General features: G+C 56.9%; 56 protein-coding genes, 2 tRNA genes and 1 pseudogene. 30 read left to right on the top strand and 29 right to left on the bottom strand.

Going from position 1 to position 55,879, the window contains the following annotated elements:
- The first annotated feature begins 366 nt into the window (after positions 1-366).
- The 3 genes from B7444_RS13320 to B7444_RS13310 all read left to right on the top strand — a co-directional run bounded on the left by B7444_RS13320 (position 367) and on the right by B7444_RS13310 (position 4,400).
- On the top strand, positions 367-756 hold the full coding sequence (locus B7444_RS13320) for a hypothetical protein (protein WP_007283982.1): 390 nt from the start codon (positions 367-369) through the stop codon (positions 754-756).
- 141 nt (positions 757-897) lie between these two features.
- Positions 898-2,190 carry an HlyD family secretion protein gene (locus tag B7444_RS13315; RefSeq protein ID WP_007283983.1) on the top strand — a complete coding sequence of 431 codons (1,293 nt, stop codon included), beginning with the start codon at positions 898-900 and terminating at the stop codon, positions 2,188-2,190.
- A gap of 11 nt (positions 2,191-2,201) precedes the next feature.
- A complete protein-coding gene (locus tag B7444_RS13310; protein WP_007283984.1) occupies positions 2,202-4,400 on the top strand; it encodes a peptidase domain-containing ABC transporter in 2,199 nt (732 codons plus the stop codon).
- A 67-nt stretch (positions 4,401-4,467) separates the two neighbouring features.
- On the opposite strand, the gene B7444_RS13305 is transcribed toward B7444_RS13310, so the two are convergent.
- The 4 genes from B7444_RS13305 to aroQ are packed head-to-tail and all read right to left on the bottom strand — an operon-like array spanning position 4,468 to position 7,304.
- Complete coding sequence (locus B7444_RS13305; RefSeq protein WP_007283985.1) at positions 4,468-5,037, bottom strand: NIPSNAP family protein; 570 nt, start codon at positions 5,035-5,037, stop codon at positions 4,468-4,470.
- A gap of 16 nt (positions 5,038-5,053) precedes the next feature.
- Positions 5,054-6,403, bottom strand: a complete 1,350-nt coding sequence (accC, locus tag B7444_RS13300; protein ID WP_007283986.1) for an acetyl-CoA carboxylase biotin carboxylase subunit — start codon at positions 6,401-6,403, stop codon at positions 5,054-5,056.
- Positions 6,403-6,858: an acetyl-CoA carboxylase biotin carboxyl carrier protein gene (locus B7444_RS13295; RefSeq protein ID WP_007283987.1), complete on the bottom strand. Its 456-nt coding sequence runs from the start codon at positions 6,856-6,858 to the stop codon at positions 6,403-6,405. Before B7444_RS13295 ends, accC begins: the two co-directional genes overlap by 1 nt.
- Positions 6,855-7,304, bottom strand: coding sequence for a type II 3-dehydroquinate dehydratase (gene aroQ, locus B7444_RS13290; RefSeq protein WP_023943307.1), 450 nt, complete (start codon positions 7,302-7,304; stop codon positions 6,855-6,857). The genes B7444_RS13295 and aroQ overlap by 4 nt, the downstream gene beginning before the upstream one ends.
- A 154-nt stretch (positions 7,305-7,458) precedes the next feature.
- On the opposite strand from aroQ, the gene B7444_RS13285 reads away from it, so the two are divergent.
- Positions 7,459-8,091: a septal ring lytic transglycosylase RlpA family protein gene (locus tag B7444_RS13285; protein WP_007283989.1), complete on the top strand. Its 633-nt coding sequence runs from the start codon at positions 7,459-7,461 to the stop codon at positions 8,089-8,091.
- Positions 8,092-8,121: 30 nt separating this feature from the next.
- On the opposite strand, the gene B7444_RS13280 is transcribed toward B7444_RS13285, so the two are convergent.
- Positions 8,122-9,267 carry a YihY/virulence factor BrkB family protein gene (locus tag B7444_RS13280; protein WP_007283990.1) on the bottom strand — a complete coding sequence of 382 codons (1,146 nt, stop codon included), beginning with the start codon at positions 9,265-9,267 and terminating at the stop codon, positions 8,122-8,124.
- A gap of 385 nt (positions 9,268-9,652) precedes the next feature.
- Here B7444_RS13280 and B7444_RS13275 point away from each other — a divergent pair, with 385 nt between their 5' ends.
- On the top strand, positions 9,653-10,792 hold the full coding sequence (locus B7444_RS13275) for a type III PLP-dependent enzyme (RefSeq protein WP_016738113.1): 1,140 nt from the start codon (positions 9,653-9,655) through the stop codon (positions 10,790-10,792).
- A gap of 125 nt (positions 10,793-10,917) precedes the next feature.
- Positions 10,918-11,117 (top strand): annotated as a pseudogene (locus B7444_RS13270) (TOBE domain-containing protein).
- Positions 11,118-11,120: 3 nt separating this feature from the next.
- Here the strand turns inward: B7444_RS13270 and B7444_RS13265 are convergent.
- The 7 genes from B7444_RS13265 to B7444_RS13235 all read right to left on the bottom strand — a co-directional run bounded on the left by B7444_RS13265 (position 11,121) and on the right by B7444_RS13235 (position 16,123).
- On the bottom strand, positions 11,121-11,300 hold the full coding sequence (locus tag B7444_RS13265) for a hypothetical protein (protein ID WP_007283993.1): 180 nt from the start codon (positions 11,298-11,300) through the stop codon (positions 11,121-11,123).
- 17 nt (positions 11,301-11,317) lie between these two features.
- Complete coding sequence (locus B7444_RS13260; protein WP_186004342.1) at positions 11,318-11,878, bottom strand: hypothetical protein; 561 nt, start codon at positions 11,876-11,878, stop codon at positions 11,318-11,320.
- A 196-nt stretch (positions 11,879-12,074) separates the two neighbouring features.
- Positions 12,075-12,578 carry a molybdenum cofactor biosynthesis protein MoaE gene (locus B7444_RS13255; RefSeq protein WP_007283995.1) on the bottom strand — a complete coding sequence of 168 codons (504 nt, stop codon included), beginning with the start codon at positions 12,576-12,578 and terminating at the stop codon, positions 12,075-12,077.
- The gene (locus B7444_RS13250) at positions 12,575-13,402 is read right to left on the bottom strand and encodes a MoaD family protein (RefSeq protein ID WP_007283996.1); all 828 of its coding nucleotides are present in this window, start codon (positions 13,400-13,402) and stop codon (positions 12,575-12,577) included. Before B7444_RS13250 ends, B7444_RS13255 begins: the two co-directional genes overlap by 4 nt.
- Positions 13,399-13,881 carry a cyclic pyranopterin monophosphate synthase MoaC gene (gene moaC / locus B7444_RS13245; RefSeq protein ID WP_007283997.1) on the bottom strand — a complete coding sequence of 161 codons (483 nt, stop codon included), beginning with the start codon at positions 13,879-13,881 and terminating at the stop codon, positions 13,399-13,401. The genes B7444_RS13250 and moaC overlap by 4 nt, the downstream gene beginning before the upstream one ends.
- A gap of 18 nt (positions 13,882-13,899) precedes the next feature.
- Positions 13,900-14,937 (bottom strand): GTP 3',8-cyclase MoaA, encoded by a 1,038-nt coding sequence (gene moaA, locus B7444_RS13240; RefSeq protein WP_081603796.1) that lies wholly within the window; start codon positions 14,935-14,937, stop codon positions 13,900-13,902.
- The gene (locus B7444_RS13235) at positions 14,927-16,123 is read right to left on the bottom strand and encodes a molybdopterin molybdotransferase MoeA (protein ID WP_231502774.1); all 1,197 of its coding nucleotides are present in this window, start codon (positions 16,121-16,123) and stop codon (positions 14,927-14,929) included. The genes moaA and B7444_RS13235 overlap by 11 nt, the downstream gene beginning before the upstream one ends.
- Before the next feature lie 145 nt (positions 16,124-16,268).
- Between B7444_RS13235 and B7444_RS13230 the strand changes: the two genes are divergently transcribed.
- The gene (locus B7444_RS13230) at positions 16,269-17,237 is read left to right on the top strand and encodes an XdhC family protein (RefSeq protein ID WP_007284000.1); all 969 of its coding nucleotides are present in this window, start codon (positions 16,269-16,271) and stop codon (positions 17,235-17,237) included.
- Positions 17,237-17,824 (top strand): nucleotidyltransferase family protein, encoded by a 588-nt coding sequence (locus B7444_RS13225; RefSeq protein WP_007284001.1) that lies wholly within the window; start codon positions 17,237-17,239, stop codon positions 17,822-17,824. The genes B7444_RS13230 and B7444_RS13225 overlap by 1 nt, the downstream gene beginning before the upstream one ends.
- Positions 17,825-17,836: 12 nt before the next feature.
- Here the strand turns inward: B7444_RS13225 and B7444_RS13220 are convergent, their stop codons facing one another.
- The 4 genes from B7444_RS13220 to rplM all read right to left on the bottom strand — a co-directional run bounded on the left by B7444_RS13220 (position 17,837) and on the right by rplM (position 21,744).
- On the bottom strand, positions 17,837-19,258 hold the full coding sequence (locus B7444_RS13220) for a mannose-1-phosphate guanylyltransferase/mannose-6-phosphate isomerase (protein WP_007284002.1): 1,422 nt from the start codon (positions 19,256-19,258) through the stop codon (positions 17,837-17,839).
- 240 nt (positions 19,259-19,498) lie between these two features.
- On the bottom strand, positions 19,499-20,578 hold the full coding sequence (locus B7444_RS13210; protein WP_016738116.1) for a branched-chain amino acid aminotransferase: 1,080 nt from the start codon (positions 20,576-20,578) through the stop codon (positions 19,499-19,501).
- Positions 20,579-20,769: 191 nt separating this feature from the next.
- The gene (gene rpsI / locus B7444_RS13205) at positions 20,770-21,261 is read right to left on the bottom strand and encodes a 30S ribosomal protein S9 (RefSeq protein ID WP_007284005.1); all 492 of its coding nucleotides are present in this window, start codon (positions 21,259-21,261) and stop codon (positions 20,770-20,772) included.
- Between the two features lie 9 nt (positions 21,262-21,270).
- Positions 21,271-21,744, bottom strand: a complete 474-nt coding sequence (gene rplM / locus B7444_RS13200) for a 50S ribosomal protein L13 (protein WP_016738117.1) — start codon at positions 21,742-21,744, stop codon at positions 21,271-21,273.
- A gap of 325 nt (positions 21,745-22,069) precedes the next feature.
- Here rplM and B7444_RS13190 point away from each other — a divergent pair, with 325 nt between their 5' ends.
- The 3 genes from B7444_RS13190 to B7444_RS13180 all read left to right on the top strand — a co-directional run bounded on the left by B7444_RS13190 (position 22,070) and on the right by B7444_RS13180 (position 25,423).
- On the top strand, positions 22,070-23,482 hold the full coding sequence (locus B7444_RS13190) for a hypothetical protein (RefSeq protein WP_231502775.1): 1,413 nt from the start codon (positions 22,070-22,072) through the stop codon (positions 23,480-23,482).
- Positions 23,479-24,378, top strand: coding sequence for an NAD(P)H-binding protein (locus B7444_RS13185; protein ID WP_007284009.1), 900 nt, complete (start codon positions 23,479-23,481; stop codon positions 24,376-24,378). Before B7444_RS13190 ends, B7444_RS13185 begins: the two co-directional genes overlap by 4 nt.
- A gap of 100 nt (positions 24,379-24,478) precedes the next feature.
- On the top strand, positions 24,479-25,423 hold the full coding sequence (locus B7444_RS13180) for a DMT family transporter (protein ID WP_007284010.1): 945 nt from the start codon (positions 24,479-24,481) through the stop codon (positions 25,421-25,423).
- 17 nt (positions 25,424-25,440) lie between these two features.
- On the opposite strand, the gene B7444_RS13175 is transcribed toward B7444_RS13180, so the two are convergent.
- The 3 genes from B7444_RS13175 to B7444_RS13165 form a co-directional block, all read right to left on the bottom strand.
- Complete coding sequence (locus B7444_RS13175; RefSeq protein ID WP_035729188.1) at positions 25,441-25,692, bottom strand: hypothetical protein; 252 nt, start codon at positions 25,690-25,692, stop codon at positions 25,441-25,443.
- 796 nt (positions 25,693-26,488) lie between these two features.
- A tRNA-His gene (locus B7444_RS13170) sits at positions 26,489-26,564 on the bottom strand.
- Between the two features lie 78 nt (positions 26,565-26,642).
- Complete coding sequence (locus B7444_RS13165) at positions 26,643-27,563, bottom strand: SDR family oxidoreductase (protein WP_007284012.1); 921 nt, start codon at positions 27,561-27,563, stop codon at positions 26,643-26,645.
- A gap of 129 nt (positions 27,564-27,692) precedes the next feature.
- On the opposite strand from B7444_RS13165, the gene B7444_RS13160 reads away from it, so the two are divergent.
- The 4 genes from B7444_RS13160 to B7444_RS13145 all read left to right on the top strand — a co-directional run bounded on the left by B7444_RS13160 (position 27,693) and on the right by B7444_RS13145 (position 31,655).
- Complete coding sequence (locus B7444_RS13160; RefSeq protein ID WP_007284013.1) at positions 27,693-29,147, top strand: SulP family inorganic anion transporter; 1,455 nt, start codon at positions 27,693-27,695, stop codon at positions 29,145-29,147.
- Positions 29,148-29,230: 83 nt separating this feature from the next.
- The gene (locus B7444_RS13155; protein WP_007284014.1) at positions 29,231-29,857 is read left to right on the top strand and encodes a cupin domain-containing protein; all 627 of its coding nucleotides are present in this window, start codon (positions 29,231-29,233) and stop codon (positions 29,855-29,857) included.
- Positions 29,857-30,282 (top strand): cupin domain-containing protein, encoded by a 426-nt coding sequence (locus B7444_RS13150; protein ID WP_007284015.1) that lies wholly within the window; start codon positions 29,857-29,859, stop codon positions 30,280-30,282. Before B7444_RS13155 ends, B7444_RS13150 begins: the two co-directional genes overlap by 1 nt.
- A 206-nt stretch (positions 30,283-30,488) precedes the next feature.
- Positions 30,489-31,655, top strand: a complete 1,167-nt coding sequence (locus B7444_RS13145) for an OpgC family protein (RefSeq protein ID WP_035729190.1) — start codon at positions 30,489-30,491, stop codon at positions 31,653-31,655.
- On the opposite strand, the gene hflX is transcribed toward B7444_RS13145, so the two are convergent.
- Genes hflX through dusB form a run of 6 tightly spaced genes read right to left on the bottom strand, consistent with a single transcriptional unit; the run spans position 31,628 to position 38,869 of the window.
- Positions 31,628-32,926, bottom strand: coding sequence for a GTPase HflX (gene hflX / locus B7444_RS13140; RefSeq protein ID WP_007284017.1), 1,299 nt, complete (start codon positions 32,924-32,926; stop codon positions 31,628-31,630). The two genes, B7444_RS13145 and hflX, sit on opposite strands and share 28 nt — an antisense overlap.
- A gap of 6 nt (positions 32,927-32,932) precedes the next feature.
- A complete protein-coding gene (gene hfq, locus B7444_RS13135; protein ID WP_007284018.1) occupies positions 32,933-33,190 on the bottom strand; it encodes an RNA chaperone Hfq in 258 nt (85 codons plus the stop codon).
- 54 nt (positions 33,191-33,244) lie between these two features.
- Positions 33,245-34,651, bottom strand: coding sequence for a nitrogen assimilation response regulator NtrX (ntrX, locus tag B7444_RS13130; protein ID WP_048855194.1), 1,407 nt, complete (start codon positions 34,649-34,651; stop codon positions 33,245-33,247).
- The gene (locus B7444_RS13125) at positions 34,641-37,007 is read right to left on the bottom strand and encodes a sensor histidine kinase NtrY-like (protein WP_016738119.1); all 2,367 of its coding nucleotides are present in this window, start codon (positions 37,005-37,007) and stop codon (positions 34,641-34,643) included. Before B7444_RS13125 ends, ntrX begins: the two co-directional genes overlap by 11 nt.
- Positions 37,004-37,732 (bottom strand): sigma 54-interacting transcriptional regulator, encoded by a 729-nt coding sequence (locus B7444_RS13120; RefSeq protein WP_007284021.1) that lies wholly within the window; start codon positions 37,730-37,732, stop codon positions 37,004-37,006. Before B7444_RS13120 ends, B7444_RS13125 begins: the two co-directional genes overlap by 4 nt.
- A 45-nt stretch (positions 37,733-37,777) precedes the next feature.
- Positions 37,778-38,869 (bottom strand): tRNA dihydrouridine synthase DusB, encoded by a 1,092-nt coding sequence (gene dusB / locus B7444_RS13115; RefSeq protein ID WP_007284022.1) that lies wholly within the window; start codon positions 38,867-38,869, stop codon positions 37,778-37,780.
- 128 nt (positions 38,870-38,997) lie between these two features.
- Between dusB and B7444_RS13110 the strand changes: the two genes are divergently transcribed.
- Together B7444_RS13110 and B7444_RS13105 are read left to right on the top strand one after the other, a co-directional pair.
- Positions 38,998-39,807 carry an alpha/beta fold hydrolase gene (locus B7444_RS13110; protein WP_015073530.1) on the top strand — a complete coding sequence of 270 codons (810 nt, stop codon included), beginning with the start codon at positions 38,998-39,000 and terminating at the stop codon, positions 39,805-39,807.
- Between the two features lie 4 nt (positions 39,808-39,811).
- Positions 39,812-40,657 (top strand): sugar phosphate isomerase/epimerase family protein, encoded by an 846-nt coding sequence (locus B7444_RS13105; protein ID WP_007284025.1) that lies wholly within the window; start codon positions 39,812-39,814, stop codon positions 40,655-40,657.
- A gap of 2 nt (positions 40,658-40,659) precedes the next feature.
- On the opposite strand, the gene B7444_RS13100 is transcribed toward B7444_RS13105, so the two are convergent.
- Positions 40,660-40,875 (bottom strand): hypothetical protein, encoded by a 216-nt coding sequence (locus tag B7444_RS13100; protein WP_007284026.1) that lies wholly within the window; start codon positions 40,873-40,875, stop codon positions 40,660-40,662.
- Between the two features lie 103 nt (positions 40,876-40,978).
- On the opposite strand from B7444_RS13100, the gene B7444_RS13095 reads away from it, so the two are divergent.
- The 4 genes from B7444_RS13095 (at position 40,979) to B7444_RS13075 (ending at position 46,648) form a co-directional block, all read left to right on the top strand.
- A complete protein-coding gene (locus B7444_RS13095; protein ID WP_007284027.1) occupies positions 40,979-42,052 on the top strand; it encodes a quinone-dependent dihydroorotate dehydrogenase in 1,074 nt (357 codons plus the stop codon).
- 178 nt (positions 42,053-42,230) lie between these two features.
- Entirely contained in the window at positions 42,231-44,606 is a 2,376-nt protein-coding gene (locus B7444_RS13085; RefSeq protein ID WP_231502776.1) for a DUF3772 domain-containing protein, read from the top strand.
- Positions 44,607-44,691: 85 nt separating this feature from the next.
- Positions 44,692-45,177, top strand: a complete 486-nt coding sequence (locus B7444_RS13080) for a hypothetical protein (protein ID WP_007284030.1) — start codon at positions 44,692-44,694, stop codon at positions 45,175-45,177.
- Positions 45,178-45,193: 16 nt separating this feature from the next.
- Entirely contained in the window at positions 45,194-46,648 is a 1,455-nt protein-coding gene (locus tag B7444_RS13075; protein ID WP_007284031.1) for a glycosyltransferase family 2 protein, read from the top strand.
- A 16-nt stretch (positions 46,649-46,664) separates the two neighbouring features.
- Here B7444_RS13075 and B7444_RS13070 read toward each other — a convergent pair whose 3' ends face one another.
- Genes B7444_RS13070 through B7444_RS13060 form a run of 3 tightly spaced genes read right to left on the bottom strand, consistent with a single transcriptional unit; the run spans position 46,665 to position 49,586 of the window.
- A complete protein-coding gene (locus tag B7444_RS13070) occupies positions 46,665-47,675 on the bottom strand; it encodes a zinc-binding alcohol dehydrogenase family protein (protein WP_186810583.1) in 1,011 nt (336 codons plus the stop codon).
- A gap of 19 nt (positions 47,676-47,694) precedes the next feature.
- A complete protein-coding gene (gene ubiM / locus B7444_RS13065; protein ID WP_007284033.1) occupies positions 47,695-48,879 on the bottom strand; it encodes a 5-demethoxyubiquinol-8 5-hydroxylase UbiM in 1,185 nt (394 codons plus the stop codon).
- Between the two features lie 5 nt (positions 48,880-48,884).
- Positions 48,885-49,586: a nitroreductase family protein gene (locus tag B7444_RS13060; protein ID WP_007284034.1), complete on the bottom strand. Its 702-nt coding sequence runs from the start codon at positions 49,584-49,586 to the stop codon at positions 48,885-48,887.
- Between the two features lie 77 nt (positions 49,587-49,663).
- Here B7444_RS13060 and hisB point away from each other — a divergent pair, with 77 nt between their 5' ends.
- The 9 genes from hisB to B7444_RS13015 all read left to right on the top strand — a co-directional run bounded on the left by hisB (position 49,664) and on the right by B7444_RS13015 (position 55,520).
- The gene (gene hisB / locus B7444_RS13055) at positions 49,664-50,260 is read left to right on the top strand and encodes an imidazoleglycerol-phosphate dehydratase HisB (RefSeq protein WP_007284035.1); all 597 of its coding nucleotides are present in this window, start codon (positions 49,664-49,666) and stop codon (positions 50,258-50,260) included.
- Positions 50,257-50,649, top strand: a complete 393-nt coding sequence (locus tag B7444_RS13050; RefSeq protein ID WP_007284036.1) for a hypothetical protein — start codon at positions 50,257-50,259, stop codon at positions 50,647-50,649. Before hisB ends, B7444_RS13050 begins: the two co-directional genes overlap by 4 nt.
- Positions 50,634-51,272, top strand: coding sequence for an imidazole glycerol phosphate synthase subunit HisH (gene hisH, locus B7444_RS13045; protein ID WP_007284037.1), 639 nt, complete (start codon positions 50,634-50,636; stop codon positions 51,270-51,272). Before B7444_RS13050 ends, hisH begins: the two co-directional genes overlap by 16 nt.
- Complete coding sequence (gene hisA / locus B7444_RS13040) at positions 51,269-52,618, top strand: 1-(5-phosphoribosyl)-5-[(5-phosphoribosylamino)methylideneamino]imidazole-4-carboxamide isomerase (RefSeq protein ID WP_035729192.1); 1,350 nt, start codon at positions 51,269-51,271, stop codon at positions 52,616-52,618. The genes hisH and hisA overlap by 4 nt, the downstream gene beginning before the upstream one ends.
- On the top strand, positions 52,612-53,373 hold the full coding sequence (gene hisF, locus B7444_RS13035; RefSeq protein WP_007284039.1) for an imidazole glycerol phosphate synthase subunit HisF: 762 nt from the start codon (positions 52,612-52,614) through the stop codon (positions 53,371-53,373). Before hisA ends, hisF begins: the two co-directional genes overlap by 7 nt.
- Before the next feature lie 4 nt (positions 53,374-53,377).
- Positions 53,378-53,752 (top strand): phosphoribosyl-ATP diphosphatase, encoded by a 375-nt coding sequence (locus B7444_RS13030; protein WP_007284040.1) that lies wholly within the window; start codon positions 53,378-53,380, stop codon positions 53,750-53,752.
- Positions 53,753-53,765: 13 nt separating this feature from the next.
- A complete protein-coding gene (locus tag B7444_RS13025; RefSeq protein ID WP_007284041.1) occupies positions 53,766-54,131 on the top strand; it encodes a histidine triad nucleotide-binding protein in 366 nt (121 codons plus the stop codon).
- Between the two features lie 50 nt (positions 54,132-54,181).
- Positions 54,182-54,257: transfer RNA gene (locus tag B7444_RS13020), tRNA-Glu, on the top strand.
- A 129-nt stretch (positions 54,258-54,386) separates the two neighbouring features.
- Positions 54,387-55,520 (top strand): site-specific integrase, encoded by a 1,134-nt coding sequence (locus B7444_RS13015; protein WP_146911367.1) that lies wholly within the window; start codon positions 54,387-54,389, stop codon positions 55,518-55,520.
- Positions 55,521-55,879: the final 359 nt, after the last annotated feature.

Raw genomic sequence — 55,879 nt, 5'->3', positions numbered from 1 at the left:
ATGCGCAGAAATGCTCACCCGTGATTTTCCAAACAGGCTCTTAAGAATCCGACCTCTTTGAACGAACGATCAGGTACATTAACGAACTAATTATAGCGGGAATCCTACGTTGCTCACCATCAAATAGAGTCTTTAAAAAAGGTATTTTTTGATTATCTCACAGAAATGAAAATTATTTATAAATTTTTTACCTTTAACGATTTATTATCTTTGAAAACTCATCATGTTCATTTAATTCGATGCCCACTCTTCGCCAGTTCGCATCTTCCTTCGCATCTGAGAAATCTCTTTGATAATTCTTAGAAAAAAGTCAGGGAAATATGAGAACAGCAGAAAGTTGATTGTTTTATCCTAAGGATTCCAGAGATGTCTGCCCTTCGTGAACTGTCTGTTTCAGAACTAAATGAAGTATCTGGCGGATGCGGAAGATATAATTACCAATTTGGGATTTCAAACGGAATTAATTTTGGCTGCAACGCGGCGAGCTACGCTTCTTATTATTCAACACAGCTAGGCGCATACAGCGGGTATCTGGCTGGCGTTTACAATGTATTTGCTGATCTGGCACAGTCCGCAAGCAAATCCGTTATCGCTGCTGACATCAAGAACATTGCATCTTACGTCCAGCTTGGTGCCCAGATCGGCGCTCAAAGCGCAACAAACGGTCTCGCTATTTACAAGAGTGTCGTAAGCGCGATTTCGACCTCCATCGCCAATGGCGGCACCAAAATCACGTTCCCGCCTGCTGTCGGCTAATTTCTTTCAGATTTTCTGGGCTTCGTCATGACTGGCGAAGTATATTTACGCCAAAGGCTCCCCGTTGAAAAACGGGGAGCCTTTACTGCTATCTAAGCATTTTTACTTTCTCTTCACTTCTCTTGGTTCATATCGTTACCCATGAGTTCTCTTTTTCGCCGTGAAGCCTTGGATGCCCGTCGTGACGCATGGCTCGGACGTGTCCAGATCAGCCAACCCCTCTCCGTGCGGATTGTGGCCTGGAGTTGTCTGGCTCTCACCGTCGGAACAGTGCTCCTTCTGACGTTTGGTACCTATACCCGTCGCGTGCATGCAACCGGACAGGTCATGCCGAAGAGCGGCCTCCTGACACTTGGCGCCATTCAACCGGGAACGATTTCAGTCATTCACGCCACAGAGGGGCAACACGTTCAGAAAGGCGACATGCTTTTCACAGAAGATCTGGAAGCCACATCCCTGACCGGACCGACACAGAAGCAGGTTCTGGCGGACCTTTTGCGTCAAAAGACGCTTCTGGAGAACCAGCGGGCTTTACGCGAAAAATCCGCTCCCATCGAGCATCAGGCCCTTCTGAATCAGATCCAGTTCCTGACCCGCCAGCGTGAGCAGATCTCTGCCCAGCTTTCCAATGATGAAAGCGTTTTGCCTCTGGTTCAGAGAGCTCTGGCAAAGATGCAGGGCGCGCAGAACAATCATCTGATCACGGAGACGCAGTTCCAGAGCCAGCTTTATACCTACGCGCAGCTTCTCAGCTCCCACGCACAGGCCCTGCAGTCCCGCACTGACGCGGAAAGCAAGATTTCTGATCTCGCCTCCAAACTTGCCCGGTTTGATACCGAGCTCTCCCACGACCTGAATGAACTGGACAAGCAGATTGCGGCCATCGACCAGCAGACTGCGGAGAACGAAGGTCGACGCAGCACGATTGTTCTCGCTCCGGAAGATGGGATCCTGACCGGGGTCCGCGGTTATCTGGGTGAACAGGTCGCAGCGGGCACGTCCCTTGTGACCTTGCTGCCGACAGACCAGGCTCTGCAGATCGAGCTTTACGTCAACAGCGCTTCAATTGGCTTCCTCAAAGAAAACGAGCCTGTCCTGCTGCGCTATGACGCGTTTCCGTACCAGAAATTCGGTCTGCATCATGGTCATATTGCAGAGATCACGCATGCTCCTGTCACCAGCGGAGGGCAGCAGGCACCTCATTCCGGGCAGGAGAACGATCAGAAAAACAGTTCCCCGCAGGATATTTACCGCATCCGGGTCCAACCAGATCAGACTTATATCGAGACCTATGGAACACGACGTCCACTTGAAGCTGGCATGACGGTTTCTGCCGATATTGCAACAGACCGCAGGCACCTCTGGCAGTGGCTCCTTGATCCCGTCATCAGTGTCCGCAACACCCTGACCACCACCACCATTGGCCCGCGATAAGGAGAACCCGGATGCTGCGTGATCTCCAGTTCGGCTTTGGCCGCCATGTTCCTGTCGTTCTTCAGTCCGAAGCGGCTGAGTGCGGCCTCGCCTGCCTCGCCATGGTCATGGGATACCATGGTCACTCCATTGATATTGCCACCTTTCGTCGGCAGCAGGGAACGTCGTCTCAAGGAACAACCCTGCGGGAAATTGTCGGGGTTGCAGGTCGTGTAGGTCTCAACGCCCGTGCTGTCAGGCTGGAAATTGAAGACCTCGATAAACTGACTCTCCCCTGCATTCTACACTGGGGCATGAATCACTTCGTCGTTCTGATAGAGCGCAGGAAGCAGGCCGTCATCATTCATGATCCCGCTGTGGGTAGACGGGAAATTGGTCGGGAGGAATTTTCACGGGAATTCACTGGCGTCGCACTCGAAGTCACACCGACCGAACGTTTCGAGCGTAAGGATGAGCGCAAAACCCTTCGGCTCAGGGACATGTTTCGGCATGTTTCGGGCCTCAAACCCGCACTGGCTTACCTGTTTGCACTCTCTCTGGGCCTGGAAATCATCGCCCTGTTCTCACCGATGGTCAGCCAGATCATCATTGATGAAGTGCTTGTCACAGGAGACCACGATCTTCTCACGACCGTCGCCTGCGCCATGGTCGTGCTCCTGTTGCTCCAGATGCTGGTGGCCAGTGTTCGAAGCTGGGCCGTGGTCATGTTCGGAAGTCGGGTCTCCCTGAAATGGAACGGCTCGCTTTTTGAACATCTGACGCGCCTGCCGCTGGACTATTTCGCACGGCGCCATATCGGAGACGTCATTTCCCGTTTCGGTGCGCTCTCCGCCATTCAGCACACACTAACCACCGACCTCGTGCAAACCATTCTGGACGGCATCATGGCCGTCGGAATGGGCGTGATGCTGTTCCTCTATGGCGGCTGGCTCGGCGCCATTGCCTGTGTGGCCATGGGGCTGGATATTCTTCTGCGTCTGACGACCTACGGCACCTACCGTCGCGCCTCGGAAGAAGCCGTCGTACAGGATGCGAAAAGCCAGACGCATTTCATCGAAACCCTGCGCAACATGGCCACCGTCAAGCTTCTGAACCTTCGGGAGCGGCGTCAGACAGCCTGGCTGAACAGCGTCATTGACTCGATGAACATTCACCTGCGGCTCCAGCGCTTTGATCTGATCTTTGGTCGCCTGGCTGATATGATCTTCGGTGCAGACCGTCTGATCATGCTGGTCCTTGGCGCCAATATGGTCATGCGCGGCCATATGTCCGTCGGTATGCTCGTGGCGTTCCTGTCCTACAAGGACCAGTTTGCCGGCCGGATCAGCAGCCTCATCAATACCGGCTTCAAGCTCCGGATGCTGAGCATCCAGACGGATCGTCTTTCAGATATCGTCATGAGCGAGCCTGAGCCACAAGGCCTTCCCCTGCCATCGCCATCCTCTCATGAGGCAGGCCGCGGCAGTCTGGCCGTCCGCAATCTCTCCGTACGCTACAGCCCTGACGGACCCTGGATTTTCCGGAACCTGTCCTTCGACATTCCTGCCGGACAGAGCGTGGCCATTGTCGGGCCTTCCGGCTGCGGCAAGACGACGCTGCTGAAAACTCTCATGGGACTTCAGCAGCCCACTGAGGGGGAAATCTTTATGGACGGTTCCGAGATCCGCAGTCTCACACTGGATGGCTACCGTTCCCAGATTGCCGGGGTGCTCCAGGATGATGGCCTGTTTTCCGGCTCAATCGGAGACAATATCTGCGGGTTCTCGGAAAGCCCTGATCAGGCGCTCATCGAAACCTGCGCCAGACGGGCCGCCATTCACGACGATGTCCAGCGCATGCCCATGCGGTATGAATCCCTTGTGGGCGACATGGGATCCAGCCTTTCTGGCGGACAGAAGCAGCGCGCCCTTCTCGCCCGCGCCCTTTATCGTGCACCTCAGATCCTGTTTCTTGATGAGGCCACCAGCCATCTGGACGAAGCCACCGAAGCAAAAGTCGCCAAGGCGCTGCGACAGCTCAACAAGACACGCATTATGGTCGCGCATCGACCTGCAACCATTGCACATGCAGACATCGTGTTCCGCCTCACAGCAGACGGCCTGAAAATTGAACGGGAGAGCCATGCTTCCGTGAGTGAGGAAAAGCCCTCAGCTTCCAAATTTACCGGGCTCAGCCAATATGGTCAGTGGACCCAGCCCATAACCGGATGATCCAATAAAAAAGCCGGGCCGCAACAGTGCAGCCCGGCTTTCTTTTTCTCTAAGTCGGCGTGATACGTTAACGCCAAGCCGAGCCCGGCAGCGGAACGAGAATTTCATTTTCCATCCGCGTCAGGAAAGATGCCACCTTCGGTGGCCATATTCCTGTTGCAACCGCAGCTGAACGGACTTCAGCACGCTGGTTCAGATCTACGTATGGCCACAAATGGGCAAAGCGCGGAGTACCTTCAATCGAAACCAGTGTGCATGTCAGCGGCGAAAGCCCTGTCCGCTCCGGTACGGCAGCCAGAAAACGCTCTTCCAGACCTGCCATGCCATCAGGCGTAGCCTCATAGCACCGCCATTCGTAGACACCGCCATAAATCCCTGGCTCAGCCACAGGTGTGACCACACGCCAGGACGTCACATCTACCCGAACCAGATGCTCATGCGGCAGAGACGCCAGTACTTCCGGACGTCCTTCCAGCAATTCGGCATAAGTCTCTGCGGTCCGGAGCAATGTGATCCGGTTGAGCCGACCAATTTCCGTCACCCATGCTCCGACCCCTTCAAGGCCGGAGAGCGCAGAAACGACCTGCGGGACATGTCCGACCTGAACATCCAGAAAGACGGTTTCTGCGTAACTCATCGCATGGGTCTCCAGATCAGGACTTCGTCTGTGCAGCTACAAAGTTTTCCAGCCAGTGAATGGTGTAGTCACCCTTCTGGAAAGACGGATCAGCAAGGATCTTCCGGTGCAATGGGATCACCGTCTGCACGCCATCAACCACACATTCGTCCAGCGCGCGCTGCATGCGGGCGATGGCTTCCTGACGGGTCGGAGCATGAACGATCAGCTTGGCAATCATGCTGTCGTAGTACGGCGGGATGCGATAGCCAGCATAAAGAGCGCTGTCCATTCGTACACCCAGACCGCCCGGAGCATGGAACACATTGACCGTGCCAGGGCTCGGCGCAAAGGTTTCCGGGTTCTCGGCGTTGATGCGGCACTCGATAGCATGGCCGGACATCTTGATGTCCTTCTGCGTGTAGCCAAGCTTCTCGCCAGCCGCGATCCGGATCTGCTCACGCACCAGATCGACGCTGCACACCATTTCCGTCACCGGATGCTCCACCTGAAGGCGGGTGTTCATCTCGATGAAGCAGAACTGACCATCCTGATACAGGAACTCAAGCGTGCCGGCATTCCGGTAACCCATGCGGGCCAGAGCCTCGGTCGAGGTGCGACCGATTTCTTCACGCTCAGCATCCGTCAGAGCCGGAGAACCTGCTTCCTCAAGCAGCTTCTGGTGACGACGCTGGAGGGAGCAGTCACGCTCGCCGAAATGCACCACGTTGCCATGGGCATCACCAAGGATCTGAAGCTCGATATGACGCGGACGATTGAGATACTTTTCAAGATAGACTTCGTCATTCCCGAAGGCCGCGCGCGCTTCGGTACGTGCGACGGTCCAGGCTTCCTCAATCTCGTCAGCCGTCTTGGCAACCTTCATGCCACGACCACCACCGCCAGCAGCGGCTTTGATCAGCACAGGATAGCCCACGCGTTCAGCCACTTCACGAGCCGACTGCAGATCCGGCAGTGCACCGTCAGATCCCGGAACCAATGGAACGCCCAGCTCACGCATGGTCGTCTTGGCCGTGATTTTGTCGCCCATCATACGGATATGCTGAGCGGTCGGACCAATGAAGGCCAGGCCATGCTCTTCAACCGTCTCGGCGAATTCGGCATTCTCGGAAAGGAAGCCATAGCCGGGATGAATCGCTTCCGCACCGGTGATCGTGGCAGCCGAGAGAATGGCAGCAACGTTCAGATACGAATCACGAGAACTTGGCGGACCAATGCAGACGGCTTCGTCCGCCAGACGCACATGCATGGCATCGGCGTCAGCCGTGGAATGAACCGCTACGGTTTTGATGCCCATCTCGCGGCAGGCGCGCTGAATACGCAGCGCAATCTCACCACGGTTGGCAATAAGGATTTTTGAAAACATTACTCGATGATCGCCAGTGGCTCACCAAATTCAACAGGCTGACCGGACTCGACGAGGAACTTCGTCAGCGTGCCAGCGCGAGGAGCCTTGATCTGGTTGAAGGTTTTCATGGCCTCGATCAGCATGATCGTCTGGCCGGCAGCAACTGGCTGGCCTTCCTGCGCGAATGGCGGGGAGGACGGATCAGGCGTCAGGTAAGCCACACCCACCATCGGGCTGGGCACAGCGCCCGGATGCTTGGCCGGATCAGCCGGAGCGGCAGCAGAAACCGGAGCCACAGCGGCAGCCACAGGCGCAGCTGCAACGGCCGGAGCGGCAGCCTGGACCACGTTGACATTGCGCGCCACGCGGATGCGGCTGTCCGCTTCGGAAATCTCGATTTCGGTCAGGCCGGTTTCGGTCAGAATATCGGCCAATGCCCGAATGGCATCCTTGTCCACGAGCATACGGCTCATCCTTCGTCTTCGATCATGTCGGTTATTGCCTGAAGCGCATGCGCGTATCCCCTGACGCCGAGGCCGCAGATCACACCGATGGCGGCCTGCGAGACGTAGGTATGATGCCGGAATGGCTCCCTGCGGTGAATATTCGAGATGTGAACCTCAACGATTGGCAGCTCGACGGCAAGAAGCGCGTCAAGCAAAGCAATCGAGGTATGTCCATAAGCGGCAGGATTGATCACGATTCCATCAGCACGGCCGCGACATTCCTGCACCCAGGACACGAGTTCCCCCTCACCGTTTGTCTGGCGGAAATCAATGGCAACATCCAGACGTTCGGCAGCCTGAATGCACACCTGCTCGACATCATCGAGCGTAGCGTGGCCATAGATTCCGGGTTGACGAAGACCCAGCATATTGAGGTTCGGGCCGTTCAGTACGGCAATGAGAGGACGTTTCATCTGGCCGCGCGATAGCACTTTCGGAGCCGTCATGAAAGCGTCATCGCCCTATTCCTGCCGTCTTCGCAGGGTTCAAAAGGGGACAGGGCCTCGGTTTTGTGCTAGGAAGCATGGTTCGAGCCCGCTTTCGTCCACTGGAGAAGAAACCAGTCTAGTGCATTTTGTCCTGTCTGCCCTACGCCCATCTTTACGTCTGGTTCCTCTGCGCGGCATGACTTTTGCTGTCGCCCTTGCAGGAATGAGCGGTGCCTCTGTCGCCTATGCGGCCGACGAGTCTCCGGATGGTTCAGCGGGGACAGTCAGAACAAGCTGGGCGGATTCGGTACGAACCGCCCTCGCGAACCGAGCGCACAAGGCAGCATCCTGGACGCAGCACGGCATGGCCAGTTGGTATGGACGTCATTTCCATGGCCGCCGAACCAGCAGCGGCCAGATCTTCAACACCAATGACATGACGGCTGCTCATCCCTCCCTGCCAATCGGCACGAAGCTGCTTGTCACGTCTCAGGACACGGGCCGGTCAGTGATCGTCACCGTCAATGATCGAGGTCCATTCAACAGCCGGATTATTGATCTGTCCCATGCTGCCGCCGAACGTATCGGGATGCTGCATAGCGGTACGGCGCATGTCACGATCGCACGGGTTGCTGACCATCCAGCAACGGATATGTCAGCCCCGAATGTCGCAAGCGAAGTGGCTGAAGCCGATTCGGCTGATACCAGTGAAGAAGCCATCCAGGCCGCTTCTTCTCAATCTTCTTCCAGGAAAAGAACCCGCCAGCACTAACCGGCGGGGAAACGCATTCGCCCTGAACCATTAGGGCGAATGCTCTGCTGCGACAGCTTCGGCCACCAGTGGGTCAGGTTGAGGCAGCCCAGAAATACGAGGTTGTGCACCTCGTGCGCGCTCTTCAAGCCCCGCATTCAGCTCCGCGCCGAACAGCACGACATACGCACTCACGAAAAACCACATCATGATCGCGGCGACGGCACCCAAGGGTCCGTACGTTGCGCCATAACTCGCAAAATGTGCGACGTACCAGGAAAATCCAAGGGACAGCAGAACCCACAGAACTGTAGCGACGGCAGAGCCAGGCACAATCCAGCGCCATTTTGCCGCTTCACGGCACGGCGCGAAACGATAAAGCATCGTCACCGCCACGAAGACGAACAGCAGCATCAACAGCGGCGCCAACGTATGAACAACCAGCGGCGCACCATAGGAAACCAGCAGGTCAAAGGGCGGCGGCGGTTTCCGGAACCCCAAGATGCGCGGCAGATAATCAACAAGGGCTGGCGCCGCGACCATGAGGGCCAGTGTGAGAGCGGCACCAAACACCGCCGTAAATGTCGTCGCCAGCGCTGTTGCTTGAAAGCGCAGAAACCCGCGGGTTTCGGTCGTATTATAGGCCATGTTCAGAGCCGAAAGAATCGACTTTGTGCTGGCAGAGGCTGACCAGAGGGCCACAGACAGCGAGAAAATCAGGCCTATCGTCAGGGACGTATGAGGCTGGGACACCAGCTCATGAATCCGGTTCCCGATCAGCGAATACGCGGTGGGTGGCAGTAAATGGCGCAACACTTCAAGCTGCGGCTCTACGGTCTGAAGGTCAAAAGCCAGACCATAAAGCGAAATCAGACTGGAAATGGCCGGGAAGAGCGACAAGGTTGCGTAGAATGCGCATCCGGCAGCTGAAAGCGACGTCTGGGATGAGCCTATCTCTGAGAAGACCTGACGAAATATGATCTTCCAGCCAGCCTTTGGCATATTGAGCGGAGAGGCTGCCCCTGTTCCCGGCGCATCCGGGCCGAGCTTGCGCGCCTGACGGATATCCTCCTCGTCCGGGTCGGGCGTCAGTTGCCTGACACGTTCCATATCGTTCTGGATTGTTTTCCGGTCAGGGTCCGAAGGTGCGTCCGGCGCAGGGCCGGAAGCTGACGCAGAATCGGGAAATAAGCTCACGCAGGGGTCCTCGGCAGTTCCTGTTTATGGGCAGAATGCAAGGTGAACTGCTCTTCAGACGGAAGATCAGTTCGGCCCAGCTATTACGCAGAAATAGCCTTCTGCGTTCCGAATTTGCCCTGATTTCACGGCCATCATTATTTCCTAAATGCAAATAATGCAAAAATACCCCTTGCAACGACGAAGCTTTGGTTTCATACGCCCCGTCACGCAGCAACGCACGTGCCACTGGCCCTCTCGAGGTTACGCAACGACGTCAAGCGTTCTGGCCTTCCGGGTCCCGTTTGTTTGGGTCCCCGCTATTCGCTGGTCCGTTCGACCGTTTCGCAACACACTCGCAGGGTGTCATTCTTCCCTGACGAGTCCGGTTCTGGGAATGAGTGTCATGACTCCCAAAATCACCCGTTTTCTTGCCGAGCAACAGCCGGCAACTCCTTGCCTCGTCGTTGATCTCGATGTTGTGGAAAACAACTATCGTGCTCTTCATGACGCGCTTCCGTCAGGCAAGATCTACTATGCCATCAAGGCCAACCCAGCTCCGGCAATCCTGAAACGCCTTGTCGCTCTCGGGTCCTCCTTCGACGCCGCCTCTCTGGAAGAAATCCGGATGTGCCTCGACGCAGGCGCCACGGCTGACCGTATCTCCTATGGCAATACCCTCAAGAAGGTCGGGGCCATCCGTGAGGCCCGCGCGATGGGGATTGATCTCTTCGTGCTGGACAGCATGGAAGAACTTGAGAAAATCGCCGCCAATGCACCTGGCGCGCGCGTCTTCTGCCGTCTGGCCGTCGAAAACGAAGGTGCTGACTGGCCTCTGTCCCGCAAGTTCGGCACAACGATCGCCCATGCCCGCGATCTCATGCGACGTGCGAAAGAGCTGGGCCTGCACCCTTACGGCCTGTCCTTCCATGTAGGCAGCCAGCAGACCGGCATTGCCGCCTATCAGCACGCCATCGCCAAAGCAGCAACGCTGTATCATGAGCTTCGTGCGGAAGGTCTCGACCTTCAGATGATCAATCTGGGCGGTGGATTCCCGACGCATTATCGGGAGAACATCCCGTCCGTGCAGGATTTTGGTACAGCCATCCGTGCAGCATTGGCCGAACACTTTCCAGACGGTGAGCCTGAAGTCCTGCTTGAGCCAGGCCGGTACATGGTGGGTCAGGCTGGTCTGGTCTCCAGCGAGGTCATTCTCGTCAGCCGCCGCGGTGGCGCTGAGAAGGATCCACGCTGGGTTTATCTGGACATCGGGCGCTTTGGTGGTCTGGCGGAAACAGAAGGCGAAGCCATTCGCTACACATTCCGCACGCCTCACGATGAGAACGACAGCACGCGCTCACCCTGTGTCGTAGCCGGCCCAAGCTGCGATGGTGTGGATATTCTTTACGAAAAGAACCGCATCCCGTTGCCGAACAGCCTGAAATCCGGAGATCGGATCGAGATCCTGGCAACCGGCGCCTATGTCTCGACTTACTGCTCGGTCGGTTTCAATGGCTTCCCACCGCTGACCGAGCACTACATCTAAAACACTCAGTCCGAGAGATCTGGCTTGGCCAGGTCTCTCGGGAAGACGCAGTAGTTACAAATGAGACTGGTGTCCTGCCATGTCGTTAACCCCCTGGGTGGAAACACATCAGCAGGGACAGACACATGAAACTCAGCGCACGCAATCAGCTCAAAAGCCGGATCGTAAAGGGTGCAACAACGTCTCACATCACACTCGACGTCAATGGCACGATCATGAGACAAGCGCCATTACGAACGAGGCCGCGGATGAACTGGAGCTGGCTGTCGGAAAAGAAGCCTATGCCGTTATCAAGGCATCCAGTGTGATGATCGGAGTAGACTGAGGCTTACTCGCCGAACATCGACCAGACCGGACCATGCCTCCAGAAGGCATTCAGCACTTCCTCAAGGGTCAGATCAAAGCCTATCCATGCGATCCAGCCGAAACTGAGAATTCCCAAACTCAACATGAGCAATGAAACCGCTGCTGTTTCGAGTTCTTTGGGCGTGGACGAATAGTCTCTCATTTCTCCACCCTGCCCCCTTAATGAAGCGTTCTGCCTGCCCACGATGCAGGGACGTCACGGGGCCAGAGAACACGCATGTCTGCTGGGTGAATCTTTTTCCAGCGTGCAAGAGATGACAGAGCGCCAGCACCAGCCGTTTTCCGTTCATGGCGCGGAAGCCAGTGACCGATGCCCGCCATACAATCCGAAATCAGCGCCAGTGCCGTCACGATGTACCCTTGCATCAGACGCTCGGGAAACAGATCCGCCAGCAGCGCAAAAACCTCTTTCTGCCCTTCGTTCTGAACAGTCTGGATTCCCTGAAGAAAGCGCTCTTCCATAGCACTCAGGCCCTGCGATCCTGGCGGATTGATATCGAGGGCTGGCGCACCCGTCTCCTTCAGGTGCTGAGTGGCATCCTCAAACGCACGCTCTGCCGCATCCAGAACTGGCCGGAACGATGCGGGGAACATTCCGTCTGTTGTGCGTGTTTCGTGGCAGTAAGGAAGTCGGTAGCGACTGACCAGACACCGGATACTCCAGAGCGCAAGGCGCTCGCAGCAGCACAGGTCAGACAGGAAAAGTGGCGTCCGTGTCATGATCAATCTCCGAATCAGCAGAACCAGAGACACCTTAATTGAGAATGATTTGCAATATCAATCTAAAAATGGGATCTGAATCGCTCATTCCACAAGAGACACGACGATCTGCCGCTCCTGGAAAGTGGACCGCAAAGCTCTGTATTTTCTGAAAAATTACCCGGCGACCTGCGAAAAACGACCGCCGGGCAAACGTTTAGTGCTGGTGACCGCAGGAGCCGTGATCGTGATGATGATGTCCATGATCGTGGACATCATCACTGGCACGAGGAACCGTCTGACAGTGATGGCAGGCGACCCATTCTGCATCTCCGTCGAGATAATGCTCTTTCTTCCAGACCGGAACCCGATGCTTGATCTCGTCGATGATATAACGGCAAGCCCGGAAAGCAGCATCCCGGTGAGCCGCGGACACACCGATCCAGACGGCAACCTCCCCGACCCGAAGCGTTCCCGTTCGATGCATCGCAACAGCATGACTGATCTCGAAACGGGCCAGAGCCTCTTCGATAATCCGCTCACCTTCCTTTACGGCGAGTTCGGCATAAGACTCATATTCCAGCCCATCCACCGGACGGCCTTCATTGCTATTGCGGACCCAGCCTTCGAACGTGCAGAAGCCTCCGGCTTCCGCCAGATGCAGCCCTTCCCGCAGACCGTTCAGGTCAGCAGGCGCATCAGCCATCAAGAAGCGCGTCATCCGCCCGTCACCGGTGGAATGAACACAACATGGTCTCCGTTCTTCAAGGGCTGTGTCCATGGCGCAAAATCCCCGTTCAAAGCCACCCGGAGGCGGGAGGCCTCGAAGGGGAAGCCATATTTTTCCTTCAGCTGCTCATAGAGCGGTCCGACAGTCCCGAAAGCGGTTTCCACCGTTTCAATCTTCTGTCCCGCAAGCTCTCGCATCTGAGCAAAATATTCCACATTGAGGCGGATCATCTGGCCTCCCAGCCGCCGGGATACGCTCTCGCGTTCCTCGGGAGTGTTAATGTTATCCAGGGCACCTGTCGTCCGTGGAGACAGAAGCAGGGTATCGCTATTGATCAGGAGTTTCCGCGGACATTTCCGGCCATTCTCAACCTGTCGAGCCAGAGCCTCAAGAGCGGCAGGCTCCCAGATGGCACAGAGCGGCTCCGGCAGACCATCATGCTCACTCCGATAAGCCACAGCGACATGCTGGTCATCGCGTGCACCAATGAGCGTTTCCAGCGTGATACGATCCAGCAATGGCAGGTCACAGGCCAGAACAAGCCATGCCACATCGGGATACGCCTGATGGGCAGACAGAAGGCCGGCGGCTGGACCATCCACATCGACGGCATCAACGATCAGAGGGAATCCAGCACGGAGGGGATCGTCTTTCTGCCCATTTCTGACCGAGATGAAGCACCGCTCGACCATCGGGGACAAGGCATCGAAAGCATTCCGAAGCTGCGGTTCACCATGATAGGTCAGCGCGGCCTTGTCCTGCCCCATACGGGAACTGAGACCGCCAGCGAGAACCAGTCCGTAAAGCGGGCTCATGCTCCGATCCGCTGGAAGTCCCGCTTCCCACCAGCCTTTCCCATGAGCCGGACATCCCGGATGACCATGTCGTGCGAAAGCGCCTTGCACATATCGTAAATCGTCAACGCGGCTACAGAAGCCCCGGTCAGGGCTTCCATCTCTACGCCTGTCTTGCCCTGGCAGGAGACCCTGCAATCAATGACGGCTTCGTCTGCCTCCATTGTAATCTCAACGCGACACCCATTGAGGGACAAGGGATGACAAAGCGGGATCAGCTGGGACGTCGCTTTCACGCCCATCACGCCTGCAATCTGCGCGACGGTCAGAACAGCGCCCTTCTTTGTCATGAAGCCAGCATCGCTCAGGGTTTTTGCTACATCGGCAGGGAACAGAACCCGAGCCTGCGCATGAGCCGTGCGCTCTGTGACATCCTTGCCGCTGACATCCACCATCCGCGGATCTTCGCCACGTTCGTTAACATGGGTGAGCGTTTTCATCTGTCCCGGCCTCCCGATCTAACCGCCAATATAATTCATTTCGATCCGGTGTGACGCCGGATTGGTCTCACCTGCTACGCGCTCTTCACTATACCTGTCCGTCCGCCCCCGCCACACGGAAGCAAGCTGTTCCCGAAGAGCGTCGTCATCTGCATCACCCCGCAGAATCCCGCGTAAATCCGTTCCCTTAGATGCAAACAGGCAGGTGTAGATCTGTCCGTCTGAGGACAGCCGGGCCCGGGAACAGTCACCGCAGAACGGTGCCGTAACCGACGAAATAAACCCGACTTCACCGCCGCCATCCTGATAGCGATATCGACGGGCGACCTCTCCCTGATACTGAGGCCCAAGAGGTTCCAGCGGCCAACGCGCATTCAGTTGCGCTACAAGATCACGGGATGGAACGACTTCCTTCAGCTCCCAGTGATTACGCGTTCCCACATCCATGTATTCGATAAATCGCACGATAATGCCGGTATGCCGGAACCGGGCGGCAAGATCTTCCACCCCGGTATCGTTCACACCACGTTGCACGACGGTATTCACCTTCACGCCGCCGGAAAACGAGAGCACATTCGCCTTCTCGATCGCTGTCAAAACCGGTTCAAGCTGGGCACGCCCCCCGCTCATACGAGAAAAAATCGCAGGGTCCAGACTGTCGAGGCTAACCGTAACCCGACCCAGCCCAGCATCTTTGAGGGCCATGGCATGACGATCCAGCAAAACGCCATTTGTCGTCAGGGCTACATCTTCAACGCCTGGAATATCAACAAGACGGCGAACCAGAGAAGGCAGCTCAGGCCGAAGAAGTGGCTCCCCCCCAGTCAGGCGCAACTTGGTGACGCCGAGCGAAACGGCTGCCCGAGCCACCCGGACAATCTCGTCGAAACTCAGTCTTTCCTTAGGCTCCAGAAACCGGAAATGCTCATGATACGTCGCTTCCGGCATGCAGTAGGGACACCGGAAATTACACCGGTCCATCACGGAAATCCGGAGATCATGCAGAGGTCGCTGGAAACGATCCCGAACAGAAGATGTGAGTGAACTACCAGCCATGAAAAACAGCGTGAGACCCGGCAGGAGCAGCGCCTTCACCTGGCGCCAGTTCCACGAAGCCATCTGTCGCGGCAAGGAAGCTGAAATCGCCTGAGGTTGGCATCGGATACGGTGTCGCCAGCGCACGCCCGGAACCGTCGTGCGTCACGCGGACCGGAAGATAACGGGTTAGCGTCGCGACACGCGCTGCATCCACAGTCAATTCCACGGAATACGTCTCGGGTCGCTCGACGCCCTGCGCCGCCAGAAGCATGGGAATAACATAGCGCGTGGCACAACAGGTCGCCGAGACCGGGTTCCCAGGCAGGCCGAAAACACGCTGTCCTTCAGGGCCAACACCAAACCAGAGCGGCTTACCTGGACGTTGCGCGACCTTGTGAAAGACACGCTCTACCCCAAGTTTCATCAAAGCTGTCGGCACGTGATCGAACTGTCCCATGGAAACGCCCCCGCTGAGAACCAGAACATCGTGTCTGGCGAGCTGCTTTTCCAGCGCCAGCATCGTCTCGGCGAGATCATCCGGAACGACCGATCGTTCAAGACGGGTAAATCCCCGTGAAGCCAGCGCGCCCGTCAGCGCATATTCATTCGAACGCCGGATTTCCCAATCCCTGACCGAAGCACCAACTTCGACCAGTTCATCACCCGTCGCGATGATGCCAATTGACGGAATACTGGACACCTCAACAGTCGCATGACCATTTCCAGCCAGAACAGCCAGAGCCGGCCCATTCAAACGCAGCCCCGGGGCGAGCAATTCATGTCCCGCTACGCAGTCCGCCCCCTTGCGGTGAATGAACTGGCCTTTTTCGGGCGCGTAGCCGTCCTCAAAACGAATATGCTTTCCATCCCGAACCAACCGTTCGACGGGGACAACCGTATCTGCTCCCGGAGGCAAGACTGCACCTGTCATGACTTCAAGACAGGCATTGCCTTCAGGGAGGGCCTGTCCCGGCACACCTGCGCGCTGAATGCCCTGACAGCCCAGAACCGGCCCGGTTCCATAACGGTAGGCGATACCGTCCATCATGACACGATCATAAGGAGGCTGAGCACGTTCAGCACAGATGGTCTGCTGGAGAATACGGCCTGACGCCTCGGCCAATGAAACCTGCTCGGTTCCAAAATGGCCCGCATACCCCAGAACCAGATCCACGGCCTGTGCGACACTCAGGAGTTCAACCAATTTCCGCTCCACTGATTACCCGTGCTGGAGTTCATTCCTGCCGATATAGACCTGCTGCGGTACGGATCAACTCCTGTGCAGGACAGGCTATGTCATAATCGCATTTGGGATTAGTCTCCTGGGCTCGTAAAGGAAAGGATATTTCATGATGGGGCCGGACAGGCTTGCTCCTCTTCCCCAATGGCCGGAATACGGCCTGACTGATGATCTCCTTCCCACACTGGAAGCATGGCTGGCGCAGGGCAAGCAGGCCGCTCTTGCCACACTCGTCTCCATTACCGGATCTTCGCCCCGCCCGTTGGGCAGTGAAATGGCCATTTCCAGCAGCGGAGACGTTCAGGGGTATGTTTCTGGCGGATGTGTGGAAGCCGCTGTTGCAGCAGAAGCCCTGGAGTGCCTGAAAGAGCTTCGCCCTCGCCTTCTGGACTATGGTGCAGGCAGCCCTGTTCTTGACATCCAGCTCACCTGCGGGGGCCGGATCAGTATTTTTGTTAGACCCATAGTGGATCTGGTCGCACATGTTGCGCAATTGCGGAAAGCCCGTGAAGCACGTCAGGCCATTGCCATCGTGACGGATCTTCAGACAGGGACGATGCAGTTCACGCATCATGCGCCCCCATCTGAAGAGGGAAAGACATTCGCACGGTTCTATCCCCCTCCCCTCCGAATTGTCGTCGCCGGTGGGGATCCTGTCACGCTCGCCCTTCTGAAGCTGGCCCCCCAGTTCAACGTCGAGACATTCCTGCTTCGCCCGCTTGGACCAGTTCTCCCTCCCAGCATGATAACCACGGACCATTATGATCGCAGACGCCTGGAAGAGTGTCTCGAGGAATTACCCCTGGATGGGTGGACCGCCGTGTACACGCTGACCCATGATGCCCATACCGATCTGGAAATCGCCACTAAAGCCCTGAAGTCCGATGCCTTCTGTGTCGGAATTCTGGGAAGCCGCCGCAAGATCACAAGCCGTCTGGCAGCCCTGAAAGCATCAGGTATTGAAACTGCCGAACTTGAAAAACTTCATTTACCGGCAGGCGTGGATATCAACGCCCGCAACCCGATGGAAATCGCGCTTTCCATTCTGTCTCAGGTTACCGCGCATCGGCCCGTATAATGTCTCATAATGCCGTTCTTCTGGCCGCAGGTGGCAGTCGCCGGCTCGGGCAGCCCAAACAACTCCTCATGCGACAGGGCATTCCGCTTGTGCGCCATGTCGCGGACCTTATGCTCCAGACACAGTCAGACAGGTTGATCATTGTCACTGGGGGGAACGCGGAGGCCGTTGAAGCCGCCCTCATTGGACTTCCTGTAGAAATCTGCCGCAATCCAGACTGGAAAACCGGTCTGGCCAGTTCTCTTCAATCCGCGGCAAAATCCCTCAAAGGCAGCCCGGATGCCGTCCTGATTGCAGGAACAGATCAGCCGCGCCTGACGCTTATGCACCTGATGCAACTACTGGAACACAGCGTGGAGCGGAATATCGTCTCGCAGTACCGCCCGGACGCTCAGGGCATCCCAGTACGCCTTACTGCGGAAACACTGGCAAAGGCATCAGAACTCCAGGGAGACAAAGGCTTCCGGGATCTCTGGAAAGACAATCCACCTCTGAAAATCCAGGCTCCAGAACTACTGGAAGATCTCGACACGCCAGAGCAACTGGCAGAAGCGGTCAAAGCAGGCTGGATAGACCAGCCCACCTGAGCGCATACTCCTTTAACTGCGGGCGTAAACGTCCTCGATACGCACGATATCGTCTTCACCAAGATAGGGACCAGACTGGACCTCAATTAGTGTCAACGGAATTTTGCCAGGGTTTTCCAGACGGTGAACACACCCTAGCGGCAGATAGACGCTCTCGTTCTCACGCACCAGAACCAGATCTTCATCGCGCGTGACAAGCGCCGTGCCACCTACTACGACCCAGTGCTCTGCCCGATGAAAATGCTTCTGAAGCGAGAGCTTGGCCCCCGGTTCCACCACGATGCGTTTGACCTGAAAACGGTCCGCCTGAATGAGGCTCTCATAGAAGCCCCACGGGCGATAACACCGGTTATGAGACGTCGCTTCCTTTCGCCCGACCTGCGTCAAACGTGACACCATGTGTTTGACATCCTGCGCCCGGTCCCGATGCGAGACCATGACCGCATCCGGCGTGACAACCACGATCAGGTTATCAACACCTGTTACAGTCGCCACAATCCCGTCAGACCGGACGTAGCAGTTCTTCGCGCCGTCCAGAAACACATCGCCAATCGCGGCATTTCCATCCTCGTCCTTCGCGCTCAGATCCCACAGAGCATCCCAGCTTCCAATATCGGACCATCCAAAGCTGCCTGGCACAACAGCAGCCAGTTCCGTGCGTTCGGCAATCGCGTAATCGACCGAAATGTCTGGTGCGGCTGCAAAGCTCTTTTCTTCAAGCCGCTCGAAATCCATATCCGTGTGGCGGTTGCGGACAGACTGGCCGACAGTTTCGTGGATGCGTGGCTCATACCGCTCTGTTTCCTGAAGGAAGACCCTGGCCTTCACAACGAACATCCCGGAATTCCAGAGATACTGATCGGAATTGCAGAGTTTCAGCGCCTTGGCGGCATCCGGCTTCTCGATAAAGCGGGACACGTCATAGACACCGCGAACACCATTCAGTTCAGCACCAACTTCGATGTAGCCATAGCCGGTTTCAGGCCGGGTCGGCCTCATGCCGAACGTGACAATACGCCCAGCATCTGCCGCTTCAATCGCTTTTCCAAGAGCACCACGAAGAGCCTCTTCATCCGTAATGGCCGCATCCGCAGCCATAATCCACAGAATGGCATCCGGATCCTGCTCCGCAACCATGAAAGCCGCTGCAGCAATGGCAGGCGCGGAGTTCCGTCCGGCTGGCTCCAGAACGATCCTGCTCTTCTGAATCCCGGCATCGCGCAACTGTTCGGCTACGATAAAACGGTGCTCTGAATTACAGATGACGACAGGGTCTGAAAAACCAGCAATCTGGCCACGAAGAGCCGTTTCCTGAATCAGGGTCCTGTCATTCAGGAGGGGCCAGAACTGCTTGGGATAGCTCTTGCGAGAGACAGGCCAGAGACGGCTTCCTGAACCACCTGACAGGATTACCGGGACGACATGCTGAACCATGGAGCAGATATTCTTTCCACCGCGTAAAAGGCGGCCACAGACGTGGGAGCGCCATATCGGGGTATAGTTTCACAAAGCACTGGCAGGAGTGCCAGTTCAAGCCCGGGAAAGGCAAGCCAGATCTGTTTGAAAATATAAAGCGAAACGCGTGTGACAGGCTCTATCACGTTCCGCGATACAGCCTGCCATGCACATCTCGCCAAGGCTCCGCTGACCAAAAGCACGGAGCGCTTTTAAATCTCAAACGATCCGATGGACCCAGCCGTGAACATCATTCGTACGCCCACCCTGAATATCCGTCAGGAGGGTTTTGAGCTTCACCGCTACAGGGCCAGGCGTCTTGCCATCACCAAAAATGGCTTCACCTGAAGGCCGGATCAGCTTGCCGATAGGTGAGAGCACGGCGGCCGTGCCACAGGCAAATGCTTCAGTGTACTTGCCGGACGCCGCACCCGCGAACAGTTCGTCGATCTCTACTGGCTCCTGAAGCACTTCAATACCATGATCCCCAGCCAGCTTGACCAGACTGTCGCGGGTGATGCCACGAAGAATGGTACCACCAAGTGGAGGCGTAACGATCTTGCCGTCATTCCGGACGAACATAACGTTCATCCCGCCCATTTCCTCGACGAAGCGACGCTCGCGCGCATCCAGGAACAGAACCTGGTCGCAGCCCTTTTCCTTGGCTTCGGCCTGGGCAACCAGACTGCCGGCATAGTTGCCGCCACACTTCGCTTCACCCGTACCGCCGATCGCAGCGCGTGTGTAAAATTCGGAAACCCAGACGGACACACAGCCGGAGCTGAAATACGCACCAACCGGACATGCAATCACGATGAACAGATATTCCGTCGCCGGCTTCACACCAAGGAACACTTCATTGGAAATCATGAACGGACGCAGGTAAAGGCTCTGCCCCTCGCCAGAGGGAACCCAGTCCTGATCAACACGAACCAGTTCGTCCACTGCCTGAATAAACAGGTCTTCCGGAAGAGGAGCCATGCCCATCCGCTTCGCTGACGCAGCAAAACGCGACGCATTGGCCTCCGGACGGAACGTCGCCACATGTCCATCCGCTTCCCGATAGGCTTTCATGCCCTCGAAGATTTCCTGACCGTAATGCAGCACCGTGGACGCCGGGTCGATGCTAAGCGGGCGACGAGCCGTTACCTTGGCGTCATGCCAGCCTTTTTCTTCGGTATAGCGAATGATCGCCATGTGATCGGTGAAGACACGACCAAAAGCAGGACTGGCCAGAAGCTCCGCACGACGTGCGGGATCGGTCGGGGTGTCGGTTTTCTCAATGGTAAATGTCGTCATGGAAAAGAACTTCCGCAAGCTGCTCTGATAAACGTGCGGGGCACTCTGCCACAGGAGTTCCAGAGAGGCGATAGGGAAATATTATTTCTAAATCTCTTCAATAACGGACATTAAAGTTTGCGCGCCAGATATGAAAAAACCCCGGCCACAGAATGACCGGGGTTTCTCCAAAGCTTCGAAAAGCTGAGAAATCAGCGCTTCGAGAACTGGAAGGAACGACGTGCCTTCGCGCGGCCGTACTTCTTACGCTCGACAATACGGCTGTCACGCGTCAGGAAGCCAGCAGCCTTCAGGATGCCGCGCAGGCTCGGCTCATAATGCGTCAGTGCACGGGAAATACCGTGACGGACCGCACCGGCCTGACCGGACAGACCGCCACCAGCAACCGTGCAATACACGTCGAACTGGTTGTAACGATCAGCAATCAGGAACGGCTGCGTGAGAAGCATACGCAGAACCGGACGGGCAAAATACGTCGTGACCGTACGGCCATTGACGATGATGTCACCCTTGCCAGGCTTGATCCATACGCGAGCCACGGCGCCCTTACGACGGCCGGTAGCGTAGGAACGGCCCTGGGCGTCACGCTTTACTTCGTGAACCGGGGCGGCATTGGTGGCTACTGCAGGAGCAACGCTCGCAAGGTCCTGCAGCGTGCCGGTGCGCTCTTGGGTCTCGGACATGGTCAGGCCTTACGACTCGTGTGAGATGGTGTTCTTGCGGTTCAGGGCAGCAACGTCCAGCTTGACAGGCTTCTGACCGTCATGCGGGTGCTCGGAACCAGCGTAAACATAGAGGTGCTTCATCTGAGCGCGCTGCAGCGGACCACGTGTGATCATGCGCTCGACAGCCTTCTCGACAACGTGACCCGGGTTCTTGCCCGTGAGACGCTGCGTGATGGTGCGCTCCTTGATGCCACCCGGATGACCCGTGTGGTAATGGAACAGCTTCTGGCCAATCTTGTTACCCGTCAGCACGACCTTTTCTGCGTTGATGACAACAATGTTGTCACCGCAGTCGACGTGCGGGGTGAACTGTGGCTTGTGCTTGCCGCGGAGACGGGTAGCGATGATGGTGGCGAGACGGCCGAGAACGAGCCCTTCGGCGTCGATCAGCACCCAGTTCTTCGTCACCTCCGCCGGCTTCAGCGAACGTGTGGTCTTCATCTGTGACATTCCAGCTTGGGGCGCGGCAGAACCGCGCCGTGGATGGCGCTTTCAGCAGCGATGGCTTGTCCCGAAGGAAGACCATTGCCCTGAAAGCGGATCAGGTGCGGCCTTATTGCGGTCCTGAGCCTTTCCGTCAAGTCATCTTTTTGAATCATGACAGATGATTCGGCGCAGTTTACCGCCATTTTTAATGATGAGGTATTATAATACCGTATTTTTCGTGCCTCGGATTTGCCCCTGACGCCCAGAGTGGTATCGTGCCGCCACTTTTCGGGACTGTGACGTCCTATCCCCAGTGCTGACGAAAAACGGGAAAAACAACGTGAAACGCCCTTGGCTCACAGCGAGCCTGCTCGCGGTCATTGCAGGAATAAGCGCCATTGGTATCAACCATGCCGCGACCGTCGCACTCGATCGTGGAATTTCGCGGTTCCGCGCCGCTCTTCCCGCTGGCGCGACCCTGACTTACGCCTCTGCCCGCCCTGCCATTCTGGCCCGCGGAGCCCTCCTGACAGACGTGGTTCTCCAGAATGGGAATCTGACATTCCGCGCTCATACCATGCGGCTCGGTCATCCCATTCCGACTCCTGACGGCGGCCTGACCCTGTCGCATCTGGATATGGAAGATCCGACTTTCCAGGCTCCCAACAGCATCATTCGCGCTCACAGCGCGCACATGACACATCTTGTCACACCACCGTCCACAATCGGCAAAAGCGGTGTGGATGCACTGGATCTCGGCCACATCAATCTGGACCGCGGCACCGTTGATCATCTGTCTATCCAGAATCTGTCTCAGGTCCTTCAACCCAACGGTACCCATTTCAACAGCCTGACAATCGATAGTGTTCAGATCGACAGCTACGGCCCCGGTCGAACGACAACCGTCACAACCCAGAATGCCATGGCGATTATTTCCCGCACGGCCCTGCAGGCAGATCGAACTTCTCACATGGCGTCAATGCAGTTGGCCCTGCAGGACTTCAAACTCACACAGCCTGAACTTTCCGCCTGGGTCGCTACTCAGCAAACCGGCAAGACCGCGCTCTCTGCCATCCCGCCCGTTGAGAGTCTGAAACTCTCCAATGCCCAGATCATCTCCTCAGATCGATCTTTCACGCTGGATACACTGACAGGCAAAGGGGCGCGGCAGAACGGCAAGGACAGCAGCACATTTCAAGGCCAGGGATTTCATTTCCATGCCCCTCAAACAAAGACACCCATTCATATTGATGGTCTGCACTCCACATTCACCTACACACAGGAGCGGACAGCAGCGACGGGCGCAGTACACGCTCAGGGCCTTCTGGCAGTGCCCGACCTGACGGACTTTCATTTCACCATGGACATGACCGGACCATCCGATCAGCAACTCAAAGCCAAATCGCCCCAGACCCTTCAGGACGCAGTCCGACTGGTTCAAATGACCCTAAGCCTGCATGGCGATCGCCTTGTTCAGATTCTTCCATCCGTAAATGCTGGTCATCCCCTGAATAGCACTGAGCAGGATCAGGCCCGGACCACTCTGGCACAAGGTATGGAAATGGCTCTGTCGCCCTATCCATCTCTCGCTGTCCTGCCGGATTACGTCGCCAATCCCAATAACCGAACGCTGTCCATCGTTTTTGCGCCCAAGCCGCCCATGGCTCTCAGTGCGCTTTCCACATTGGCGTCTACGCCCGTTGGCGTCATGTCGCTACTTTCACCTGATAGCCTGACGGTCAGTGCGCAATGACCCACCCTACGGACGAAACAGGGAATATCTGCGTCATCGGAGCCAGTGGACGCTCAGGGACGGCTCTCTGTCGCGCGCTGATTGAAAACGGAAACCGGGTCATCGCTGTTGTTCGCAATCGCGGCAAGTTGGCCCCGGACCTTGCTGATGCCTGCGTTGCTGTCCGTCAGGCAGACGTGACCGATTCCGTTGCTTTGCCGATTGCACTCGAAAATGCAGCCGTTGTCGTCAACACAGCACATGCCCGGCATCTGCCCGACATTCTTGCTGCCACTCACGCCCCCATTGTCGCTTTGGGCAGTACGCGCAAGTTTACTCGATGGCTTGATGACCATGGACGAGGCGTTCTGGCAGGCGAAGCCGCGTTACAGGCCGATGGCCGACCGTCCATCCTGCTTCACCCCACCATGATTTATGGCGCGCAGGGGGAAGATAACGTACAGCGTCTTGCCCTTCTTCTGGAACGCCTGCCGATTATTCCCCTTCCTGGCGGTGGTCGCTCTCTGGTTCAGCCCATCAATCAGCAGGACGTTACACGCAGCGTCATCGCGGCGATCAATCTGCTTCTTGCAGGCAAGGTCAGCGGGCCTGAGAGCCTCGTCATTGCTGGACCGAACGCCGTTCCGTACCGGACGTTCGTGCGAATGATCCTGTACTTCTCCGGTCTTGGAGGTCGCCCGGTCATCTCCCTGCCCGGATGGCTTCTGATGGCAGCGTCGCGCGTAACGCGGCATCTCCCAAAGCTGCCCAAAATAGCCCCCGAAGAAGTGCGGCGACTGCTGGAAGACAAGAATTTCGACATCACGCCCATGCGTAACCGACTTGGGATCAATCCCATCCCGCTCGAAACCGGATTACAGCAGCTTTTGTCTGCGCCGCCTTCAAATCCGGTCTGAGCAGAACGAAAATTTTCATCTTCTGAAACATTGACGGCTCGATCCATGAGGTTTTCATTGTTCCCTACGCGGGCCCGGCCCGCAAAGGGGAACACCTCAGATGAAAATGACGTTTCTGTCATCAGGCATGATGCTGTCCTTTATTGGGTTTGCGCTCTTCTCAATCAGCGATGCCTGTTCCAAAGGACTGGCAGGGCAACTTGACCCTTTTGAAGTGGCTTTTTCGGGAGGCGTTCTGGGTTTTCTGATCCTGCCCTTCATCCGACGACCCCACGAGCCCTATTCCGACATTTTTGCAACCGACCGGCCATCCATGTGGCTATTGCGTGCCATTTCCACCTTTGTTTCGACGGCTGCCAGTGTCATGGCCTTCATGCTTCTGCCCATGCCAGAAGCTCTGGCGCTCATGTTCCTGATGCCCTTTTTCGTCACTCTGATTTCCGTCGGACTTCTCAAGGAAAGGGTCTCAGGCTGGACATGGCTCTCCGTAGTCGTCGGTTTTCTGGGCGTTCTGATTGTCCTGCGCCCCGGCGTCCGGGCATTTCATCTTGGCCATTTGTGCGCCGTCATTGCAGCCGCAGCAAATGCCGCCAGCGTCATTGCTTATCGACTGGCTGGCAATAACAACGCCCGACTGTCCCTGTTTGGATCCAGCCTCTTCGGCCCCCTGATCGGGGACGGGCTTCTGATGCTGATGCATGCGAGTTGGCCACATGGGGCCGCGACATGGGCCCTTCTGTTGGGATACGGGTTTCTGGCAGCTCTCGGACAGCTTTTCATGATGATGGCTACAGCTCTTGCTCCCGCCAATCGCGTTGCCTTACCTCAGTACAGCCAGATGATCTGGGCCGTAGTGTTCAGCTACCTGCTCTTTCATCAGCCGCTGGATACCTGGACTTTTGTAGGGATTATGGTCGTCACGCTCTCCGGGATGCTGCACTGGATCCGGCAAAAACTCAGATACGAACGTATAGTACTGGAAGAACACTGGCGCCGACATCACACGTCTGAACCACAATCGGCCGCCCATAAAAATTATTTGTAGCACCAGGGATGAAGACGTTATTCGCCTTTCCAGCGCCACTTCCATCCCCCTTCTGTTTTCACGGAGCATATCCAGAGCAATCCGATGACAGTCGCCAGATCCACGAAGGCGGATATCACCATAACCGGGATGCTCTTGGCCCACATCATGAACAGATTGCTCAGAACAATAATTCCAATGGACGCCATGATCGTGACGCGCCCTTCCCAAGTAATAGCCCGGCCGGCCCCATAGCCATATCGCTTCGCCGCGAACCACGGTCTTTCCATGACAAGGCTCCCTGTTCAAAGCTCCTGCATAGAAAATTGCAACACCGATACGAAATCAGTCAAGACAAATCCATCCTGCTGGAGATTTTGTAACCAGGAGTCATCCAGGAGCAGATCACCAATACTCCTCTGATAGGACAGTCTCGTCGAAACTTCGCAATGGCATCCATGCACCACCACCTCAAGAGAGATACTTCAATATACCTCAAAGATAGTCTGTTCTGATCCAAAAGCTCGTTCGTGATCTGCCCGTCTAGCTCGCGATGCCATCGGGTTAGCAGAACGCCCAAAGTGCCTTCGGTCGCGTGAGAGCGTGCTTTGATCTGGGACCTGGCAATCTATCGGAAATGTATTCAGCAAAGGCCAAGAAGCACTCTGAACGGCCTCAGATGGACACTTGGAAATGCTTGTGTTGGTCTCGCCCAAGAAGGCTTCCAATCACCTTTTAACGGCCCCCATCCAGCTTCTAAAAGGGGTTGGCTGATCTGTAAGCGAATAGCTGCAGCCGCTTCATCTCGACGCCTGATAGATTCACAACTGTCTCTTGTGCCCAGCGTTCGCACGACCTCCCGACACAGACCATTGGAAGAGCCTTTAACGGCCCCAACGTCTGCCCAGCGATCCTTTGAGATTGTGAACCTGACAGCGTAACTTCGACGCCTCAGAAGCAGTTGATACACGCCTTCAAACACCCTTGGAGTAATCCAAAAGATGTAACGGTGAACGTGTAACGCAGCGCTGGAACCCAAAAAGTTCCAGAACACTAACTCGTTGATTTAACTTGAAAAAAGATTGCTGGGGCGAATGACGGGGATCGAACCCGCGACAACCGGTACCACAAACCGGCGCTCTACCGACTGAGCTACATCCGCCACACAGCGATGCGTTCTTTAGAGAAAGCCGAAGCAGGCGTCCAGCCCTTTCTCGAACTTTTCTACAAATTTTTCAGTTCAGATGACGGGCACGCCACCCGTCACAGCGATATTCGCCCCTGAGACATAGCTTGCCTCATCGCTTGCCAGAAAAACATAGGCCGCAGCAAGTTCGGCGGGCTGGCCTGGTCGTTTCATCGGACCATCCGCGCCAAAATTCCGGACATGCTCACCATCCATCGTCGCCGGAATTAGAGGCGTCCAGATCGGGCCAGGCGCAACCGTATTGGACCGAATGCCCTTGTCGGCAAGCAATTCTGCCAGACCGCCACTAAAATTCAGAATGGCGCTTTTGGTCGCGGAATAAGCGAGAAGTTTCGGCTTTGGCCTGTCGGCATTCACCGAGATCGTATGGATCAGAGATCCGCCCTCAGGCATATGCGGCACAACAAGGCGAGACAGCCGGAAAACGGCACCTGAATTGGTATCGAATGTTAGATCCCACTCATCTTCACTGACTTCATCCAGAGAATTCCGTTCGATCTGAAACGCTGCGTTGTTCACCAGCACATTCACCTTGCCGAATTCCGCAACACTCTTGTCCACGATTTCCTTGCAGACGAACCGCTCCTTGATGTCACCCGGCAGAAGCAACGCCTTACGCCCTGCTTTCTCGACCCAGAGTGCTGTCTCGCGGGCGTCATCCATTTCTTCTGGCAGGAATGACAGGGCAACGTCCGCCCCTTCCCTGGCAAACGCAATGGCTACGGCGCGGCCAATACCGGAATCCCCGCCCGTAATAATGGCCACCTTCCCCCGCAGCTTCCCACTGCCCACGTAACTCTGTTCTCCATGGTCCGGCTTCGGCGTCATCTGGGATGTCTGGCCGGGAATGCGGTCCTGCAAGGGCGTGTCGAACGGCGGTTTCGGATAGGTACTCATGTGACGCTCCATCATGGTCAGTGAGACGCCAACGTCCTGACGGCACGGAATGTTCAATCATCTTCTGGCATCTTTGGGCGGAAACGCTTCATTCGAAAGGTAAGTCGCGTTACACTGAATGTCTCATTGCCGCGCCGGGCCCGAATACGTCGCACCCTTTTGACCTTTCGCCCTTAAAGGACTGACATGACACCCGCTCTCTACCGCCACCAGTGGGGCCAGAACCCGCTGCGTGAGGTTCTGGCCGGCATGGTCGGCACGTTCGCCCTCATTCCAGAAGTTATTGCCTTCTCCTATATCGCCGGAGTTTCTCCGGCCGTTTCCCTGTTCGCCTCTTTCGTGATTTCAGTGTCAATCGCGATCTTCGGTGGCAGGCCGGGTATGATTTCGGGAGCCGCCGGTTCGGTCGCCCTGGTCGCCGCCCCTCTCGTTCATGCACATGGCGTTCAGGCCATGATCCTCGCGACACTGATTGCTGGCGCCCTACAGATCGTCTTCGGATTACTTCGGCTACAGGCCGTCATGCGCTTCGTTTCGGCTGAAGTGCGCACCGGGTTCGTAAATGCACTGGCCATCATGATCTTCTCTGCCCAGGTGCCGCAGATGCTCGGCGTGGGCTGGGAAACATACGCCCTTATTGCTCTGGGACTGGTTGTTATCTACCTGCTTCCGAAAATTTCGGATGCCATTCCCTCCCCCCTGATCTGTATCGTCCTGCTGACAGCGATCACGATGTTGCATCCGATGCCGGTTCATACGGTGTCGGATCTGGGAGAACTGCCCACCGGTCTCCCTCACCTGACTTTTCCTCATGTCAGTTTCGACTGGGCTACGCTTTCGGTCGTTCTTCCCTATGCCATCGCCATGGCAGCGGTCGGGCTGCTTGAGTCCATGATGACCGCTTCTGTCGTCGATGATCTGACAGATACGCATGGCAACCAGCGCATGGAATGCACAGGTCTCGGCATTTCCAACATTCTCGTTGGCGCTTTTGGTGGCATCGCAGGCTGCGGCATGATTGGCCAGACGGTTGGCAATCTGCGTTATGGTGGGCGGGGCCGTCTTTCGACTTTCACAGCCGGCGCATTCCTGCTGGCCCTGATGGTTCTCCTGCATCGCTGGGTCGGTCAGGTGCCCATGGCTGCGCTTGTTGCCATCATGATCATGGTGTCCATCAGCACATTCTCGTGGAACAGCCTGCGTGACATGCTTCGTCAGCCGAAACTCTCGACCCTGATCATGCTGGTGACGGTCGCTGTGGTTGTTCTGACGCATGATCTCGCGGCTGGCGTTCTGGCTGGCGTATTGCTGTCAGGGGTCTTCTTTGCCTGGAGAGCCGCAGGCCTTCTGACGGTCAGCAGTCATCGTGACGGACCGACGGAAACCTATACAATTACAGGACAGGTCTTCTTCGCCTCCGCAGATGGTCTGTATGATGCAATCGATTATCTGACGGATGCTGAAACTGTCGTCCTGGATCTGACACATGCCCGTTTCTGGGATGTCACGTCCGTTCAGATTCTCGAAAAGACGTTGGACAAGCTCCGAAGCCATGGTCGGGCAGTAGAAGTTGTTGGCCTGAAACAGGACCAGCACAGCATCATCGCGTCCCAGTCTGACAATGCCCTGCTCGCAATGTAACCTTGTCAACAGGAACCATCGCGTCTGAACCGGAAGCGGGGTAAAAGTATTGACCTCGCGACCGTCAGAGGAAATTCCTTCGGATGCCCCGCTTTTTAAGTGCCTGCCTTCTGCCTGGCTGTCTGCTTGTCGCAGGATTGCTTTCTTCAGCAACAGCACGCCCGGTTATATCCACTTCTTCAAGTGGTGCTGATGCACCTATGCCAGCTGCCGCTCAAGCTCTCATCAAACATTACAAGATGCAGCGCGTGCCCGTAGAGGGCGGATGGTTTGCACAGCTACAGCGTACAGCCGAGACCATTCCGGGATCAGCCCTTCCAGAACGCTATGACGGGATTACGCATCCTCTCTCGACGGCTATCCTGTTTGTCGAAACCCGGCGGGATTTTTCCGCGCTGCACAAACTCAAGACAGCCGAAATCTGGCACTTCTATTCTGGAGATCCCGTCCATCTCCTCCTGCTGCACCCGGACGGCATTGCAGAAGAAATTGTGCTGGATCGTGACCATCCGGCCTATGTCGTGCCTGAAAATGTCTGGCAGGGTTCAGCCCCGGTTGGACCCGGCGGCTGGTCTTTTGTAGGCACAACAATGGCTCCCGGATTTATTCCGGAAGATTTTCAGCCTGGCGAACGCAAGGCCCTAAGTCAGCGTTATCCCGCATTCCGCAAACAGATTACTGCCCTGACCCGTACGAAGGACCAACCTTGATGAACATCAGGCCCGGCATTCTAGCGCTCCTGTTTGCACCCACCCTCGCTGCAGCTCAGGTCGTACACCCCGCACATGTTCCTGCCATTTACCCTGCCCCCGGAAGTACATTGCAGGAGTTCGTAGGTATCCGTTCCGTCCTGCTTTCGACCCATCAGAGTATTGCTTTATTCACTCTGGCGCCCGGAACAGCCTACCCGGAAAGCTATAACAGGACATCCGAAGAGATCTATCTCATCCATGAAGGCAAAGGCACTGTCTGGCTCGGGTCGGACATTTCACCGGTTCAGGCAGGTGATATTGTCCGCATCAGCCCACACCTCAAACACCATATTGCTGCCGCGGCCAACTCATCTCTCAGCTTTTACGCAATTTCTGCCCCGCCCTTTACGGCTAATGATTATGTGCAAACCCAGAACCATTAATTTTCTCCGTTCTGAAGCACTCAATTTCCTTCAGAAATTTTAATAGTTCTGATTGTGATTTAGTATTAAAAACCTTTTCCTGACTGGGCGATGAAGCAGGTAAAACGATTAGACTGCTGTCGCCTGTCCAGTTTTCCATACAATCTTTAATGTTGCGGTAATCGGGCCTCCATACTCCGGTTGAACGGAAACTGTATTAAAGCCTTATGCAGCTGCCCGTCTCTTCGTCCGAAGCGCAACCTTTACCGCGCAAACATACCCGCGATCATCGTGTCGATGCATTGCGGGGGGCTGCCTTGCTAATGATGCTGGCAGACCATGTGCCAGATAACCTCATCAATCGCATTACGATCCGGAATTTCGGTTTCGCTGACGCTGCCGAGATTTTCGTCCTGCTCGCTGGATATGCGTCTTATCTGGCCTATGGCCGGCTAATCGACCGGGCAGGCTGGAGCAGCGGCATCAGGCGCATTCTTTCCCGCTGCACCAAGCTATATCTTTATCAAACGGCCCTGACGCTTGTCTTCGTCTGGACGGTTCGGCACTGGCGCCATTACGAACCCGTACCCGACTATATTCTTGAGCCGCAACTGGCACATGGTTACGGATGGCTCTGGCGCACCCTGACATTCGATGCTTTGCCCAGCTACCTGAATATTTTGCCAGTTTACATTGTTCTTCTGGCATTGTTTCCGCTGATTTATGCCGTTCTCAAAAAGAGTACCTGGCTTCTGCTAGGTATCAGTTCTGCAATCTGGGGCGCCGCCAATATTGATCCACACATTACCATTCCAAACTGGCTGGACTCGAATGGCTGGTATCTCAACCCATTCGGCTGGCAGTTTCTCTATATTCTGGGGGTAGTGGGAGCGGTCTGGGCCTCACGGCATAATGGCGATCTTCCCTCCCGTACGTGGGCCAAAGTGCTCTGCAGCGGCTACCTGATCGGCGCATTTATCCTGTGTTTTCCTTATGAATACTGGCACCTTGGCAGCCTGAGACTTTTCCCTGCGCCCCTCAATAATGGCAAAGCAACCCTCGCCATCTGGCGGTTGTTTGACATCATGTCGATCTTTTACCTTGTTCAGTCATCCAGCCTGTTGCGGCGCTTATCCGCAGATCGACTGGGGCAGGTTCTGGCCCTTCTGGGTCGAAACTCTCTGGAAGTGTTCTCGTTCGGGACGGTTCTTGACCTGCTGGGACGCCTGATCCTTGGCAGTTTTGGCACGGGCCTCGGACTTCAGATCCTCATCAATGTTCTGGGGCTGCTCCTGACATTCGCCATGGCTGTCCCGCTGGATCGCTCTCGCCAGAGAGCGAAAGCGGCCAGAGCCAGCACGGCCCTTCAAACGGCAACCGTGCGTCCCGGATAGCTGATCTCGAACCTTTCCTGATCCATGGGAAACAGACGGACAGACACATCCATCCCATTTTCATGATCCAGACGCTCCACGACTTCACCATGCTGGTATAGCCAGGCAAGGGCCGCACCATCCTGAAGGGAGAGTTGGACTCTGATATCCAGCATGGCCTGTGTCAGATACTGGTCCAGCGTCTCGAAAAGATCAGGAATACCATCGCCAGTGATCGCTGAGATAGCGACTGCATTTTCCCGCTTCGGAACAGCTTCAACACCACCCATCAGATCGGCCTTGTTCAGAACCTCGATCGTCCGTTCCGGCCACTGGGCGTCCAGCATGCCATCCCGCACCATGCCGTCCAGAACATTCAGAACGTCAGCCCGCTGCGCTGCGCTGTCCGGATGAGCAATGTCACGCACATGGAGGATGACATCCGCCTGAGATACTTCTTCAAGCGTCGCCCGGAAGGCAGCAATCAGTTCCGTCGGCAGGTCACTGATGAAGCCCACCGTGTCGGACAGAATAACATTCCGTCCTGAAGGCAGACGAAGCGCCCGCATGGTCGGATCAAGCGTTGCGAAAAGCTGATCCTGAGCATGGACCGAAGCGCCAGTCAGAGCATTGAACAGCGTTGATTTACCCGCATTCGTATAACCTACCAGAGCCACAATCGGGAAAGGAACACGCTTGCGGGCATCACGATGCAGGCCACGCGTCCGACGCACCTGCTCCAGTTCTTTCTTGATCTTGCCAATCCGCTCGGCAAGCATCCGCCGATCTGCCTCCATCTGGGTTTCACCCGGGCCGCCAAGGAAGCCAAAGCCACCACGCTGACGCTCAAGATGGGTCCACAGGCGGACAAGACGTGAACGCTGATATTCCAGATGTGCCAGTTCAACCTGAAGCACACCTTCACGCGTTGCCGCACGGGCACCGAAAATATCGAGAATAAGGCCGGTCCGGTCCATAACCTTGCAGCCAAGGGCCTTTTCAAGGTTACGCTGCTGGCCCGGAGAAAGGCGCGCATCAATGATGACAACATCAACCTGATCGAGCTTCACTGCCTCGGCAAGCTGTTCGACCTGTCCGCTTCCCAGAAGTGTTGCAGGGCGTCTGGCCCGCAGCAGGATTGCGGCCTGACGGACAATAACAAGCCCGATGGAGGCGGCTAGACCAACCGCTTCTTCCAGTCGGGCATCAGCGGCCCGGATGTCTTCCTGTGGTCCTGTCTTTTCCCAGGGAAGAATGACAGCAGCGCTGTGTAGCAGGCTTCTTGGTATCAAATCCGCTCAAAGTTCATTTTCCGTAAAGCGTGGGAGCGCTCCCACCGGCATGATTGTACTGATGGCATGTTTGTAAATGAGCTGAACATGCCCATCACGGCGCAGAAGCAGAGTCTGGCCGTCAAACTGGGCCACAACCCCCTGGAGCTTCACACCATTAACCAGAAACACCGTAACCGGCGCTTCAGCCTGACGAAGATGCTGGAGAAAAACCTCCTGCACGGTCTGTGTTCCGGCGGGAGAATTGGAAGGTTCTGACGTCACTGTGCTGTTGTCTCGCCGGTCCTGAAAAGAAGAAGAAATAGGGTCACAGATCGCTCAACTTCCGACCGCCGAAGAGGTGGAGCGATCTTCCTGTGTCGTCACGCCCAGTTGCTTGAGCTTGCGATGCAGCGCACTGCGCTCCATGCAGACAAAATTGGCCGTACGACTGATATTTCCACCCAATCGCATCAACTGGACCTGAAGATACTGCGTCTCGAACAGGTCACGCGCTTCCCGAAGTGGAAGGCTCATGACATCCGCCCCGGAATTCAACCGCGTCATGGAGGGCGCACCCTGACTGATGCTGGACGGCAGCATGTCCGCACGGATGGGATCACTTCCCGAACCCGGCATCATGATCAGCAGACGCTCCATCAGGTTCCGCAACTCGCGAACATTCCCCGGCCATTCATAAGCCTGCAGGGCAGCCAATGCGTCCACGGAAAGCTCACGGATCGGAAGCCCTGATGATTGCGCGCAGCGCTCAAGAAAGTGCTTGGCCAGACCAGGTATGTCCTCCCGACGCTCCCGCAGGGACGGAATACGCAGCGGTACGACAGCAAGACGGTAATACAGGTCTTCCCGGAACCGGTGCGCCATGATCTCGGACTGAAGATCACGATTCGTCGTCGCAATCACGCGGACATCAACCTTGATGCGCGTATTGCCGCCAATCCGCTCGAACGTCTGATCCTGAAGGGCGCGGACAATTTTACCCTGCGTCTCCAGAGGCATATTGGCCACTTCATCAAGCAGCAGCGTACCCCGATGGGAACGCTCCAGAACGCCCCGGCGCGCTGGTTGTCCATCGCTGCCCTCAAGGCCGAACAGCTCTTCCTCAAAGCGGTTCGGAGCCAGCGTGGCGCAGTTCAGTGCAACAAACGGTCCTTCCGCACGGCGGGACCGCGCATGAATCATGCGCGCAGCCACTTCCTTGCCAGAGCCCGCCGGGCCGGTGATCAGCACACGGGAATTGGTCGGTGCAACACGTTCGATCTGCCCACGGACAGCCGAAACGGCTGCACCTTCACCTGACAAGGTCGTTTCCGGCCCTGCCCGCAGCCGCAATTCTGCGTTTTCACGCTGCAAACGCGCAGCTTCCAAAGCACGCTGCACGACAACCAAAAGCCTGTCAGACTGAAAAGGCTTCTCGATGAAGTCATATGCACCGTGTTTGAGACTGGCGACCGCCGTCTCAATCGTGCCATGACCCGAGATCATCAGTGCAGGCATGCCCGGCTCTTCGGCCTGCATGATCTTGAGCAGCTCAAGCCCGTCCAGCTTCGACCCCTGCAACCAGATATCCAGAATGGCCAGGGACGGTCTGTTGGCTCTGAAAAGTTCCAGAGCCTGATCGGAGTTCGCGGCCGTGCGGGTCGCATATCCTTCGTCGTTCAGGATACCTTCGATCAGGAACCGGATGTCCGGCTCGTCATCGACGATCAGAATCTCATGTTCCATCTGTCATCCTCATGATCCGGCCTTCCTTCTCTCCCGCACCGCCTGCTTCTGCCAAAGGCAGAGACAGCGTGACGAGCGTCCCGCGCCGTCCGGTGGACGGATCGGGCTCCCGATCGGTGAGTTGAAGCATCCCGGCATGGTCCTCCATGATCTTTTTGACAATCGCAAGACCGAGGCCCGTGCCCTTCGCCTTGTGTGTCACATAAGGCTCGGTCAGCCGGTGGCGTTCCCCCGCTGGCAGACCGATCCCGTCATCTTCTATCCCTAGCAGGACATGCCCGTCCCGAATGTGCAAGCCCACCACAATGTGTCCGATTGGCTGCACCGTTCCGTCAGAAGCCTTTTCTCCCGGTTTTCCGCGGCCTGTCATGATAATGGCGTCGGCTGCATTCTGTAGCAGATTTGTCAGTGCCTGCCCGATGAGTCGCCGGTCACAGCGTACAACCGGCCCGGATGGCGGAAGATTGACCGTCTCGAACACAATATCGGGATGGGCATTTCTCTGAAGGACCAGAGCCTCACGACAGATCCTTGAGAAGTCCTCATTCTGCATGACAGGCTGCGGCATCCGCGCAAATGCCGAGAATTCATCGACCATCCGGCCAATGTCTCCAACCTGTCGAACGATTGTGTCCACAAGCTGACTGTAGGTATCCGGATCGCTCTGAATTTCCTTCAGAAAACGCCTCTTGAGTCGTTCAGCTGCGAGCTGGATCGGCGTCAGCGGGTTCTTGATCTCATGAGCGACACGCCGCGCCACATCGGCCCACGCCGCCTTGCGCTGTGCAGACTGAAGAGCGGTAATATCGTCGAACGTCACGACATAACCCGCTACATCCGTCCCGCGCAATTCAGCCACAACCCGGACCAGAAGCGTCCGACCCGCACCGGCTCCTCCGCCTTCGCCTGGCCCCCCCGGCCGTTGCGCGCCATCCGTATCCACCTGAATTTCATCCGTATGGACCCTGTCAGGGGCAATGCGAGCTTTATCAAGCAGAATGGAAAATTCAGGGACACTCACGGAGAGCTTTCTGCCAATCGCTGGCTGAAGATCGCGTTGCAGCACTACGGAGGCTGCGCGGTTCGGCAGTTCAATAACCTGCCCGCGATCCAGACCGATCACACCAGCCGACACGCCTGCCAGAACGGTTTCCGTGAAGCGGCGGCGCTCATTGATCTGATCGTAAGCCTGCATCAACTCGGAACGCTGGCTCTCAAGCTGATCCGTCATCCGGTTAAAGGCACGGGACAGACCCACAACCTCGTCGTCTTTCTCCCGGATTGATTTTGCCGGCACAGGGACACGGACACCCAAATCACCCTGGGAAATCCGCGTTGCCGCGAGAATCAGAAGACCCAGAGGGTTGGCAATACGGTTCGCCAGAGCCAGACCGGTCAGCATACCAACCGCCAGAACGAGCAGGCCCATCAGGCCGAAGATGACCACGACCGTGACCTGCGTTTTGCCCCGATTGGAAATCATGCGCTGGTAGTCCTGCACGAGTTCATTCGTACGGCGCATATGTTCCAGAACATCGGGATCTACTGGTCGGGTAATGACCAGCATCAGACCCGAATTTCCACCCAGCGACACAACAGCCCGCACCATACGCTGATCAGGCCGATCCAGAATGGCGACATCCCCGGCGCGCGCCATCTCGACAACAGACTTCGGTGGCAGCGGAGGCCGGGCATTCATGTCCGTATTGCCCAGAAGGCCGCCAACCCCCAGAACCTTGTTGGTCAACGGATCGAAAACTTCCGCATCCGTCAGACCCCGTTCATAAACCTCATCATCCAGCAGTTCCTGAAGACGCGAAGGATTGTGAAAAAGGTCTGTTCCATGTGTGAACAGTTCATCGTTCTGAATCAGGATGAGCGTGTTTGCGAGGGCAAAAGCTTCCGTCCGGATATTATCGTTGTGCTCCTGCAAATAGCCGGCCGCGACAGAGCGGGCTTCTGACAGGGCATTGCTCACCCGGTTGGAGAACCAGATCTCCACGCCATAATGGAAGAACAGCGCAGCGACAGCTCCCACGACAATCGTTGGTGCAACCGCCACGATTCCGAAAAGGGTAATGAGCCGCGCATGAAGTCTCGCACCAGCCAGACCGAGACGACGCTCTGCCAGCATCCGCCCGATCTGCACCACGCCTGCTGCTGTGATGAGCATGAGCATGATAAAGTCGAGCAGGAAAATAATGGCCTGCACCTGAGGGCGATGCGCCAGGGACATTCCACCCGCAAGAACGACAAAGGTCGCAAACGCCAGAACCAGCGCCATGACGGTCAGGAGAACCACCCCGTTGGCGCTTGTCAGTCGTCTCAGCACACGCCCCGGAGACAAAGAACTCACTCGTCACTTCCCTTTGGAACCGTAATATCCAGTTCCCTGATCTTCTTGCGCAAGGTGTTGCGGTTCAGACCGAGCATGGCGGCGGCCCGAAGCTGATTGCCACTTGTCCGGCGCAGCACCATGGTAATGAGCGGACGCTCGACTTCCCCCACCACACTGGCATGAAGGTCGCCTGCATCATTCTCGAGACCCGTCTCGAAATACTCTGTCAGCGGGCGCTCAAGTGCTCTGGCCAGCCCCCGCGGTCGATCATTCCCGGCTCCGGGGAGCCGGCAGACAGCACTGATCCGCTCTGGCCCCAGTCTCTGGGACGGCTCGAATGCCGTCAGCCAGCGATGTAGTCCAGCCTGAAAACCACCCTGCCGGAGCAGCAGCGTCAGATCATGGCGGCTGGCAGCAATAATCCTGACATCTGCCCCCAACTGTTCGATTTCCTCAATAAAACGAACCTGCAAGGACGGCCCAAGGCAATCGATCTCGTCCAGAAGCAGGGTTCCTCCGCGTGCCTGGGCGAACCATCCCGCTTCACGCCCACCAAACAGGGCTTCTTCCCGCAGGGCGCAGGGTATGGCGGTTAGCGCAGCGACAACGAAGGGCTTCTGCGCACGACGGCTATGGCTATGCAGACGGCGCGCCACATCCTGCCGGTCCAGCCGCGAGGCGCCATAAAGAAAAACGGGACGGCAGGCCTCATCGGCCAGCAGAGGTTCAACCTGCGTCATCATGCCTGACGGTAACGATAACGGTCAGACAGGATATGCCTCATGATCTCAAGCCGCCTCACTGCATCCATCACGCGGCATACTGCCAGCAGGTCCGTTTTCACGATCCCTTACCACCCCTGCTTCGATATGCCGGTCGTAGAACTCTTCCATCACGCCAATCGCTTCCGGTGCATTATCCACACGGTTGATGGCGGACCGGAACGTGGCAGACCCTGGCAAACCTGCGGAGTACCAGGACACATGCTTGCGCGCGAGACGCAGGCCTGGACGCTCCCCGAAATGATCGAGCATCATGCGGTAATGGCGCAGGGCAATAGATTTTTCCGTTACCAGATCCGGGTCCGGAACATCCTGCCCCGTTTTCAGGGACTGAGCCACCTGCGCCGTAAACCACGGTCGGCCATAGCATCCTCGCCCAATCATCACGCCATCTGCACCAGACTGATGCAAAGCCTCACGCGCATCACGGATCGTGTTGATGTCGCCATTCACGATAACAGGCAGGCCTACAGCATCCTTTACGGTCTTTACGAAACGCCAGTCTGCCGTCCCATTATAGAACATCTGGCGCGTACGCCCATGAACCGTCACAAGGCGGATCCCGCTCTCTTCCGCAATTTTCGCAAGGCGTGGTGCATTGAGGGAATTGTGATCCCAGCCCATCCGCATCTTGAGCGTCACGGGAACATTCACAGCCCGCACCGTGGCCTCAAGAATCTTTCCCGCCTGCACTTCGTCACGCATCAGGGCAGAGCCGGCCATCTGGCCAATCGCGACCTTCTTTACAGGGCAGCCGAAATTGATGTCGATGAGGTTTGCACCGCCATCAACCGCAATCTTCGCAGCCTGTGCCATCGCCTCCGGATCGCACCCGGCAAGCTGAACCGCATTCGGGCCGTTATCAGCCGAACGCGCCATCCGCATGGTGTTCTCGTTTTCCCGGATCATCGCCCAGGACGCGATCATTTCCGAAACGACCAGCCCGGCGCCCAGATCGCGCGCAAGCTGACGAAACGGCAGATCCGTCACGCCCGAAAGCGGAGCGAGGATCACCGGGTCTTCGATCACCACACCCTGGCCAAGATCAATCGGCGCGAGAACGCGGTTCGGGGGAGCAGAAGAGGAGGAAGCTGTCATGACACCATCAATTTACCGATGCGTCCGCGCAAGCGCAAACGCTCCTTTGCCACGAAACCGTTAACGCCTCTGAAACGCTATGACATAGCACCTCTTCCATCCCCAGCAAGGCAACGCAGGAAGTTCCCATGCCCCACATCACCGCGACCGACGGAACGCGTATCCATTACGAAGAGCAGGGGCACGGACGCCCTCTGGTCATGATCCATGGGTGGACGTTTTCGGGTCGGTTTTTCCATCGCAATGTTGAAGCTTTGTCCGAACACGCTCGTGTCATCACCATGGATCTTCGCGGGCATGGACGCTCGGACAAACCGAAACATGGTTACCGCATAGCGCGCCTTGCAGCTGATTTGCGGGACCTTATCGGAGCATTGAACCTTCAGGATGCCACGGTGCTGGGATGGTCCATCGGCTGTCCGGTCATCTGGTCCTATCTGGAGCTGTTCGGACAGGAACGCCTTCGAAGCGCTATCTTCGTGCAGCAGACACCCAAACAGTATTATTCTCCGGAATGGAAGCTCGGCCACGCCACCTGCTATGATCAGGCCGGACTGGCCTACCTCCAGCAGCAGGTTTTTCTCGATTCCGAAAATTTCGACCAAAACAATCTGGCGGACTGCCTGAGTCATGAGATTCCGAAGGAGGAGAAAACCTTTCTCCTGCGTGAAATGGCCGCCAGCCCCGACTATGCCCGCTCTGCCATGATGGCGGATCATACAACCCAGGACTGGCGAGACGTTCTGCCGCATCTCGGTCTGCGCTCTCTCATGATGGTGGCCGAGAAAGACAATATCCTCCTCGCAGGCGGGCCCGCATGGGTGGCAGATCATATGCCGAACTGTGAAGCCGTTTTCTTCAAGGACAGCGCCCATATGGTGTTCATTGATGAAACGGAGAAATTCAACCGGACCGTCATCGAGTTCCTGAAAGGCTGATCCCATGTCCCTGCCTTTTCTGTTCGGCATGAACGAATTCACCACCCAGCCCTGGTCCTTCGAAGAAGATGTTGCACACTATAAGGCTGCAGGTGTTCAGGCGATCGAGATCTGTGAGGCGAAGCTGGACCCTGCGCGCATCCATGAACAGATGACCCTGGCTGCCAGCAGCGGGATGGTCATCAGCGCCATCCAGCCGTCCGTGCGCACATTCTTCGAGAGCCGGATGGCTCCACAACCGTCCGAACCGGCACAGCGGGTCGCGCGGCTCAGAAAAAGTCTTCAGACACTTGCGCCCTATGCGCCCGGCACCGTTTTCGTCACCAATACGGGTGCGCCACCAGCCGGCAACATGCATAAGGTCATGGACGAGACCATCCGGTATCTGCGGGATCTCTGCCCTCTGGCGGCCGATCTTGGCGTGTCCCTGTCGCTGGAGCCGTTGAACCCGACCTCTGTGAATATCGAAAGCGCCATCTGGACCATCGATCAGGCGATGGACATCATTGACGGCGTCGGGCACCCGGCCATGGGCTTGTGTCTGGATTACTGGAACATCTGGCAGCAGGATGATGTCTGTGCTGCGATCCACCGTGCGGGAGACAAAATCAACGCCCTTCAGGTCAGCGACTGGCGCACGCCCTTCTCCCCAACAGACCGCCTGATCCCCGGTGATGGGCTGATCCCGCTCCATGATCTGCTTCATGCCACCTGGGAGGCCGGGTTCCGGGGTGCGTGTACGGTTGAGATCTTTTCATCCGATGTGCCGGACAGCCTCTATGATGGCGACCTTGACGACCTGATTGCAGCCTCCCGTGCAGGCCTGGAACAGGCATGGCAAAAAGCCTGAATTCAGGCCGTCGGGCCGATTTCCAGCCGGTGCCGCTCCAGACCGGCTTCCATAATCACGAACCGACCGTCATCACGCAGACGCACGAACCCCATGCGCTCAAGACGTTCCAGACAGGGCTGGTCACGTAGCCCCGTTGGCCGCCCTGCATCGCCACAAAGGAGCAACCGGTGCAGGGTCGAGCGGCAACACGTTTCAAGATAGGGTTCTTCCCACATTGTTCCGCGTCTATCCCGTCCCCATGCTGCCGCCAACCCCTCTACCCTCACGTTGTGCCCAGCCCTGTGCACCACGAGCCGGTTTGCGGTAAGGAAGAGACCCATGATTGATCTTGGAAAACTGGCCACACCCCTCCTGCATCGCTTCGACCCGGAAACGGCGCACGAGCTTGCCATAAACTCCATGGCCCTCGGACTTGGAGGGTCTGCCCCGAAAGACGTTCCGGCCCTGGCCACCCGCGCATTTGGTCTTCGCTTTCCGAACCCGATTGGTCTGGCCGCCGGCTTCGATAAAAATGCCCGTGCCGTCCGCCCGCTTGCCAAACTCGGATTCGGTCATGTGGAAGCAGGCACCGTGACACCACGTCCACAGCCTGGAAACCCACAGCCGCGCCTCTTCCGACTGCCGGAAGATGGTGCGATCATCAATCGCATGGGGTTCAATGGCTGCGGCATTGATCGCTTCTGCCGTAACCTCGCGCGCCTGCACCGCCCGATGCCTAATGGTCGCACCCGCGGTGCGACTGTGCCTTTGGGCGCGAATATTGGCATCAACAAGATCGGCGCCGATCCCCTACGCGACTATCCGGAACTCGTCTCTCGCGTCAGCCCCTATGTGGACTACGTGACGATGAACCTGTCGTCCCCCAACACGCCCGGCCTGCGAGACCTTCAATCCGCACAGATGCTCACGGATCTGCTGGCAGCGATCAATACCCGCAACCCGGACCGCCTTCCCCTTCTGGTCAAGCTGGCGCCCGACATGGACGATAGTTCTTATGAACCCATTCTCGAAGCCGCCATTGCGGGCGGAGCGCAAGGCCTGATCCTGACCAACACCACAATTGCCCGCCCTGCTGGCCTCCACAGTGCTTTCGCTTCGGAAACAGGTGGTCTCTCTGGACGTCCGCTTGCTTTGCGTTCCCGTGAAGTCCTGAAAGTCGTCTCCGGCCTCAATAAAGGACGAATTGCCCTGATCTCGTGCGGTGGCATCGAAACCGGTGACGATATTCTCGACCGGATCCGTATGGGCGCAGATATGGTGCAGATCTATTCGTCCTTCGTTCTTCAGGGGCCGGGAATTCTTGCACGCCTGAAAAAAGAACTTCTTGAAGCCATGCGCCGCAACGGATTCGAGACAATCGCTGATGCGCATGGAACCCTACGCCCAGCCTGAAGCAGGCCGGTTCCAGACACAAGATTTTTCCAAGCGCCTCCGTCGTCAAAAGCGGGGGCGTTTTCTGTTTGCTGGACATAAAAATCTGACCGATCAGCAAGTATACACGACCTTCCTGAACCTTGATCCCGTTCAGATCGTTGAAACGACACATCAATACCAGGAGTGAAAGCCCCACATGAGAGAGCCCAGACCCACAGTGCCCGAAAAGTCCCGGCGAACCCGCCTCACTCGCAGAGGTGCTTTCCTTGCCCTGACGCTCTTGTGTGGCGTGCCTCTCCTGACGTCTGCTGCCCCAGCGGCGACTTCAGCGACACAAACCACACCGCAAAAAGTTCCTGCAGATACGAATGGTGGTCTGGGCTGGAGTGCGGTAGCGGATACAATCAACCATCAGCTTGAAGACAGCTCTGCAACCCTCAAGCAGATCTTCACCACACTCAATCGCGCTGACACCAATATCGGCAGCAGCGAACTCGATGACCTTTCGGCCCGGGCCCAGCGCGTTCAGCAGAATACCCAGGATGCGCTGACTCAGGTCCAGTCCTATGACGACATTACGGATTCCTATCTCAAGATTCTTGGCCCAAAAGCCGCGGACAATGAGGACAGTTCCGTCACCGCCCAGCGCGCGCGCCTCCAGCAGAATTCACAGGCCGTGAAGTCCGCGCTGATGCGCGCCAAGCTTTACAGCCTTCAGGCCCAGCAACTGAATTCGGCTGTGGCCACACGGCGCACCCGCCTGCAACAGGCAGCGCTGTCACAGCGCACGATCTCTCCGGCAGCACCAAAATTCTGGCGCGCCCTTCTGACCGAACGCCCGGAGAACCGCTCATCCCTTCACCCAGGCGGCGTTCTGGCAGACTGGATGATGCTCCTGGTCGGTGGCATCGGAACGCTGGTTCTGGTTGGGGTCATTTCACCGTTTACCCTCAAAGCCCTATCCCGTGCGGGGGCCAGATTTCGGACCTCTGCCGAGAGTGGCGTGAAAGATGCTCTGGCCAACAGTGTTCTCGCTATTACCCTCAATGGCATTGTCTGCGCGGCCTTCAACGGCATTGTCTGGCTGATCTGGAGCGCCGCCGCCCTTGATGTGGAAGGCGGCCCGATCGCTCTGACGCTTGGCGAAAGTCTGCCGGTCTGCGGGTTCATCATCGGCGCCGGCCTTCCGGTCTTCGGACGCAAGGGGGTTCTGGCTGCCGGAAACCCTGGAGAACGAAAGGCCCTCCGTGGCGTGGACTGGATGCTGGCCCTCAGCATTCTTTCCCTGAATCTTCTTCGCGCTTTCCAGACACAGGATGTCTTCGGCCCGACGCTTCAGACGCTTCTGGAAATCGTCTTCTCCCTGACAGTCGGCATCTGCGCCGTCGACATCTTCCGACGTCTGGGCAATCAGGACGATACCCGGACGTTCGCCCCCACCGCCCTTGGTCTGTCGTCTCTGGTCTTCGGCATTTCTCTGGTGGCTATCCTGCTGGGCTATGTCTCTTTCGCGTTCTCGCTGAACGGGTGGCTGCTGTCGATCGGAACGGGCCTGGCTATCGTCATACTGCTGGGCCTGTGCTGGCGGAGCGTGCTGGATCACGTCTTTAATTCGGAAGGGCGGTTCAGTGTCCGCCTTCACGCCCTCGGTCTTTCGTCCCGCCGCCTGACTCAAATCAGTGTCATCCTGTCCGGATTAGGCAACATTCTGCTGCTGCTGCTGCTCTTCTCCATCGCCCAGACGGATGGCAGCTTCAGCATGGCCGATATCGGTAACCGGCTGCGGCTTCTGTTTGTCGGCAACACGATTCACGGCGTTAAAATCTCGCTCGACACCGTTGTTCTGTGCATTGGACTGGTCATTGTCGCCTACTATCTGATCCGTCAGACAAAGCACTGGATCCGGGATCGCTTCCTGCCGACCACACAATTGGATATCGGGGCAACCACATCCATTCTCAGTATCTTCACCTACTGCTCCTGGATTCTCGTCGGCCTCGGCATTCTTTCAATTGCCGGCCTGTCGGTCCAGAATCTGACATGGGTCGTCAGCGCCCTGTCGGTGGGTATCGGTTTCGGCCTTCAGTCCATCGTTCAGAACTTCGTGTCCGGCATGATCCTGATGGCAGAGCGCCCGGTTCGCGTCGGGGATCTGGTCGAGATTGCCGGAGCCAAGGGTGACGTCAAGCGCATCAGTATCCGCGCCACGGACATCGGCCTGGGCGATGGTTCGACACTTATCGTGCCGAACTCGCAGTTTATTACTTCCAGTGTGAAGAACTGCACGACTTCCGGCTCGACCAGCGTCCTCACAGTGAACTTCAAGGTGCCCAGCACCGCGGATCTGGACAAGGTAAAATCCCTGCTGATCGAAGTTGCCGCGCAACGTCCCGAAGTTCTTTCCAACCCCGCTCCGTCTGTGAAAGTCAGTGCACTTTCAAACTTCAATCTGACGATGAGCCTGAGTGTCCGCATCATGTCTGCGCGGGACGGGGGGAATGTTCAGGATGCCATCCTGTTTGATGTGTTCCGCCGCTTTGGCTCGGAGAATATCACCCTCACAACTGCCTGATGGATCAAATGCCTCGCCGGAAAACCTCGCATTTCCGGCAGGCATCCATTACGGTTTTCCTGTCAGTACTGTCGGGACACGGACCATGACTCCGCCGTCACACATTTCAGGGCACAACACGACCGGGCAGGTTTTCCATCTGCCGTTGCGTTCGCGACTGCTGGCCACCCCGGAAGCTGCCGTCTATCTTGGTCTTTCCCTGCGGCGCCTCAAGACACTGTCTATCCTGGGCGCAGGGCCACAGCGCACCCATACGCCAGACGGACGACCCGCTTATCGTCGGGAAGATCTGGAAACGTATCTTTCCACCCTATACGAAAAAGCAGACATTTCAGATACCGAAAGGGTAAGGCGCCGCGCCGAGCGGGCCAATCAGCGCAACGCGACCCTGGAGCGCCTGCAGGCTGCCCCGCAGATAGACCTCCCGTTGCCTGATCCGTTCATGATGATGGCCACGACCGGGGAAATGTGCCAGCATATGGTCTTCTTCGCTCTGAAGGTCATGGCCATTTTCGGCTTCATCCTTCTGTGCATTTCGCCCACTCCGCTCCTGCGGACCCATTTCAACTGAGCCGAAACAGCCCCGTATGAAAGTTGCCGTTGTTGCCATCGTCCGCGATGAGGCCTCTGATATCCTCGCATGGCTCGGATGGTATGTCAGGCTAGGCGTCGATACGGTCATTCTCTTTGATGATGGCTCTACAGACGGAATGGATCGCCTCGTTACGGATGCAGCATGTGTGCACGATATTCGCCTGTATCGGATCAAAGGCGGCAGCGGGTCACATGTCGACCGCCAGCGGCTGGTTTACCTTGAAGCGCTCGAACATCTCAAAGCCGAATTTGACTGGATCGGCTTTCTGGATGCCGACGAATATCTGAGCCTCCAGAACCACGACACGATCCAGGACTTCCTGGGCAGCTTTCCGGATGAGGTCGGGGCAGTTGGTATCAACTGGTGCAATTATGGCAGTTCCGGCCATGTCACCAAGCCACTCATGCCAGCCTTCCACGCCTTTACACACCATTACAAACCTGAAAACGGTATCAACAGGCACGTCAAATCTTTCCTGAGACCTGATCGGTGGAGCAGACACTGGTACAATGTCCACTACTTCGACGTCGCGCCTTACAGCTACGTTGATCCTGCCGGACGAGAAATTTATTGGTCGGATACCAAAGGGATCATTCAGGATCCTCCGGACTGGAACGGCGCAAGAATTCTGCATTTTCAGCTTCGAAGCATGGAGCATTACATTGACCGGGCACGGAAACGTAAGGATATCACCCTTCAGGTAGATGGCTTCACCGGCGCTGACCACAATGATGTTTATGATCCCTCTCCCCAGCGCTACACGAGCACCATCCGGGAATGGGAACGCAAGGTTGCCCGCCAGTGTCATGCACGTGTTCTGGATGCGCTGCCGGAGAGCCTGACACAGACTTCCCGATCAGAAGCTCCGGCCTTTGAACTCTTTACGCTCACCACATCGGACAAAGGGCTGATCGGGGTGAAAAATTCCACCCCTTATGTGATGTCCGGGGAATTTCTGGACACACCGCTTCTCGCACTGCGCCTTGGAACTACAAGTAGCCGCCTTTATCTTCTGGCCGTGGATCAAGAGGGAAATATTGCTCCCCTCGCCTTGGACGGTGACGCCAATCTTCTCGATTTCCTGCCCTACGACATCGTCTATACCAACACCCGGAACGTCGTGGCACTTCGTCAGGCTGACCAGGAATACTACCTCGGTGCAGTCCCGGCAGCGCTCGGAGGGCAAGTCTTTTCAGACCGCCGGACTGCCAAGGACTGGGAACTGTTTGAGCTTGCTTCCCTTGCCGACCAGTCCCTGACACAAAAAATTCTGACAGGCCCAGCCTTTCAGTTTGCCGCTCAGGCGCTGTCGCATCCAGCGTCCCTGCAAACGATCAGTGCTCTGTCCCGCGAAGACCTGAGGCTGACGGTCTCTATCTTTCCGTTACTCACCGATCAGCTGGAAGAAAACAAGCGGCAGGAACTGAAGAGCCTTCTTCGTTCCTGACACTCAAGCAAAGGTCTCAGAAGCCGGACAGAACGGCTTTTCCGATCCCTTTGCCACTCTCCATGAGTTCATGCGCCTTACGAAGATTTTCCAGCGTGATCGGACCGATGGTCTGATGGAGGGTTGTGCGTAGAAGCCCGGCATCCACCAGTGAGGCGACCTGACCAAGAATACGCCCCTGCACAGCCATATCAGGTGTCTCGAAGACAGGGCGCGCAAACATATATTCCCAATGCACGGACAGCGACTTGCGCTTGAACGGCATAATGTCGAACTCGGCAGGATCATCGATCATGGCCAGCGCACCTTGTGGAGCCAGCGCACGAACAATCGCGTCCTTGTGCTGTCCCGTCGCCGTTAACCCGGCCACATATCGCACATGCGGGATACCAATGCGCGTCAGCTCCTGATCCAGAGGCCGGCGGTGATCGATCACATGATGCGCGCCCATGGCCTTGCACCATTCAACGGTCTCCGGTCGGGACGCCGTAGCGATGACCTTCAGGCCCGTAAGGCGTCGTGCGATCTGTGTCAGAATGGAACCAACGCCGCCCGCCCCGCCGACGATGAGCAGCGCATCCGGGTTTTCCATCTCTCCTGCCCGCAGACCCAGTCGATCAAACAGAAGCTCCCAGGCCGTCAGGGCCGTCAAAGGAAGCGCAGCAGCCTCCTCATCCGTCAGACTTTCAGGAGCAAGCGCAATGAGACGTTCGTCAACGGCCTGAAAACGGGCGTTGCTTCCCTGCCGCAGACTGCTTCCAGCATAGAAGACGCGATCACCAGCCCGGAACCCGCGCACCTGGCCGCCGGTCGCAACGACCCGACCAACTGCATCATAACCCAGAACACGCACCTGCCCCTCTGGGGGAGCAACGGAACGCAACTTCGTATCAACCGGATTGACGGATACTGCCGAAATCTCAACCACAACATCCCGCGGCCCCGGCTCGGGAGTAGGAATGTCCAGTTCTATCAGCGCATCCGTTTCATCAATGCGGGTCGCACGGGTATGTCCGAACGCTTTCATGGGAAACTCCACAGGCTTTTCAGGAATGACGATCCATCAGCATACTGGTGACGGCGGATTTGAATGGCAGAAGCCGGTTGGCAACCGCCAGCCCGAGCTTTCGTGCTGCAAGGAATGGCGCTTCATCACGCGTATAAACTGTCGCAATGGCATTCGTAGCGGCGAACAACGGCGCCGTCGCCAAACGATGCGTCCGTGCAAATTTAGACAGAACCGAAGGTGCCCCTGCATCCCCCGGCCCGTCATGAATGGCGCGCGCCAGAACTTCCTGCCCTTTCAGACCCAGATTGAACCCATGCGCGGTAATCGGATGCATCCCGACGGCAGCATCCCCGATCAAGGCAAAGCGCGGCGCATGGAAGCGATGGGCATACACAGCCTTCAGAGGATAGGAACAGCGCGGACTTTCGACCGTCATCGGCCCCATGCGACCGTGTGTGCGCTCCGTGATCTCAGCACTGAAAGCCTCCGGCGCAAGGGTTTTGAGACGGGCAATGTCATCATCTGGCAGTGTCAGTACCAGAGAGGACGATGCACCTTCCCGTCCATCAGGCGCGATCGGAAGCAGCGCGATGGTCTGGCCTTCATCAAACCACTGAAGCGCCGTATGGGCATGAGGCTCCGGATGATGCATGCGGCACACAAGGATACTGCGACCGAAATCATGGACGATCGCTCCGATACCGGCGGCATCCCGTAGTTTCGAGAAGCGGCCATCAGCCGCGACCAGAAGGTCTGCGTTCAGCTTCGTACCATCTGTCAGCGTCACGCTCGCGGATCGGGCATCATGCCGCGCTGTCTCAATCCCTTCGCCTGCACGGATTTCAACGCCGGGTGTACGAGCTGCAACGCGATACAACGCACGGCGGATCAGGTGATTGGCAACAAGATGGCCCAGCGCCTCAGGCCCCTCAGCAGGCGCATCAAACAGAAGCGGAGCACTCCCGACAGCTCCTGTTTCGATCCGGGCCGTATGCATCAGGCAAATGGACTCTGCCGGAATTTCAACCCAGGCCCCGGCATCTTTCAGCCAGTTGGACGCATGATGTGTCAGGGCAATTTCGCGGCCATCGAATGGTGGATCAGCAAGAATGGAGAGCGGAGACCGCTCAACAACACAAACCTGCCGCCCATCCCGTGCAAGAGAAATGGCACAAGCAAGCCCAACCGGGCCCCCGCCCGCGACAATCACATCATACTGCATGCGCCTCAGCCCGCGTCTGCGCCAAATGTGACGGGCTCACCTTTCCAGATGGCCATGTAGTCATCAACATCGGCCCGCTTGCGTCCCTCGACCGGCTTTTCCGACGTCCCTACGAACAGGAAACCTGCAAGACGATGAGGCTCCTTGAGACCCAGCGTTTCCAGTAGAGCACGGTCTTCCGAGAATGCGCCCGTCACCCAGACGCCGCCAAAGCCTTCCGCATGAAGCGCATTGAGAACGTTCATGGCTCCGGCTGCCACAGACATTTCCTGTTCAATGACCGGAATCTTGCCATCGGGCTCAATATGCATCCCCAGAGCAATAATCATGGGCATGCTTGAAAAGCGGTCCCGGCGCTTGGCTTTTTTGGCGGCAGGGGCATCCGGCTCCTGCCGGTCCATGGCGTCCAGCACAACCTGGGCAAACGCCTCACGGTGCTTTCCCTTGATAACCGTGTAACGCCAGGGCCGCATCCGACCATGATCCGGCGCTCGAAGCGCAGCGGACAGGATATTGCGAAGCTGATCTCCCTTGGGGGGCGGCTCCACGAGGTTATCCGTCGAGGCGCGGGAGAGAAGGAATTCGAGGGATGCATGATGATGTGCCATGGGTTCAGATATGGCGCGATCGACCGCATCCGCCAAGAGGCTTGCAGAGTCTTGCCCAAACTCTTGAAGAGAGGTGACAGAAACCCTGTTCTGCGGCACTCTATGAGCCTCCTTTTCCATCACTCATTTCAGGGACAGCGTGGAAATAACCCTCACGCTGGTGTAGCAGAACCACCATGACCGAAACCCGTCACGCCCGTCTGCACCGCGCGACAAGCGAAACCGACATCACTCTTGCCCTGTCCCTCGACGGTCAGGGACGCTCCACCGTGGACAGTGGCATCGGCTTTTTCGACCATATGCTGACGGCACTTGCCAAACATGGTGGCTTTGATCTGGAGCTGGTGGCCAAGGGTGATCTGCATATCGACGGGCATCACACGGTTGAGGATGTCGGCATCGTTTTCGGTCAGGCATTCCGTCAGGCCATTGGTGACAAGCGCGGTATCGAGCGCTTCGGTCATGCTCTGGTTCCGCTGGATGAGGCACTGTGTGAAGCAGTCGTGGATATTTCCGGCCGACCCTATCTGGCGTGGAATGTCACATTCCCGCGCGAAAAGATCGGCACGATGGATACGGAACTGTTCGAAGAGTTCTTCCGTGCTTTCGCCATGTCTGCCCATATTGCCCTGCATCTGACCTGCAAGGCTGGCACCAATGCTCATCACATCGCGGAAAGCGGCTTCAAGGCCGTGGCCCGTGCCCTCCGCGTGGCCGTCTCCATGGACCCGCGGGCGGCAGGCGCCATCCCGTCCACCAAGGGCGTCCTGTGAAGCTGTTCACACCCTGCGTTGACCCGAACTCGTCCCGTCCGCTTGGCCTGCCCGTCATGGTGCAGGAGGGCTTTTCTTGGCGGGTTCTGTTTTTCGGCTGGCTGGGCCTCCTGACTTACGGCACCTGGATTTCCGCCATGATGGCGGCGGCCGTTTCGATCCTGCTCCACCTTCTGGTGTCGGCGCGTTGGGAAATGGCCCTCATTGTCAGCCTGCATGCCGCACTCGCCACTTTCACGTCCGATATCCGCCTGTGGGAGATGCGCCTTAACGGGCGCCAGATCGGTGCGCCGATCACTGCCCCCAGCAAGGATATTGCGCTGCTCCGCTGGGCGGACCGGCAACCTTCTCCCGTTTCACCCCCGGAGTTCCCATGCGCGTCGTCGTAATTGACTATAACGGTGGCAATCTTGCCTCGGCCGCTCAGGCCGCCCGCAAAGCCGCTACCCTCCGGGGTATCGACGCCGACGTCACCATCACCCGCGATGCCGATGCGATCCTGAATGCGGATCGTCTCATCCTTCCGGGTCAGGGCGCCTTCGCGGACTGTGCGGAAGGGCTGGGCACGGACCTTCGCAATACACTCGAGACCGCAACTGCTAACGGCACACCCTTTCTGGGTATCTGCGTCGGCATGCAGCTCATGAGCGAATATGGCCTGGAGCATGGTCGCACTGAAGGCCTAGGCTGGATTTCCGGTAATATCCGCCGCATGGACGAAGCTGCGGATGCCGGTTTGCGCCTGCCCCATATGGGCTGGAACACTCTGGACTTCACGCCCGGCGCGCATCTGCTGACGGAAGGGCTGGAACCCGGGGTGCATGGCTATTTCGTCCATTCTTTTGCCCTCCATGACGGCAACCCTGACGAACTGGTAGCAACTGCACAGTATGGTTCTTCGGTCCCAGCTATCGTCGCTCGCGGCAACCGTTGTGGCACGCAGTTCCATGTTGAAAAAAGTCAGGCTGTCGGCCTTACCATCATGGGCAACTTCCTGCGGTGGACATCATGACCGTTACCTGCGAACGCGTCGTCTCGTCCCTGCCTCCCGATGACATGGAAGCTCTGTGCGAGGCTGTAACGGCGGCCATTCTTGATGGTGGGGGCTTTGGATGGCTGCAGCCGCCTGGCTCTCAGGCACTGGAACGCTACTTCGAGGGCATGCTCCTCGTTCCGGAACGCAGTCTTTATGTCGTCCGCGACAAGGGCATGATCTGTGGCGCGGGTCAGCTTGCCCGGCCGCCCTCCAGCTATGAAGCCCATGCCGCGACCGTCAATCTGACAGGATTTTTCGTAGCCCCTTATGCGCGTGGCCGTGGTCTTGGTCGCGCTCTGGCCAATGCCATGATCCAGGGCGCGAAAGCCATGGGCTGCAAGGTTATTAATTGCGACGTGCGTGAAACGCATGACGCTGCTATCGGGCTGTTCCGGTCGCTCGACTTTGAGCACTGGGGAACCCACCCCTATTATGCACGGATCGGAGGCCAGACGGTGCGCGGACTTTTCTTCTCCAAACTTCTTGCCGGTGAACATGAAGCTGCACGCTGGCAGTCCAGCATCGCCGCGCCTGATGCCGGTGGCGCACCCGTACCATCCGAAGCGCCAGAAAAAGCCGCCCATGGTCTGACACTCTACCCCGCCATTGACCTGAAAGACGGTGCCTGCGTCCGTCTGCGTCGCGGCGAAATGGAAGATGCCACGCATTATTCCGATGATCCGGCAGCACAGGCGCGTCTGTTTGAGGAAGCCGGCTGCCGTCACCTGCACGTCGTGGATCTGAACGGTGCTTTCGCTGGCAAATCCACGAACATCCCGGCCATTGAATCCATCGTGAAGGCCACAAGCCTGCCCGTTCAGCTGGGCGGTGGGATCCGTGACATGGCCGCGATCGAGCGTTGGCTGGAAGCTGGCGTGTCCCGCATCATTCTTGGGTCCGTCGCCGTCAAGGACCCGGAACTGGTCCGTCAGGCAGCGCGTGCATTCCCTGGACAGATTGTCGCCGGCATTGATGCCCGTCAGGGCCGTGTCGCGACGGAGGGCTGGGCCGAAGTTTCCGAGCTGGAAGCCAATGATCTGGCTCTCCGCATGGAAGACGCTGGCGTTGCTGCCATCATCTTCACGGAAATCACGCGTGACGGTATGCTGGCCGGTCTGGATCTGGAACAAACGGCTGATATGGCGCGCCGCCTGTCTATCCCTGTGATTGCAAGCGGAGGTGTTGGCACCCTGGATCACCTGAAGGACCTGCGTGAAATCGCCCGCACGGTTCCAGGCATTTCCGGTGCCATTGTCGGCCGCGCGCTTTATGATGGCCGCATTGCCCTCAAGGACGCTCTGGACGTGCTCGGTTCATGCTGAAACTCCGCGTCATTCCGTGTTTGGACGTCAAGGACGGCCGCGTCGTCAAAGGGGTGAACTTCGTCTCCCTTCGCGATGCGGGTGATCCGGTCGAACAGGCAAAACTCTACGACGCCGCTGGTGCAGACGAACTGACGTTTCTGGACATCACGGCCAGCGTCGAGAACCGGGACACCATTCTGGATGTCGTTCGCCGGACTGCTGAAGCCATCTGCCTTCCGCTAACGGTTGGCGGGGGCGTCCGTACCTGTGAGGACATGCGGCGTTTGCTTCTGGCCGGTGCGGACAAATGCGCCGTGAATTCAGCGGCGATCACGCGTCCGGAACTGATCCGCGAAGCATCGCAGCGCTTTGGCAGCCAATGCGTGGTGGTGGCAATTGATGCGCGGTCGAATGGTCGTGGTGGCTGGGAAGTCTATGCCAAGGGCGGCCGAGAACCTACCGGACTGGATGCGGTGGAATGGGCCAAAAAGATGCAGGATCTGGGCGCAGGCGAAATCCTGCTCACCAGCATGGATCGTGATGGCACGAAATCCGGTTTCGACCTGGACCTGCTAAAGGCCGTTTGTAGCACCGTCACCATTCCCGTGGTTGCATCTGGCGGCGTGGGTGAACTCCACCATTTCGTTGAAGGCGCACAGGTTGGTGCAAGCGGCCTGCTCGCAGCCAGCGTATTCCACTTCGGACAGTTCCGCGTTGGGGACGTCAAACAGGCATTGAACGAGGCCGGCCTTCCGGTCAGACTTGGAGAATAAGGCAATGGCAAAGGCAGCAAAACCGGAAGAGCGTAAGGCATCTCCAGCAAGAGAGCATGTGCTGGAACGCCTCTTCGAAACTGTTCAGTCCCGCCGCGGCACGGACCCGACGCTAAGCCATTCCGCACGTCTGATGGCACGCGGACGGAACAAGATTGCCCAGAAGTTTGGCGAAGAAGCTGTCGAGTGTCTGATCGAAGCCGTGAATGGCAATCGCAAGGAACTCGTCGGAGAAAGTGCTGACGTTCTGTACCATCTGATCGTTATGTGGGTAGACGCAGGCGTTTCCCCGGAAGACGTCTGGGCAGAACTGAAGCGTCGCGAAGGCACCAGCGGCATTGCCGAAAAAGCCTCCCGTCCCAAAGAGAAACTTGGCTGAAGGAGGCATTCACATGACGTACGATCACAGCAACATTTTCGCCCGTATTCTTCGCAAGGAAATTCCGTCCCGCACGGTTTACGAAGACGATTACGCACTCGCTTTCCATGACATCGCACCTCAGGCACCAATCCACGTACTGGTCATCCCTAAAGGGCCATACGTGTCCATCGCGGATTTCAGCGCGACAGCTTCTGCTGACGAGATCACCGGGTTCTGGCGCGCTGTCGCAAAGATCGCGGAAGACGAGGGCCTGACGAAAGAAGGCTTTCGTCTCATCAGCAACTCCGGCCCTAATTCCGGGCAGGAAGTTCCGCACTTCCACGTCCATCTTTTCGGCGGCACATCCCTCGGACCGCTACTCTCCAAAAAATCCTGAAATAACGCTTGCCAAGCCCGAGGGGGTCTTCTATTAACCCCCTCGCCCTAGTCCCATTCGTCTAGAGGCCTAGGACACCGCCCTCTCACGGCGGCAACAGGGGTTCGAATCCCCTATGGGACACCATCTAATTTATCGCAGTTTTCTGCGGACTTTAGTGGTAATTGGATAATATCCTGACTTTCCATATATTGGATTTTGAGCCATTCCTGAGCCAATCAGGAAAATATGGCTCTCTGCTGTCAGGGGCTTCGCATGAGCGAAACAGACAAATCAGGACTCGACCCGGCCACAGGTAAACCCCTTCCCAAGGGTGTTTGGTACCGTGGCCCCGGACAGTATCAGGCCCGCAAGATGGTCGATGGCAAACGTCTGAGAAAGACCTTTGCCTCCTCAGCTCTGGCTCGACGCTGGCTCAACGAGAAAAGAGCCGAAGTCGACCTTGGACAGTTCAAGGATACCTCTTCTCTCGACAGAATGCCCATCAGGGAACTGGTGGAACGTTATCGCGACACCTGCATGGCTCACCGAGAAGCGGACAGGATAGGTCATATCCCTGCCCTGCTGGATGACCCGGTGGTTCATGTCATGGTCAGCAAATGGCTGCCTACGGATGTCCGGGCTTTCAGGGACAGAATGCTGAAAGATGGCTATGCCCCGGCCACAGTCGTCAAACGCCTGAACCTTCTGGCCAGCATCATTCAGCACGCAATCAGCGAATGGGATATCCATACGGTCAATCACGCTTCGGGTAGGGTTGTGAAACGACCACCCGGCGCAGACAAGAAGCGCAATCGCAGACTGTCTGGCAACACGGACAATGATTACGGAAAAAGCGAGTACGAGCGTCTTATCATTGCTGTCGCCCGCTCTCATTGCCCGGATGACGCCTGGCTTGTGAAATGGTCCATTGAACAGGCTTGCCGCCTCTCAGAGTCCGTCTCGCTTTGCTGGAAGAATATCGACTTCGAACGCAAGACCCTTTCTTTGGAACGTGTCAAGAACGACAAACACCGCGAAGAACTCGGAGACGAGAAAAGACCCCTGACACCAGGAGCACGTCGCTTACTGCTGAAAAAGCTAGAAGAGATGCCTGAGGCTCCTGCGGCAACCGACAGGCTGTTCAATGTGGGAAACGAGAAGGCTTTTTCAGTTCGCTATGGACGTATCGTTAAAAAAGCAGAGCTGAAAAATCTGACCTTCCACGACCTACGTCATGAAGCAACATCCCGGTTGGCAAGATTTCTGACGAACCCGCTGGACCTAATGCGAGTAACAGGCCATCGCGATCTCAAATCTCTCGATAGATATTATCAACCGATACTTTCGGAGCTTGTTGAAAAAATCGAAGAACAGGAAAGGCTTCTGGGCATACTATATATGGAGTAACTATTTTAATAATTAAATAAATATCTTCAGAAAATTTTATTGTATAACAAAGCATATGATTACGACAAGTTCTTTTCGCAGGATGAATACTTCGATTTCAGACCTAGAAATTACTTGAATAATAAGACTGCATCGCAGTCTTAACCCACGGCAACGTAGCTATGATTCGTGATCCAAGTTATTAATTCTCAAATAAAAACTAAATATCTACCAAAACGTAATCTGTACCGAAACCGGTCATTTAAGGAATGCTGTCAATAACAGCCTGAGGGAGACAGCAAGTACTGTTCCTCAACTCCCGGTATTGGAACAGTACAGGCCGCAGTGGACGGTCCGCCAGACTGTCGTACGGCTGACCC

Source organism: Gluconobacter thailandicus F149-1 = NBRC 100600, assembly GCF_000964465.1.
Classification (GTDB): domain Bacteria; phylum Pseudomonadota; class Alphaproteobacteria; order Acetobacterales; family Acetobacteraceae; genus Gluconobacter; species Gluconobacter thailandicus.
Note: the sequence above shows the minus strand (reverse complement) of the source record. Positions and strands in the feature narration are given on the sequence as shown.

Excerpts from the sequence above, each read along its gene's own strand:
- B7444_RS13250 (WP_007283996.1), bottom strand. The coding sequence starts at position 13,402 with ATGAGCCCGCTTTACGGACTGGTTCTCGCTGGCGGTCTCAGTTCCCGT.
- B7444_RS13185 (WP_007284009.1), top strand. The coding sequence starts at position 23,479 with ATGACCCACCCTACGGACGAAACAGGGAATATCTGCGTCATCGGAGCC.
- B7444_RS13320 (WP_007283982.1), top strand. The coding sequence starts at position 367 with ATGTCTGCCCTTCGTGAACTGTCTGTTTCAGAACTAAATGAAGTATCT.
- B7444_RS13155 (WP_007284014.1), top strand. The coding sequence starts at position 29,231 with ATGCCCCGCTTTTTAAGTGCCTGCCTTCTGCCTGGCTGTCTGCTTGTC.
- dusB (WP_007284022.1), bottom strand. The coding sequence starts at position 38,869 with ATGACAGCTTCCTCCTCTTCTGCTCCCCCGAACCGCGTTCTCGCGCCG.
- accC (WP_007283986.1), bottom strand. The coding sequence starts at position 6,403 with ATGTTTTCAAAAATCCTTATTGCCAACCGTGGTGAGATTGCGCTGCGT.
- B7444_RS13210 (WP_016738116.1), bottom strand. The coding sequence starts at position 20,578 with ATGACGACATTTACCATTGAGAAAACCGACACCCCGACCGATCCCGCA.
- B7444_RS13220 (WP_007284002.1), bottom strand. The coding sequence starts at position 19,258 with ATGGTTCAGCATGTCGTCCCGGTAATCCTGTCAGGTGGTTCAGGAAGC.
- B7444_RS13025 (WP_007284041.1), top strand. The coding sequence starts at position 53,766 with ATGACGTACGATCACAGCAACATTTTCGCCCGTATTCTTCGCAAGGAA.
- B7444_RS13310 (WP_007283984.1), top strand. The coding sequence starts at position 2,202 with ATGCTGCGTGATCTCCAGTTCGGCTTTGGCCGCCATGTTCCTGTCGTT.
- B7444_RS13230 (WP_007284000.1), top strand. The coding sequence starts at position 16,269 with ATGATGGGGCCGGACAGGCTTGCTCCTCTTCCCCAATGGCCGGAATAC.
- B7444_RS13175 (WP_035729188.1), bottom strand. The coding sequence starts at position 25,692 with ATGGAAAGACCGTGGTTCGCGGCGAAGCGATATGGCTATGGGGCCGGC.
- B7444_RS13100 (WP_007284026.1), bottom strand. The coding sequence starts at position 40,875 with ATGTGGGAAGAACCCTATCTTGAAACGTGTTGCCGCTCGACCCTGCAC.
- B7444_RS13180 (WP_007284010.1), top strand. The coding sequence starts at position 24,479 with ATGAAAATGACGTTTCTGTCATCAGGCATGATGCTGTCCTTTATTGGG.
- B7444_RS13305 (WP_007283985.1), bottom strand. The coding sequence starts at position 5,037 with ATGAGTTACGCAGAAACCGTCTTTCTGGATGTTCAGGTCGGACATGTC.
- B7444_RS13075 (WP_007284031.1), top strand. The coding sequence starts at position 45,194 with ATGAAAGTTGCCGTTGTTGCCATCGTCCGCGATGAGGCCTCTGATATC.
- aroQ (WP_023943307.1), bottom strand. The coding sequence starts at position 7,304 with ATGAAACGTCCTCTCATTGCCGTACTGAACGGCCCGAACCTCAATATG.
- B7444_RS13145 (WP_035729190.1), top strand. The coding sequence starts at position 30,489 with ATGCAGCTGCCCGTCTCTTCGTCCGAAGCGCAACCTTTACCGCGCAAA.
- B7444_RS13015 (WP_146911367.1), top strand. The coding sequence starts at position 54,387 with ATGAGCGAAACAGACAAATCAGGACTCGACCCGGCCACAGGTAAACCC.
- B7444_RS13030 (WP_007284040.1), top strand. The coding sequence starts at position 53,378 with ATGGCAAAGGCAGCAAAACCGGAAGAGCGTAAGGCATCTCCAGCAAGA.
- hisB (WP_007284035.1), top strand. The coding sequence starts at position 49,664 with ATGACCGAAACCCGTCACGCCCGTCTGCACCGCGCGACAAGCGAAACC.
- B7444_RS13255 (WP_007283995.1), bottom strand. The coding sequence starts at position 12,578 with ATGACGCGCTTCTTGATGGCTGATGCGCCTGCTGACCTGAACGGTCTG.
- B7444_RS13120 (WP_007284021.1), bottom strand. The coding sequence starts at position 37,732 with ATGATGACGCAGGTTGAACCTCTGCTGGCCGATGAGGCCTGCCGTCCC.
- B7444_RS13080 (WP_007284030.1), top strand. The coding sequence starts at position 44,692 with ATGACTCCGCCGTCACACATTTCAGGGCACAACACGACCGGGCAGGTT.
- hisH (WP_007284037.1), top strand. The coding sequence starts at position 50,634 with ATGCGCGTCGTCGTAATTGACTATAACGGTGGCAATCTTGCCTCGGCC.
- B7444_RS13070 (WP_186810583.1), bottom strand. The coding sequence starts at position 47,675 with ATGAAAGCGTTCGGACATACCCGTGCGACCCGCATTGATGAAACGGAT.
- rplM (WP_016738117.1), bottom strand. The coding sequence starts at position 21,744 with ATGAAGACCACACGTTCGCTGAAGCCGGCGGAGGTGACGAAGAACTGG.
- B7444_RS13260 (WP_186004342.1), bottom strand. The coding sequence starts at position 11,878 with ATGACACGGACGCCACTTTTCCTGTCTGACCTGTGCTGCTGCGAGCGC.
- hisA (WP_035729192.1), top strand. The coding sequence starts at position 51,269 with ATGACCGTTACCTGCGAACGCGTCGTCTCGTCCCTGCCTCCCGATGAC.
- B7444_RS13085 (WP_231502776.1), top strand. The coding sequence starts at position 42,231 with ATGAGAGAGCCCAGACCCACAGTGCCCGAAAAGTCCCGGCGAACCCGC.
- B7444_RS13110 (WP_015073530.1), top strand. The coding sequence starts at position 38,998 with ATGCCCCACATCACCGCGACCGACGGAACGCGTATCCATTACGAAGAG.
- rpsI (WP_007284005.1), bottom strand. The coding sequence starts at position 21,261 with ATGTCCGAGACCCAAGAGCGCACCGGCACGCTGCAGGACCTTGCGAGC.
- B7444_RS13095 (WP_007284027.1), top strand. The coding sequence starts at position 40,979 with ATGATTGATCTTGGAAAACTGGCCACACCCCTCCTGCATCGCTTCGAC.
- B7444_RS13225 (WP_007284001.1), top strand. The coding sequence starts at position 17,237 with ATGTCTCATAATGCCGTTCTTCTGGCCGCAGGTGGCAGTCGCCGGCTC.
- B7444_RS13150 (WP_007284015.1), top strand. The coding sequence starts at position 29,857 with ATGAACATCAGGCCCGGCATTCTAGCGCTCCTGTTTGCACCCACCCTC.
- ntrX (WP_048855194.1), bottom strand. The coding sequence starts at position 34,651 with ATGGAACATGAGATTCTGATCGTCGATGACGAGCCGGACATCCGGTTC.
- B7444_RS13275 (WP_016738113.1), top strand. The coding sequence starts at position 9,653 with ATGACTCCCAAAATCACCCGTTTTCTTGCCGAGCAACAGCCGGCAACT.
- hisF (WP_007284039.1), top strand. The coding sequence starts at position 52,612 with ATGCTGAAACTCCGCGTCATTCCGTGTTTGGACGTCAAGGACGGCCGC.
- B7444_RS13295 (WP_007283987.1), bottom strand. The coding sequence starts at position 6,858 with ATGAGCCGTATGCTCGTGGACAAGGATGCCATTCGGGCATTGGCCGAT.
- moaA (WP_081603796.1), bottom strand. The coding sequence starts at position 14,937 with ATGGCTGGTAGTTCACTCACATCTTCTGTTCGGGATCGTTTCCAGCGA.
- moaC (WP_007283997.1), bottom strand. The coding sequence starts at position 13,881 with ATGAAAACGCTCACCCATGTTAACGAACGTGGCGAAGATCCGCGGATG.
- B7444_RS13265 (WP_007283993.1), bottom strand. The coding sequence starts at position 11,300 with ATGAGAGACTATTCGTCCACGCCCAAAGAACTCGAAACAGCAGCGGTT.
- ubiM (WP_007284033.1), bottom strand. The coding sequence starts at position 48,879 with ATGCAGTATGATGTGATTGTCGCGGGCGGGGGCCCGGTTGGGCTTGCT.
- B7444_RS13105 (WP_007284025.1), top strand. The coding sequence starts at position 39,812 with ATGTCCCTGCCTTTTCTGTTCGGCATGAACGAATTCACCACCCAGCCC.
- B7444_RS13160 (WP_007284013.1), top strand. The coding sequence starts at position 27,693 with ATGACACCCGCTCTCTACCGCCACCAGTGGGGCCAGAACCCGCTGCGT.
- B7444_RS13315 (WP_007283983.1), top strand. The coding sequence starts at position 898 with ATGAGTTCTCTTTTTCGCCGTGAAGCCTTGGATGCCCGTCGTGACGCA.